The 56,831-nt window shown below is 65.5% G+C and carries 55 protein-coding genes and 1 pseudogene (2 of these 56 running past the window's edge); 27 read left to right on the forward strand and 29 right to left on the reverse strand.

From position 1 onward, the window contains the following. Positions 1–214: the 5' end (the start) of an FMN-dependent NADH-azoreductase gene (locus VL15_RS24160; RefSeq protein WP_048249010.1), read on the reverse strand. Its footprint begins 392 nt before the window's first position; the window shows 214 of its 606 coding nt (coding positions 1–214); the start codon lies at positions 212–214; the stop codon falls past the left edge of the window. A gap of 19 nt (positions 215–233) precedes the next feature. Continuing rightward, positions 234–812, reverse strand: coding sequence for a YceI family protein (locus tag VL15_RS24165; protein WP_048249011.1), 579 nt, complete (start codon positions 810–812; stop codon positions 234–236). Between the two features lie 119 nt (positions 813–931). Here VL15_RS24165 and VL15_RS24170 point away from each other — a divergent pair, with 119 nt between their 5' ends. Continuing rightward, entirely contained in the window at positions 932–1,855 is a 924-nt protein-coding gene (locus VL15_RS24170) for a LysR family transcriptional regulator (protein WP_048249012.1), read from the forward strand. A 130-nt stretch (positions 1,856–1,985) separates the two neighbouring features. After that, positions 1,986–3,374: an MFS transporter gene (locus VL15_RS24175; protein WP_048249013.1), complete on the forward strand. Its 1,389-nt coding sequence runs from the start codon at positions 1,986–1,988 to the stop codon at positions 3,372–3,374. Between the two features lie 100 nt (positions 3,375–3,474). On the opposite strand, the gene VL15_RS24180 is transcribed toward VL15_RS24175, so the two are convergent. Both VL15_RS24180 and VL15_RS24185 read right to left on the reverse strand, forming a co-directional pair. After that, entirely contained in the window at positions 3,475–3,702 is a 228-nt protein-coding gene (locus VL15_RS24180) for a hypothetical protein (protein ID WP_048249014.1), read from the reverse strand. A 15-nt stretch (positions 3,703–3,717) separates the two neighbouring features. Then, positions 3,718–4,002: a DUF4148 domain-containing protein gene (locus VL15_RS24185; RefSeq protein WP_048249015.1), complete on the reverse strand. Its 285-nt coding sequence runs from the start codon at positions 4,000–4,002 to the stop codon at positions 3,718–3,720. Position 4,003: 1 nt separating this feature from the next. Here VL15_RS24185 and VL15_RS43615 point away from each other — a divergent pair, with 1 nt between their 5' ends. The 4 genes from VL15_RS43615 (at position 4,004) to VL15_RS24200 (ending at position 10,477) form a co-directional block, all read left to right on the forward strand. Beyond that, positions 4,004–4,132: a hypothetical protein gene (locus VL15_RS43615; RefSeq protein WP_268991221.1), complete on the forward strand. Its 129-nt coding sequence runs from the start codon at positions 4,004–4,006 to the stop codon at positions 4,130–4,132. Between the two features lie 139 nt (positions 4,133–4,271). Continuing rightward, positions 4,272–7,502, forward strand: coding sequence for an efflux RND transporter permease subunit (locus VL15_RS24190; RefSeq protein ID WP_048249016.1), 3,231 nt, complete (start codon positions 4,272–4,274; stop codon positions 7,500–7,502). Between the two features lie 49 nt (positions 7,503–7,551). After that, positions 7,552–8,931 (forward strand): efflux RND transporter periplasmic adaptor subunit, encoded by a 1,380-nt coding sequence (locus VL15_RS24195; RefSeq protein ID WP_048249077.1) that lies wholly within the window; start codon positions 7,552–7,554, stop codon positions 8,929–8,931. A gap of 7 nt (positions 8,932–8,938) precedes the next feature. Continuing rightward, on the forward strand, positions 8,939–10,477 hold the full coding sequence (locus VL15_RS24200) for an efflux transporter outer membrane subunit (RefSeq protein WP_048249017.1): 1,539 nt from the start codon (positions 8,939–8,941) through the stop codon (positions 10,475–10,477). On the opposite strand, the gene VL15_RS24205 is transcribed toward VL15_RS24200, so the two are convergent. Together VL15_RS24205 and VL15_RS24210 are read right to left on the reverse strand one after the other, a co-directional pair. Continuing rightward, positions 10,458–11,936: a heavy metal sensor histidine kinase gene (locus tag VL15_RS24205; RefSeq protein ID WP_048249018.1), complete on the reverse strand. Its 1,479-nt coding sequence runs from the start codon at positions 11,934–11,936 to the stop codon at positions 10,458–10,460. The two genes, VL15_RS24200 and VL15_RS24205, sit on opposite strands and share 20 nt — an antisense overlap. Then, entirely contained in the window at positions 11,933–12,610 is a 678-nt protein-coding gene (locus VL15_RS24210) for a heavy metal response regulator transcription factor (protein ID WP_048249019.1), read from the reverse strand. Before VL15_RS24210 ends, VL15_RS24205 begins: the two co-directional genes overlap by 4 nt. Before the next feature lie 199 nt (positions 12,611–12,809). On the opposite strand from VL15_RS24210, the gene VL15_RS24215 reads away from it, so the two are divergent. From VL15_RS24215 to VL15_RS42115, 3 genes are all read left to right on the forward strand, one after another. Then, positions 12,810–13,067: a DUF4148 domain-containing protein gene (locus tag VL15_RS24215; protein ID WP_048249020.1), complete on the forward strand. Its 258-nt coding sequence runs from the start codon at positions 12,810–12,812 to the stop codon at positions 13,065–13,067. A 300-nt stretch (positions 13,068–13,367) separates the two neighbouring features. Further along, a complete protein-coding gene (locus VL15_RS24220) occupies positions 13,368–13,694 on the forward strand; it encodes a hypothetical protein (RefSeq protein WP_048249021.1) in 327 nt (108 codons plus the stop codon). 126 nt (positions 13,695–13,820) lie between these two features. After that, positions 13,821–13,988, forward strand: coding sequence for a hypothetical protein (locus VL15_RS42115; RefSeq protein WP_155420288.1), 168 nt, complete (start codon positions 13,821–13,823; stop codon positions 13,986–13,988). A 48-nt stretch (positions 13,989–14,036) separates the two neighbouring features. Here the strand turns inward: VL15_RS42115 and VL15_RS24225 are convergent, their stop codons facing one another. Together VL15_RS24225 and VL15_RS24230 are read right to left on the reverse strand one after the other, a co-directional pair. Further along, on the reverse strand, positions 14,037–14,381 hold the full coding sequence (locus VL15_RS24225) for a DoxX family protein (RefSeq protein WP_048249078.1): 345 nt from the start codon (positions 14,379–14,381) through the stop codon (positions 14,037–14,039). Positions 14,382–14,383: 2 nt separating this feature from the next. After that, positions 14,384–15,307: an NAD-dependent epimerase/dehydratase family protein gene (locus VL15_RS24230; protein WP_048249022.1), complete on the reverse strand. Its 924-nt coding sequence runs from the start codon at positions 15,305–15,307 to the stop codon at positions 14,384–14,386. A 131-nt stretch (positions 15,308–15,438) separates the two neighbouring features. Here VL15_RS24230 and VL15_RS24235 point away from each other — a divergent pair, with 131 nt between their 5' ends. The 4 genes from VL15_RS24235 to VL15_RS24250 all read left to right on the forward strand — a co-directional run bounded on the left by VL15_RS24235 (position 15,439) and on the right by VL15_RS24250 (position 20,258). Further along, positions 15,439–16,044, forward strand: a complete 606-nt coding sequence (locus VL15_RS24235) for a TetR/AcrR family transcriptional regulator (protein ID WP_048249023.1) — start codon at positions 15,439–15,441, stop codon at positions 16,042–16,044. A gap of 371 nt (positions 16,045–16,415) precedes the next feature. After that, on the forward strand, positions 16,416–17,651 hold the full coding sequence (locus tag VL15_RS24240) for an MFS transporter (protein ID WP_080970933.1): 1,236 nt from the start codon (positions 16,416–16,418) through the stop codon (positions 17,649–17,651). 25 nt (positions 17,652–17,676) lie between these two features. Further along, complete coding sequence (locus VL15_RS24245; RefSeq protein WP_048249025.1) at positions 17,677–18,639, forward strand: LysR family transcriptional regulator; 963 nt, start codon at positions 17,677–17,679, stop codon at positions 18,637–18,639. Between the two features lie 89 nt (positions 18,640–18,728). Then, on the forward strand, positions 18,729–20,258 hold the full coding sequence (locus VL15_RS24250) for an amidase (protein ID WP_048249026.1): 1,530 nt from the start codon (positions 18,729–18,731) through the stop codon (positions 20,256–20,258). 41 nt (positions 20,259–20,299) lie between these two features. Here the strand turns inward: VL15_RS24250 and VL15_RS24255 are convergent, their stop codons facing one another. Beyond that, positions 20,300–21,544: a hypothetical protein gene (locus VL15_RS24255; protein ID WP_048249027.1), complete on the reverse strand. Its 1,245-nt coding sequence runs from the start codon at positions 21,542–21,544 to the stop codon at positions 20,300–20,302. A 482-nt stretch (positions 21,545–22,026) separates the two neighbouring features. Here VL15_RS24255 and VL15_RS24260 point away from each other — a divergent pair, with 482 nt between their 5' ends. The 5 genes and pseudogenes from VL15_RS24260 (at position 22,027) to VL15_RS24280 (ending at position 29,159) form a co-directional block, all read left to right on the forward strand. Then, positions 22,027–23,193 carry a porin gene (locus VL15_RS24260; protein ID WP_419188689.1) on the forward strand — a complete coding sequence of 389 codons (1,167 nt, stop codon included), beginning with the start codon at positions 22,027–22,029 and terminating at the stop codon, positions 23,191–23,193. A 381-nt stretch (positions 23,194–23,574) separates the two neighbouring features. Then, positions 23,575–23,964, forward strand: a complete 390-nt coding sequence (locus VL15_RS24265; RefSeq protein WP_155420290.1) for a hypothetical protein — start codon at positions 23,575–23,577, stop codon at positions 23,962–23,964. A gap of 137 nt (positions 23,965–24,101) precedes the next feature. Then, on the forward strand, positions 24,102–24,449 hold the full coding sequence (locus VL15_RS24270) for a hypothetical protein (protein ID WP_048249028.1): 348 nt from the start codon (positions 24,102–24,104) through the stop codon (positions 24,447–24,449). Positions 24,450–24,574: 125 nt separating this feature from the next. Beyond that, positions 24,575–26,797, forward strand: a pseudogene (gene bamA / locus VL15_RS24275) (outer membrane protein assembly factor BamA); the annotation flags it as partial. Continuing rightward, positions 26,781–29,159: an LPS-assembly protein LptD gene (locus VL15_RS24280; protein WP_230684508.1), complete on the forward strand. Its 2,379-nt coding sequence runs from the start codon at positions 26,781–26,783 to the stop codon at positions 29,157–29,159. The pseudogene bamA and the gene VL15_RS24280, both read left to right, overlap by 17 nt. A 58-nt stretch (positions 29,160–29,217) precedes the next feature. Here the strand turns inward: VL15_RS24280 and VL15_RS24285 are convergent, their stop codons facing one another. Further along, entirely contained in the window at positions 29,218–29,583 is a 366-nt protein-coding gene (locus VL15_RS24285; protein WP_048249029.1) for a nuclear transport factor 2 family protein, read from the reverse strand. Positions 29,584–29,632: 49 nt separating this feature from the next. Beyond that, entirely contained in the window at positions 29,633–30,319 is a 687-nt protein-coding gene (locus tag VL15_RS24290; RefSeq protein WP_048249030.1) for a glutathione S-transferase family protein, read from the reverse strand. 92 nt (positions 30,320–30,411) lie between these two features. On the opposite strand from VL15_RS24290, the gene VL15_RS24295 reads away from it, so the two are divergent. Continuing rightward, positions 30,412–31,344, forward strand: a complete 933-nt coding sequence (locus tag VL15_RS24295) for a LysR family transcriptional regulator (protein WP_048249083.1) — start codon at positions 30,412–30,414, stop codon at positions 31,342–31,344. 117 nt (positions 31,345–31,461) lie between these two features. Here the strand turns inward: VL15_RS24295 and VL15_RS24300 are convergent, their stop codons facing one another. Genes VL15_RS24300 through VL15_RS24310 form a run of 3 tightly spaced genes read right to left on the reverse strand, consistent with a single transcriptional unit; the run spans position 31,462 to position 34,374 of the window. Next, complete coding sequence (locus tag VL15_RS24300; RefSeq protein ID WP_048249031.1) at positions 31,462–32,814, reverse strand: TRAP transporter large permease; 1,353 nt, start codon at positions 32,812–32,814, stop codon at positions 31,462–31,464. A 4-nt stretch (positions 32,815–32,818) separates the two neighbouring features. Beyond that, complete coding sequence (locus VL15_RS24305; RefSeq protein WP_048249032.1) at positions 32,819–33,391, reverse strand: TRAP transporter small permease; 573 nt, start codon at positions 33,389–33,391, stop codon at positions 32,819–32,821. Further along, positions 33,388–34,374 carry a TRAP transporter substrate-binding protein gene (locus tag VL15_RS24310; protein ID WP_048249033.1) on the reverse strand — a complete coding sequence of 329 codons (987 nt, stop codon included), beginning with the start codon at positions 34,372–34,374 and terminating at the stop codon, positions 33,388–33,390. Before VL15_RS24310 ends, VL15_RS24305 begins: the two co-directional genes overlap by 4 nt. Before the next feature lie 578 nt (positions 34,375–34,952). Here VL15_RS24310 and VL15_RS24315 point away from each other — a divergent pair. After that, a complete protein-coding gene (locus tag VL15_RS24315; RefSeq protein WP_048249034.1) occupies positions 34,953–37,109 on the forward strand; it encodes a glycoside hydrolase family 28 protein in 2,157 nt (718 codons plus the stop codon). A gap of 78 nt (positions 37,110–37,187) precedes the next feature. On the opposite strand, the gene VL15_RS24320 is transcribed toward VL15_RS24315, so the two are convergent. Next, positions 37,188–38,273 (reverse strand): helix-turn-helix transcriptional regulator, encoded by a 1,086-nt coding sequence (locus tag VL15_RS24320; protein ID WP_230684509.1) that lies wholly within the window; start codon positions 38,271–38,273, stop codon positions 37,188–37,190. A gap of 411 nt (positions 38,274–38,684) precedes the next feature. On the opposite strand from VL15_RS24320, the gene VL15_RS24325 reads away from it, so the two are divergent. Next, positions 38,685–39,797 carry a histidinol-phosphate transaminase gene (locus VL15_RS24325; RefSeq protein WP_048249036.1) on the forward strand — a complete coding sequence of 371 codons (1,113 nt, stop codon included), beginning with the start codon at positions 38,685–38,687 and terminating at the stop codon, positions 39,795–39,797. 67 nt (positions 39,798–39,864) lie between these two features. Here the strand turns inward: VL15_RS24325 and VL15_RS24330 are convergent, their stop codons facing one another. The 3 genes from VL15_RS24330 to VL15_RS24340 form a co-directional block, all read right to left on the reverse strand. Then, complete coding sequence (locus VL15_RS24330; protein ID WP_048249084.1) at positions 39,865–40,116, reverse strand: hypothetical protein; 252 nt, start codon at positions 40,114–40,116, stop codon at positions 39,865–39,867. 428 nt (positions 40,117–40,544) lie between these two features. After that, positions 40,545–41,597, reverse strand: a complete 1,053-nt coding sequence (locus tag VL15_RS24335) for an ankyrin repeat domain-containing protein (protein WP_048249037.1) — start codon at positions 41,595–41,597, stop codon at positions 40,545–40,547. Between the two features lie 95 nt (positions 41,598–41,692). Next, the gene (locus VL15_RS24340; RefSeq protein ID WP_048249038.1) at positions 41,693–42,181 is read right to left on the reverse strand and encodes a RidA family protein; all 489 of its coding nucleotides are present in this window, start codon (positions 42,179–42,181) and stop codon (positions 41,693–41,695) included. 282 nt (positions 42,182–42,463) lie between these two features. Here VL15_RS24340 and VL15_RS24345 point away from each other — a divergent pair, with 282 nt between their 5' ends. Next, positions 42,464–42,763, forward strand: coding sequence for an H-NS family nucleoid-associated regulatory protein (locus VL15_RS24345; protein WP_048249039.1), 300 nt, complete (start codon positions 42,464–42,466; stop codon positions 42,761–42,763). A 159-nt stretch (positions 42,764–42,922) separates the two neighbouring features. Here VL15_RS24345 and VL15_RS24350 read toward each other — a convergent pair whose 3' ends face one another. The 4 genes from VL15_RS24350 to VL15_RS24365 all read right to left on the reverse strand — a co-directional run bounded on the left by VL15_RS24350 (position 42,923) and on the right by VL15_RS24365 (position 46,153). Further along, on the reverse strand, positions 42,923–43,255 hold the full coding sequence (locus VL15_RS24350; protein ID WP_048249040.1) for a cupin domain-containing protein: 333 nt from the start codon (positions 43,253–43,255) through the stop codon (positions 42,923–42,925). 107 nt (positions 43,256–43,362) lie between these two features. Next, positions 43,363–43,959 carry a nucleotidyltransferase domain-containing protein gene (locus tag VL15_RS24355; protein ID WP_048249041.1) on the reverse strand — a complete coding sequence of 199 codons (597 nt, stop codon included), beginning with the start codon at positions 43,957–43,959 and terminating at the stop codon, positions 43,363–43,365. Positions 43,960–44,208: 249 nt separating this feature from the next. Further along, positions 44,209–44,964 carry a pentapeptide repeat-containing protein gene (locus VL15_RS24360; RefSeq protein ID WP_230684511.1) on the reverse strand — a complete coding sequence of 252 codons (756 nt, stop codon included), beginning with the start codon at positions 44,962–44,964 and terminating at the stop codon, positions 44,209–44,211. Positions 44,965–45,229: 265 nt separating this feature from the next. Further along, the gene (locus VL15_RS24365) at positions 45,230–46,153 is read right to left on the reverse strand and encodes a LysR family transcriptional regulator (protein WP_048249043.1); all 924 of its coding nucleotides are present in this window, start codon (positions 46,151–46,153) and stop codon (positions 45,230–45,232) included. 67 nt (positions 46,154–46,220) lie between these two features. On the opposite strand from VL15_RS24365, the gene VL15_RS24370 reads away from it, so the two are divergent. Further along, the gene (locus tag VL15_RS24370) at positions 46,221–46,838 is read left to right on the forward strand and encodes a LysE family translocator (protein ID WP_048249085.1); all 618 of its coding nucleotides are present in this window, start codon (positions 46,221–46,223) and stop codon (positions 46,836–46,838) included. Positions 46,839–46,920: 82 nt separating this feature from the next. On the opposite strand, the gene VL15_RS24375 is transcribed toward VL15_RS24370, so the two are convergent. Then, positions 46,921–47,553, reverse strand: a complete 633-nt coding sequence (locus tag VL15_RS24375; protein WP_048249044.1) for an FMN-dependent NADH-azoreductase — start codon at positions 47,551–47,553, stop codon at positions 46,921–46,923. A 132-nt stretch (positions 47,554–47,685) separates the two neighbouring features. On the opposite strand from VL15_RS24375, the gene VL15_RS24380 reads away from it, so the two are divergent. Next, positions 47,686–48,564, forward strand: a complete 879-nt coding sequence (locus tag VL15_RS24380) for a LysR substrate-binding domain-containing protein (protein WP_048249045.1) — start codon at positions 47,686–47,688, stop codon at positions 48,562–48,564. A gap of 75 nt (positions 48,565–48,639) precedes the next feature. On the opposite strand, the gene VL15_RS24385 is transcribed toward VL15_RS24380, so the two are convergent. Continuing rightward, positions 48,640–50,115, reverse strand: a complete 1,476-nt coding sequence (locus tag VL15_RS24385; RefSeq protein ID WP_048249046.1) for a coniferyl aldehyde dehydrogenase — start codon at positions 50,113–50,115, stop codon at positions 48,640–48,642. 99 nt (positions 50,116–50,214) lie between these two features. Between VL15_RS24385 and VL15_RS24390 the strand changes: the two genes are divergently transcribed. Both VL15_RS24390 and VL15_RS24395 read left to right on the forward strand, forming a co-directional pair. Further along, entirely contained in the window at positions 50,215–50,868 is a 654-nt protein-coding gene (locus VL15_RS24390) for a TetR/AcrR family transcriptional regulator (RefSeq protein ID WP_048249047.1), read from the forward strand. A 132-nt stretch (positions 50,869–51,000) separates the two neighbouring features. Next, complete coding sequence (locus VL15_RS24395; protein WP_048249048.1) at positions 51,001–51,684, forward strand: type 1 glutamine amidotransferase domain-containing protein; 684 nt, start codon at positions 51,001–51,003, stop codon at positions 51,682–51,684. Positions 51,685–51,714: 30 nt separating this feature from the next. Here VL15_RS24395 and VL15_RS24400 read toward each other — a convergent pair whose 3' ends face one another. The 5 genes from VL15_RS24400 to VL15_RS24420 all read right to left on the reverse strand — a co-directional run bounded on the left by VL15_RS24400 (position 51,715) and on the right by VL15_RS24420 (position 56,158). After that, entirely contained in the window at positions 51,715–52,194 is a 480-nt protein-coding gene (locus VL15_RS24400; protein WP_048249049.1) for a MerR family transcriptional regulator, read from the reverse strand. Between the two features lie 128 nt (positions 52,195–52,322). After that, positions 52,323–53,579 carry a saccharopine dehydrogenase family protein gene (locus VL15_RS24405; RefSeq protein ID WP_048249050.1) on the reverse strand — a complete coding sequence of 419 codons (1,257 nt, stop codon included), beginning with the start codon at positions 53,577–53,579 and terminating at the stop codon, positions 52,323–52,325. A gap of 43 nt (positions 53,580–53,622) precedes the next feature. Continuing rightward, positions 53,623–54,540, reverse strand: coding sequence for an acetoacetate decarboxylase family protein (locus VL15_RS24410; RefSeq protein WP_048249051.1), 918 nt, complete (start codon positions 54,538–54,540; stop codon positions 53,623–53,625). A gap of 155 nt (positions 54,541–54,695) precedes the next feature. Continuing rightward, positions 54,696–55,376: a glutathione S-transferase family protein gene (locus tag VL15_RS24415; RefSeq protein WP_048249052.1), complete on the reverse strand. Its 681-nt coding sequence runs from the start codon at positions 55,374–55,376 to the stop codon at positions 54,696–54,698. A 44-nt stretch (positions 55,377–55,420) separates the two neighbouring features. Then, positions 55,421–56,158 carry an NIPSNAP family protein gene (locus VL15_RS24420; RefSeq protein ID WP_048249053.1) on the reverse strand — a complete coding sequence of 246 codons (738 nt, stop codon included), beginning with the start codon at positions 56,156–56,158 and terminating at the stop codon, positions 55,421–55,423. Between the two features lie 99 nt (positions 56,159–56,257). On the opposite strand from VL15_RS24420, the gene VL15_RS24425 reads away from it, so the two are divergent. Next, positions 56,258–56,831 carry the 5' portion of a helix-turn-helix transcriptional regulator gene (locus tag VL15_RS24425; protein ID WP_048249054.1) on the forward strand. 407 nt of this gene lie beyond the right edge of the window, so the window shows 574 of its 981 coding nt (coding positions 1–574); its start codon is at positions 56,258–56,260; its stop codon lies off the right edge, out of view.

The following is a 56,831-nucleotide window of genomic DNA, read 5'->3' on the forward strand; positions in this document are numbered from 1 at the left end:
CGACATCCGCCTTCAGCGCGTCGTCGACCGGCGCGCCTTGCGCGGCGGCCAGATGTTCCGCCGTCAGATGGTCGATCGGCGTCGCGGCGAGATCGAGACGTGTCACCGTGAGGCCCGGGTCGCGGGCACGGAAGGTCGCAACGGCCTGAGCCGACAGCTCGCGGCTGACGGAGACTTGCCCGAGGATGCTGGAATCGATATGCAGCAGTTTCATGAGGGTGCTCCGAAAGGAATTACTGCTTGAGGGCTTCGGCCGTGATGAGCAGGCGCGTCTTCATGCTGAAGCCGTACGCCTTGCCGAAATCGACACCGAACTCGCTGCGATCGAACTCGCCCACCGCGTCGACACCGCACACCTCGCGCTTGAGCATCGGATGCGGCATGCACTTGAACGAATCGATCTTCAGCGTCAGCGGCCGCGTCACGCCATGCATCGTGAGATTGCCGACGACCGTTGCCGGCCTGTCGCCGTCGAACGTGATCGCACCCTTGTAGATCGCCTCCGGAAACTTCGACGCGTCAAAGTACTGGTTCGATTGCAGCTCCTGATCGAGCTTCGTGCTGCCCGTATGAACCGACACAATCGCCGTCTTCACTTCGACGGTGCCGGTTTTGGCTGCGCGGTCGAGCGTCACGATGCCGCCCGACTTGTCGAACTTGCCGCGCCAGACCGACAGGCCGCCGAGGTGGTCGGCCTCGAAACTCGGGTACGTATGCTCCGGATCGAGCCGGTACGTCGACGCGGCCGCGAATGCGGAAAACGACAGCGACGCGGCGAGTGCGCCCGCCGCGATCGTCAGGTGCTTGTTCAATTCAATCTCCTTGGGGAAGTCAGATGCGTTTCTGTAGCGTGATGCAAGTATGGAGACCCGGCCTGCTTTACACTAGACGGATAAATAGGATTTGATTAATCCATTTTTGGAGGAATCCGATGCTCGATCTGAATGATCTCGCGCTGTTCGTCCAGGTCGTCCGCGCCGGCAGCTTCTCGGAGGCCGCGCGGCGCCTGCGCATGCCGGCCAATACGCTGAGCCGCCGCATCGATCAGCTCGAAGGGCAACTCGGCACGCGTCTGCTGCATCGCTCGACCCGCAAGCTCGCGCCGAGCACGGAGGGCCAGGCGCTGTTCGAGCGCTATGCGCCCGCACTCGACCGGATCTTCGAGATCGAGCGGCTGCATGCGGACGGGCAGGCGCCGTCCGGCACCGTCCGCGTGACGGCAATGGCCGGCCTGTTCGAATTTTTCCCGCTGGAATGGCTCGCCGAGTTCTATGCGCGTTATCCGCAGATCAGCATCGACTTCCTGCTCGACGACACGCCGACCGACCTGATCGGCGAGCGCATCGACCTGGCCCTGCGGATAGGCATCGAGACCGGCGGCAGCTTCCGCGTGCGCCGGATCGCGCCGGACACGATGATCCTCGCGGCGAGCCCCGCGTATCTGGAACGGCGCGCCGCGCCGCGTACGCCGCGCGAGCTGGCCGGCCACGACTGCCTGACGGTGTCCAATCGCCAGGGCCGCAGCATGTGGCGCCTGCAGGGGCCGCGCGGCACCCAGGAAATAGCAATCGATGGCCGCTTCTCGGTCAACGACATGCGCGTGGTGGCACAGGCGTGCATCGCCGGGCTCGGGATCGCGCTGCTGCCGCAGTTGCTCGCCGAGCCGGCGATCGAGCAGGGAAAACTGGTGCGCGTGCTGCCGTCCTACCGGCGCTCGAGCCCCGACCTCGGGCTGCAGCTCGTCTATACGAGCCGGCCGCCGTTGCCGCCCGCGGTTGCGGTATTCGCCGAATTTCTGCTGGAAAAACTGGGCGACGTGCTGCCCGGGCAGCCGCCGCGCAACGCCGATCGATAACGTTTCCTTGTCGCGGTAAACGGAATTTCTTGTTGGACGCGGAATTTCGGCGATCGAACACTGCGGGGCATCGCGTCGGGGTCCGACGGACGCCATACAAGGGCCCGGTGCCCCATCGCAGGAGACAGCCATGCCGGCAGCAGGAAGTTCCATCAATGTCCGTGAGTTCATCGACGCGCGCGCGGTCAGCCCGTTTCAGTGGCTGGTCGGGTTTCTCACGTTCGTCGTGATCTCGCTGGACGGCTGGGATACCGTCATCATCGGCTTCGTCGTCCCCGAACTGATCAAGGAATGGGGCGTCACCAAGAACGCGCTGGCGCCGGTACTGAGCGCCGCGCTGTTCGGCCTCGCGGCCGGTGCGCTGCTCGGCGGGCCGATTGCCGACCGGTTCGGGCGCAAGCGCGTGCTGGTCGCCAGCGTGCTGATCATCGGCCTCGGGACGCTGGCCACCGCGCACGCCACGTCACTCGCGACGATGCTGCCGATCCGGTTCGTCACCGGGCTCGGCCTCGGCGCCGTGATGCCGAACGTCGTGACGCTGTGGTCCGAGTACGTGCCGGAACGCCGGCGCTCGTTCCTCGTGACGATCGTGTACAGCGGCTTCACGGTGGGCGCCGCACTGTGCGGCTTCATCGCGGCCTGGATCATTCCTAGCTACGGGTGGCGCACGATGCTCACGGTCGGTGGCGCGCTGGCCGTGGTGTGCGTGCCGCTTCTGATGCTCTGGCTGCCGGAATCGGTGGCATTCCTGACGGTTCAGAACAAGCGTCCCGAACTGATCGCGAAGATTCTGTCCGCGATCGGCCGTACGCGCGTGCCGGCCGATACGTCGTTCTTCCTGCCGGCCCAGCCCAGGGTGAAAGGCGGCGCGATCGGCACCATCCTGTCGAAGCGCTACGTCGCCGGCACGGTCCTCATCTGGCTGTGTTATTTCGTCGGGCTGTTCGTCACCTACCTGCTCTACAACTGGCTGCCGACGATGGCGAAAGAGGCCGGCTACACGAGTGCCCAGGGCGCGATCATGGTCGGTTTCCTGAACTGGGGCGGCACGCTGGGCTCGATCGCGATCGGCTGGCTGATGGATCGCTTCGATCGATACCGGACGATCGCGCTGAGCTTTTGCCTGGCGGCCGTGTCGCTCTGGGCAGTCCATGGGATGCAGTCAACGTTCGGCGCGTTGCAGGTGCTCGCATTCGCGTGGGGATGGTTCATTCCCGGCACCAATACCGGGATGAATGCGTTGACCGCGCGCTTCTACCCGACCGTCGCGCGCTCCACCGGCTTGAGCTGGATGCATGCGTTCGGGCGGCTGGGCGCCATCGGCAGCGCGTTTGCCGGCGCAGCCATCCTGAGCGCGGGATTGGGGCTCGGCCAGATTCTCCCGATGATGGCGGTTGCGCCGCTGACGGGTGCGGTGGCCGTGCTCGTCATCGCGGGGCTCGTGAAGCGGTGGGCGCTTGCGGACGAATCGGTCGCAGTGGCGGTGTCTGCGGTGACCGAGGTTTCGCCGAATACCTGACGTACGTTGAACCCGGGACAATCGCGCGGCGGCATGCATGCCGCGCGTGCGTCCGTCAGTCCACGCCGAAATCGGCAAGCATGACCGCCGTCGCCGCGGCTCAGTTCCGGCATGCCACCACCTTCCTGTCGGTGTCGCGATCCTGATTCGAAACGACGCTTGCAGCGTGGGCCCGCGTGTCGCCACTCACCCGCGTCGGGTTCAACTCGCGTAACACGCTGGCGCGCCCGCCATCGTCATCGGGCAATTGCGGCATCCCGCGCGCAAAGGCCGGCGCGACCGCCGCCGCGAGCAGCGCGGCGATCGCCAGTCGGGAAAGAACCTTCATCGCCCGGCTCCCGTTTTACTGCGCATTGACGGACGGCACGGACGTCGACGCGGTTGCAGTACCCGGCTCGCCGTGCGCGATCGCATACAGCTCGGCATTGCGCGCGATCGTCTGCGTGCTCGGCGGATAGTCCCAGTTCGACGTCGGCACGGTGCCGTCGCGCTGCGCCTGGACCAGCTCGGCGATCACGTCGGCGCGGGTCAGGCCCGACGACGACGTCTGTGCGAAAGCGGCCACCGGCGTGCCGATTGCGAGTGCGAGTGCGAGCAGCGCGGCGGCTGCGATCAGTTTGCGATTCATGGTGAAACTCCCGGAACGGTTCGATGTGGACGCATCGTCGATGCGCCGCCGGCGGGACCGCGAATGCGATTCGCCGCCTGACACCTTCATTCTGGTCATCGCGGCCGGCACGACGCTGACCGCCACATGACAATCCTGAAATCTGCGGCTCAACACGCAGATAACAGCTTCGTAATCTTCAAGTCAGGGCCGGGTCAACGCGGCACCGGCAGACTGCACGCTCGTCGCATCGAATGCGGCGCCCCTGCCCTGCTTCGAGGAACAAACTCATGTGGATCGTCCGGCTGGCGTTGCGCAGGCCCTATACGTTCGTCGTGCTCGCGCTGCTGATCTTCATCGCGGGACCGCTCGCGCTGCTGCGCACGCCGACCGACATCTTCCCGAACATCGACATTCCGGTGGTCAGCATCGTCTGGTCGTACAACGGTTTCTCCGCCGAGGACATGGCCAAGCGCATCACGTCGAACTACGAACGCGCGCTCACGTCCGACGTCGACGACATCGAGCACATCGAATCGCAATCGCTGAACGGCGTGTCGGTCGTGAAGATCTTCTTCCACCCCGGCGCGGACATCAATCGCGCGATCGCGGAAGCCGCGAGCAATTCCGCGTCGATCCTGCGGATCCTGCCGCCCGGCACGCTACCGCCGAACATCATCACGTACAACGCGTCGACGGTGCCGATCCTGCAGCTCGGGCTGTCGAGCGACACGCTCGCCGAGCAGCAGCTGTACGACCTCGGCAACAGCTTCATCCGCACGCAGCTCGCGACCGTCCAGGGCGCGGCCGTGCCGCTGCCGTTCGGCGGCAAGATCCGCCAGATCGTCGTCGATCTCGACACGCGCGCGCTGCAGGCGAAGGGGCTCGCGCCGATCGACGTCGTGAACGCGATCAACGCGCAGAACCTGATCCTGCCCGGCGGCACCGCGAAAATCGGCACGCGCGAATACAACGTGCAGATGAACGGCAGCACGCAGACGGTCGCCGCGCTGAACAACCTGCCGGTGAAGACGATCGGCGGCAGCGTCGTGTATGTGCGCGACGTCGCGCATGTCCGCGACGGCTACGCGCCGCAGACCAACATCGTGCGCGCCGACGGCAAGCGCGCGGCGCTGCTGACCGTCGAGAAGACCGGCAGCGCATCGACGCTGACGATCATCGACCAGGTCAAGGCGATGCTGCCGAAGATCGCGGCCGGCCTGCCGAAGGCGCTGCACATCTCGGCGCTCGGCGATCAGTCGGTGTTCGTGAAAGCGGCGATCCAGGGCGTCGTGCGCGAGGCGCTGATCGCCGCGTGCCTCACCGCGCTGATGATCCTGCTGTTCCTCGGCAGCTGGCGCGCGACGCTGATCATCGCGGTGTCGATCCCGCTCGCGGTGCTGACGTCGCTGCTCGCGCTCGCCGCGCTCGGCCAGACGATCAACATCATGACGCTCGGCGGGCTCGCGCTCGCGGTCGGGATACTCGTCGACGATGCGACCGTCGCGATCGAGAACATCACGCACCACCTCGAACGCGGCGCGCCGCTCGAAGACGCGATCCTGACCGGCGCGGGCGAGATCGCGGTGCCGACCTTCGTGTCGACGCTGTCGATCTGCATCGTGTTCGTGCCGATGTTCCTGCTGACCGGCGTCGCACGCTATCTGTTCGTGCCGATGGCCGAGGCGGTGATCTTCGCGATGGTCGCGTCGTATTTCTTCTCGCGCACGCTGGTGCCGACGCTCGCGATGGCGCTGATGCGCGCGAAGGGGCACGGCAAGCCGCCGCGTGGCATGTTCGCGCGGATCGCGCGTTTCCAGGCCGCGTTCGAGCATCGTTTCGAAGCCGTACGATTGCGCTATCGCGCGCTGCTGTCGGCGGCGATCGCGCGCCGCCGCCGTTTCGCGGCGGCCTTCCTGCTCGCGTGCGCCGCGTCGACCGGCCTGTTCGCATTCGCCGGGCAGGATTTCTTCCCGTCGGTCGACACGGGTGAAATCCGCCTGCACCTGCGCGCGCCGACCGGCACGCGGATCGAGGAAACCGCACGCCTGACCGACGAGGTCGAAGCGCGCATCCACGACGTGATTCCCGCGAACGACATCGCGAGCGTGCTCGACAACATCGGCGTGCCGGTGAGCGGGATCAACCTCACGTACGACTCGTCCGACCCGATCGGCACCGAGGATGCCGACGTGATGATCACGCTAAAGCCGAACCACGCGCCGACCGCCGCCTATGTCGCGAAGCTGCGCAACCTGCTCGCGCAGTCGTTCCCCGGCGTGACGTTCGCATTCCTGCCGGCCGACATCGTCAGCCAGATCCTCAACTTCGGGCTGCCCGCGCCGATCGACATCCAGATCGTCGGCAACAAGCTCGACCAGAACCGCGTGGTCGCGAACGCGCTGCTCGCGAAGCTGCGCGGCGTGCGCGGCCTCGTCGACGCGCGCATCCAGCAGCCCGGCGACGAGCCGGCGATCAACGTGAACGTGGATCGCACCAAGGCGATCCAGGCCGGCCTCGAACAGCGCGACGTCGCGCAGAACCTGCTGATCGCGCTGTCCGGCAGTTCGCAGACGACGCCGAACTTCTGGCTCGACCCGCGCAACGGCGTCAGTTATCCGCTGATGGTGCAGACGCCGCAGTATTCGGTCGATTCGCTGCAAGCGCTCGCGAACGTGCCGCTGCCGGCCGGCACCGCCCGTTCGCCGCAGACGCCGGCCGGCGGCCCGGCGGCCGGTGCGCCCGCGCAGAACCTGCTGGGCGCGCTCGGCAGCTTCTCGCGCGCGACGCAGCAGGCGGTCGTATCGCACTACAACGTGCAGCCGGTGCTCGACATCTTCGCGTCGGTACAGGGGCGCGATCTCGGCGGCGTCACGGCCGACGTGACGAAGCTCGTCGACGACGCGCGCGCGCAGTTGCCGCCCGGTTCGTCGATCGTGCTGCGCGGCCAGGTACAGGCGATGCACGAATCGTTTGCCGGGCTGCTCGGCGGCCTCGCGCTCGCGATCGCGCTCGTCTACCTGCTGATGGTCGTCAACTTCCAGTCGTGGCTCGACCCGCTCGTGATCGTCGGCGGCCTGCCCGCGTCGCTCGCCGGCATCGCATGGATGCTGTTCGTCACGCGCACGACGCTGTCGGTGCCCGCGCTGACCGGCACGATCCTGTGCATCGGCATCGCGACCGCGAACAGCATTCTGGTCGTCAACGCGGCGCGCGAGCTGATCGCGGGCGGCGCGCCGCCGTGGCAGGCCGCGCTCGATGCGGGCTTCAGCCGCTTCCGGCCGGTCGTGATGACCGCGCTCGCGATGCTGATCGGCATGCTGCCGATGGCGCTCGGCCTCGGCGACGGCGGCGAGCAGAACGCGCCGCTCGGCCGCGCGGTGATCGGCGGGCTCGCGTTCGGCACGGTCTCGACGCTGCTGTTCGTGCCTGTCTTGTTCGGCTTCGTCCATGCGTGGCTCGAGCGGCGCCGCGACGCGGCCGCCGCACGCCGCGCGCAGGACACGCCGGTGTTGCCCTGATCGCCGCTTCATGCCGATTCCCTTCGACTCGCCCGACCTCGCCCCCATCATGAACGACTCGACCGAACCCCTCGCCCCCGCACCGGCCGCCGAAGCGGACACGGCGCCGCCGACCGTGCGCGACACGACACCCGAAGCCTCGCCGCGCCGCCGCGCCCGCAAGCTCGCCGTGCCGCTGGCCGTGCTCGCGGCCGCCGCCGCCCTGCTGGCCGCCGGCATCGTGCCGCGCGTCGACGCGCGCGCCGCACAGCGCGTGCAGGTGGCCGCGCAGCAGGCGCTGCCGGTCTCGGTGATCCTGCCGGGCACCGCGCCCGCCGACCAGACGCTGACGCTGCCGGGCTCGGTGATGCCCTATGCCGAGGCGTCGATCTATGCGCGCACGAGCGGTTATATCGCGCACTGGAACGCCGACATCGGCGCGCACGTGAAGGCCGGGCAGACGCTCGCGCAGATCACCGCGCCCGACCTCGACGCGCAGTTGCGGCAGGCGCGTGCCGACGCGGCGACCGCGCAGGCGAACGACGACTACGCGAAATCGACCGCGCAGCGCTGGCAGGACATGCTGAAAACGCAATCGGTGTCGCAGCAGGACACCGACACGAAGGTCGCCGACATGAACGCGAAGCGCGCGATGCTGGCGTCCGCGCAGGCAAACGTCGCGCACCTGACCGAGCTGGTGTCGTACGAATCGGTCGCGGCGCCGTTCGACGGCGTGATCACCGCGCGCAACGTCGACATCGGCACGCTCGTCACCGCGGGCGGCACGCCGGGCAGCCCCGGCCTGTCCGGCGAGCTGTTCCATCTCGAACAGACCGGCACGCTGCGCGTGTTCGTCGACGTGCCGCAGGACAGCGCGACGGGCGTGACGACGGGCACATCCGTCTACCTGACCACGCAGCAGTACCCGGCGCGGCGCTTCGCCGCGCGCGTCGCGCGCAGCGCCGGTGCGATCGATCCGGTCACGCGCACGCTGCGCGTCGAGATCGACGTCGACAACGCCGACGGCGCGCTGATGCCCGGCGCGTATGCGCAGGCGCACCTGCTCGTGCCGAGCGCGGCCCCCGCGTTCGAGCTGCCCGTCAGCGCGCTGCTGTTCCGGCCGAACGGCGTGACGGTCGCGACCGTCGGCGCGAACGGCACCACCGCGCTGAAGACCGTGCAGATCGGGCGCGATTTCGGCACACGCGTCGAGATCGTGTCGGGAATCGCCGCCAGCGATCGCGTGATCGACAACCCGGGCGATTCGATAACGGCCGGCGAGGCGGTGAAGATCGTGTCGGTTGCGCCAGCAGTGCGAACGGGCCCGGCAACCGGTACGACGGCAGCGCCCGGCGCGCCTGCGTCGACGCCCGCCGCCGTCGCGGCGCCGGCTTCGATGCCGGCAGCGGCAACGGCGGCAGAAGCACCTTCAACGCACGCCCGAGGCTGATCCGCCGATGAAAACCCGCCAGATACCCGTCACGCGCTTTCTCCATCCACTCCCGTTCGCCCGCCGCGTCGTCGCGCTCGGCGTCGCCGTCGCTTTGGCCGCGTGCTCGACATTGCCGCCCTATTCGCCGCCCACCGTCGCGGTGCCCGCGCACTATGCGGGCGTACCGGCTACGGGCATACCGGCTTCGGGCGCCCCCAACGCCCAGCCCGGCTGGAACGTCGCGACCCCCGCCGATGCCGCGTCGCGCGGCCCATGGTGGACCGTCTTCAACGACGCCGACCTGAACGCGCTCGAAGCGCGCGTCGACATCTCGAACCAGACCGTGAAGAAAGCCGTCGCCGATCTCCAGCAGGCGCGCGCGATGGTCGACTACCAGCATGCGGGGTTCCTGCCGACCGTGACGGCCGGTGTCGCGCAGACCCGCTCGCGTATATCGCAGAACAAGCTCGGCTCGTCACTCGCCGGTAAAACGACACCCGACTACCAGGCCGGCGTGGCCGCGAGTTGGGAACCGGACGTATTCGGCCGCGTGCGCGATGCGGTGACGGGCGCGCAGGCAAACGCCGACGCGAGCGCGGCCGACCTGCAGGCCGTGAAGCTGTCGGTCACGGCCGAACTCGCGACCGATTATTTCGCGTTGTGCTCGCTCGATACGCAAAAGCAGTTGCTCGACGACACGGTGCGTGCGTACACCGACGCGCTGAAGCTGCTGAAACAACAGCTCGCGGCCGGCGCGATCGACGCGTCGGCCGTCGCGCAGGCCGCGACGCAACTGGAATCAACGCGCACGCAGGACACCGACATCGACGCGTCCCGGGCGCAGCTCCAGCACGCGATCGCGACACTCGTCGGCGAAAGCGCGTCGACATTCGCGCTGCCGCCGCGCGTGCAAGCGTTCGACGTGCCGGCGATCCCGGCCGGCGTGCCGTCGCAACTGCTCGAGCGGCGGCCCGACATCGCGGCGGCCGAACGCCGCGTCGCGGCCGCGAACGCGCAGATCGGCGAGGCGCGTGCCGCGTTCTTCCCCGATCTCGTGCTGTCGGCGAGCGCCGGGCTCGAAAGCGGCTTCTTCGCGCCGTGGCTGACCGCGCCGAGCCTGTTCTGGTCGCTCGGCTCGCAGCTCGCCGGCACGCTGTTCGACGGCGGGCGCCGCAGCGCGTCGCTGCGCGGCGCGCATGCGCAATACGACGGCACGGTCGCCGACTATCGGCAGACCGTGCTGGTCGCGTTCCAGCAGGTCGAGGATCAGCTGTCCACGCTCGATGCGCTCGCGTCGGAGGCCGGCAGCCAGCAGCGCGCGACCGATGCGGCCGACCTGTCGCTGCGGCTGACGACCAACCGCTTCAACGCGGGCGCGGTCAGCTACCTGGATGTCGTGACCGCGCAGACGATCGCGCTGACGAACCGGCGCCTGGCCGACCAGATCGCCGCGCGCCGGATGGAGGCCGCGGTCGGGTTGCTGACCGCGCTGGGCGGCGGCTGGCACACGGGTGCGGACACAACCGCCGCCGGGCATCCGGCCGCTACGCCGTCGGCGTCTTGATGAACGTGAGGATGAAGCGCGTCCCGCCCGCGTCGCTTTCGACGCGCGCGGTGCCGCCGTGCAGTTCCATCACCGACCGCACGATCGCGAGGCCGAGCCCGGCCGTGCCGCCCGGCACGCCGCCGCTGCGCGCGGGGTCGCCGCGCACGAAGCGGTCGAAGATACGCGGCAGCAGCGCGGGATCGATCGGCTCGCCCGGGTTCGAGACGACGACGCTCACCGCGTCCGCCATTTCGTCGACGCGCAGCACGATGACGCCGCCTGCCGGCGTATAGCGCAGCGCGTTCGCGAGCAGGTTGCTGACCGCGCGGCGAAACAGTTCGAGATCGGCGGTCAGCCGGCCGTGCCCGTCGACGCGCAGCGTCGAACCGGCTTCATCGGCGAGCCCTTCGAAATAGCCGGCGATGCGCTCCAGTTCGTCGTGCACGTCGAATGCGCGCTGCCGCGTGACGAAGCCCGGATGTTCGGCGCGCGCGAGAAACAGCACGTTCTCGATCATCCGCGCGAGACGGTCGTATTCCTCGAGATTCGATTCGAGCAGCGCCTGGTATTCGTCGACCGAACGCGGCCGCGCCAACGCCACCTCGGTTGCGCCGCGCATGTTGTTCAGCGGCGTGCGCAGGTCGTGCGCGAGATCCGCGCTGAATTGCGACAGGTGCCCGAACGCCTGCTGCAGGCGGCCGAGCATCGCATTCTGCGCGTCGACGAGCGCCGTCAGCTCGCGCGGCGCGCGCGACGCATCGAGCCGCGTATCGAGCTTGTCGACGGTGATGCGGCTCGTGTTCGCGACGATCTCGCGCAGCGGTGCGAGCGCACTGCGGATCAGCCAGTAGCTGAGCAGCATCGCGAACAGCGCGCCCAGGCCACCGGCGATCTTCAGCTTGTCGCGGTAGCCGTCGAGCAGTTCGGCGCGATCGCTCATGTTGCGCGCGACCGCGATCCGGATCCGCGTGTGGTCGCGCAGCGCGGCCTCGGCGACGATACCGCGCACGGGCGTGCCGCCGTCGGCGGTCCACGTCGCGATCCGGTCGACGGTAATCCGGTCGTTCGCGGGCACCGGCGTCGCGTGCGGCGGGAACAGTTCGGCATCGGGTAACGCGGGCCGCGCCGGCAGCGCGGGCGACGATGCGTCCGGCGGATCCTCGAGCTCGGTGCGCTCGACGTTGTGGCGCGCGAGCACGTTGCCCTGCGCGTCGGCGACGGCCAGCGACAGCGCCGCGTTGCCGAACACCTGGCTCGTCAGCCGGTCCGCATGCGCGCGCACCGCGTCGAGCGAATCGAGTTCGCCCGCCAGCCGGCGCGTGTGCCGCGCGGCGAGCACGATGTCGAGGTCGTCCTGCCCGCTCACCTGCCGCTCGAGGCCGCTGTACACATACGTGCCGACGAGCGCGAAGACGGCGAGCGTGGTCGCGCCGAACGCGAGCGCGAGCGTCGCGCCGAGCGAGCGGCCGAGCGTCATGCGCCGTCCTTCGGTTCGAGCACGTAACCGACGCCGCGCACCGTATGGATCAGCTTGACGGCGAACGCGTCGTCGATCTTCGCGCGCAGCCGCCGGATCGCGACTTCAACGACATTGGTGTCGCTGTCGAAATTCATGTCCCACACATACGACGCGATCTGCGTGCGGCTCAGCACCTCGCCTTGCCGGCGCGCGAGCAACTGCAGCAGCGAGAATTCGCGCGGCGTCAGGTCGATCCGCACCGTGCCGCGCTTCACGCGGCGGCGCACGACATCGATCTCCAGGTCACCCACGGCAATGCGCTCCGTCTCGCGCGGCGGCCCGCGGCGCGCGAGCGTGCGGATGCGGGCGAGCAGTTCGACGAACGCGAACGGCTTCACGAGGTAGTCGTCGGCGCCGAGTTCGAGGCCGTGCACGCGGTCCTGCACGTCGTCGCGCGCGGTCAGGAACAGCACGGGCGTCGTGTGCGTGTCGCGCAGCCGCTTCAGCACGCTCCAGCCGTCGAGCACCGGCAGCATCACGTCGAGCACGATCACGTCGTAGCTTTCTTCCTGCGCGAGCGTCAGCCCCTCGCCGCCGTCCTTCGCGAGATCGACGCTGAAGCCGGATTCCTCGAGCCCCTTCTTCAGGTACGCGCCGGTCTTCGGTTCGTCTTCGACTATCAGGATGCGCATGATCGGCCCCGTCTCATTCGGTGATGACATGCGCCGATGTTACCGGCAAACGATGCGGGAGCACCGCCCCGCGCCCGCGCGATACGGCTTGATTACGAAACTGTAATCAGCGGGTCAGTGTGGTGACTGCTCGGGAAACCAGAATGGGAAGCGTGGGCCCCTCCCCACTCGCCGTTCATTCATCCGCCCAGGAGCCATCATGAAACTCGTCGCTGCTTTCGTCGTTGCCACGCTGAGCCTGCCGTTCGGCACGCAGGCCTTCGCCCAGTCCACGCAGGCACCGGTCACGCGCGCCGAAGTGCGCCAGCAACTGATCGATGCCGAAGCCGACGGCCTGCTGCCGTCGAACCGGAACGACTATCCGCCGTCGCAGTCGCAGATCGCGCGCAACCGCCAGCTTTACGCGCTCCAGCATCAGGACGCGGCGCCGGTCGCGACTGCTTCGACCGGAAATTGATCTCGGCTTATTACCGACAGCCGGCTGACAGCCGCATGTCGCACCCGCCCGGCACATTTCCGAATATTCCGCGGCGCGCCAAAACCGCGTCCGCGGATTCCTTTTCAATCAAGCGCTTGAGCGTATCGATTCGACGGCTGTAATCCCGTTTAACGATCGACCCGCGTGCGTGAAAGCCGCCCTTGATCGCCGCATCCGCGGCTCCGCTATTTTTAGAAATCGGACGTTACCCCCGTGTAATTCTCATTCATCCGACCTTCCACTAGATTGAAGGCGTTCCCAGCGCAACGAGGTGACACGATGAATGCGAAACAATGGGCCGTCCTCGGCTCGGGCGTGCTGATTGCATGCCTTTCCGTACAGCCGGCGATGGCCGGTATTTCGATCGGTCTCGGCATTGCGGCGCCCGCGCCCGTCTATGTCGCACCGGCACCCGTGTATGTCGCGCCGCCACCGGTCGTCGTTCCGGCACCGCCGGTGGCCTACGCGCCCTATGCACCGGCCGTCGTGGCCGCGCCCGTGATGGTGCCCACGGTCGGCATCGCGCTCGGCTGGCATGGCGGCCGCTACTGGGATGGCCGCCGCTGGTGGGGCCGGCAGGACTGGGCCGCGCATCACAGCTGGTAAGCGCGCGTCGCGCGGCCGACGCCGACACCGGCATGCCGACACCGCCTTGCCGCAAACAAACTTGATCGACTGCACGACTCGCTCACCGCCCGGTGCGCGGGCGGCGTTCATGCGTCGTCGGGCGACATGCCGGTCGTGCTGAACGAGCTCGGCGTACGCGTGCTCGCCGATCAGGCCGCCGACGCGAAGCGCGGTGCGGACATCGCATTCAACGAGTGGGGACATCTGTCGGACAACGACCTACTCGCGATGCTCGTCGCTCTCGACAACGGACCTTCGCCAGAGGCAATGTGAGTTGCTGGCCTGGCGTCCCGGTCTCGCCCACGTGATGGCGAGCAGGCTTCACCCGCGGATCGCCGCAGTCACCACGATGAGCGCCGAAAAGAAAAGCGCCGGAGCGATATGCCGGAATGGCTCCCGATTTCGCAGCAACGTGAATAACGCGCCGATCATGATCGCACCGGCCAGCATCAGGCCCAGGACTCTGGTTTGTGGTCCAACAAGAAGTGCCGCACTGAACAGCTCGAGCGCGCCGCAGAGCAACTGAAACCATGCCGGGTAACCCCAGCGTGCGAAGTCGCGCTTCACCGCGCCGCGTCTTGAGAGATTGACCACGCCGGCAACCGCGAACAGCACCGCTGCGATCGTCGCGAGAATCGATTCAACAGAAGCAGGGTTGAACGCCATCGTCATGCTCCGGTGCGTTGCTGAAAATGCTCCCGTGCGGAGAGGTCCGCAATCAGGCCCGGGCCGTGCGGTTCCCATGCCAGTACGTGCCGCGCATGCTGGCCGCTGACCGTCTGGTCGAGCGCCAGTGCGTCGGCAAATGGCCCGAGCGATTGGCGAGCGGCGTCGAGCGGCCAGCATTCGACGCGGTCGGCGCCGACCGAGGCCCGAATCGCTTCACCCATTTCGGCAACCGCCACCGCATCTTCCGCGACCACGTTGAGGATCTGTCCGTCGACGCGATCGTCCCCGCTTGCCAGCCGCTCCACCGCGCTCAGATAGGCCGTGGCCAGATCATCGACGTGCACGGCAGGCCAGTGATTGCGGCCATCGCCGACGATACTCACGCTGCCGGTCTGGCCGACCATGCCGGCAAGCATGCCGAAGATGCCGCCGCCGTAGCCGTGGACCATCGCCGGCCTGAGGATCGCCGCGGCAATCGAACGGCGTGCTGCCAGCGCCTGCACGCGTTGCTCCACGGCGGGCCGCCAGGCGACGAGGGGGGTCGGGTTCAGCGCCGATGCTTCAGTGGCCGGCTTGCCCTCCGTATTGCCGTAGACCCATATGCCCGATGTGTAGACGAACGCCGCGCCGGGACGCAAATGGGCAAGCATCGCGTCAACCGCGGCCTCGTCGGCTGCAGCGGCGGAAGCATCGTTGGTCGACGCCATGTGCACGACGCCATCAGCGGCACCGGCAGTCGCGGCAAAGGACTGCGGCTCACGCAAGTCGCCCGCATGCAGTTTCACGCCGAGACGAACCAGCGCACTCGCGGCCGCCGACCGGTCGTCGCGCACCAGCGCCGTCACTTGATGGCCGAGGCGGATTGCCTTGCGCGCGACCGCTTGCCCGATGTAGCCCGTACCACCTGTAATGAACAGTTCCATGGTGTTTTCCTCGATGAGTGCCCGCGAAGTCGACAGGTCACAAAAAACGAGACTCATCAGTCTCGTTTCGGCAAATGTAGGCGAGACTGATCAGTCTTGTCAACCATTCGACGATCTGATATTTATCGGGCATGAACACTTCCTCTGTCCCCGACTTGAGCCCGCTGCAACGCCGCAAGCGGTCCGCCATCCTCGACGGTGCGAAAACCGTTTTTTTAAGCCAGGGTTTCGGCCTGGCAACCATGGACGACGTCGCCGCGGCCGCGGGCGTCGGCAAACAGACGGTCTACCGTCACTTCAAGTCGAAGGAAGCACTCTTCGTGGGTCTGGTGACCTCGATGTGCGCTCAGGTGGGTGGCGTGCTTGCCGGCGCGCTGGACGCACAAGCCGATGGCTTGCCCGAAGCCGAGTTGCGCGAACTGGGATGGGCCTTGGCCCGGATCCTCATCGTTCCGGACAATCTGCGGCTTTACCGGGCCATCGTTGCCGAGGCCGAGCGTCTCCCGGAACTTGGCCAGGCGTTTTACGAAAACGGCGCAAAGGTCGTGCGTGCGTTCGCCGCGAAAATTCTGCGAAAGCGATTCGACGAATCGACGGCTGCATTACGTGCAGCGACATTCGTTCAGCTGGTGCTGGGCGACGCGTATCTGGAACTGTCGATCGGCTTCCCGGTGCCCGATGTCGATGCGCGCTTTGCGTTGCAGGTCGACGAGGCGGTTGCGGCTGCACTTCGTTAAGAAGTGGCGCACGTCAATGCCGGACAGTTGTTGCCGCGAGCACCACGCGTACATCACGCGCTTGCTTCCTTCCGAATCGAGATGCGACCGCCTGCGCCGCAGGCTCTCCCGATTCGACTCTGCCACCGTGACGACACCGGAACGCGTCGTCGTCCACCCGATGCGAAGCACGCATACGTCTCGTGCGTGAAACGAACCCACGCCGCCACCACCCGCCGCCCGTTTCAGTGATTTTTCGCGAACGGAGGAATCTGAATATGTCACTTGTCGGCCCATTTGTAGCTACTTACGATCGATTCGACTAGTCGCGGTGGGACTGCACGGCACAGCTGAAGCGGGCCCGGTCTTCTCTCTGTTGGCGGATGCTCGGCATGATCGACCCCCATGAAAGCAAACGCGCTAGCCTCGCGGTGTTCGCGCTGCTCTACCTCGGTTTTTGTCTGTCGTACATCGATCGCTCGGCGATCGCGCTGTCGTTCGTCGCCATCGGCAAGGAGTTCCACGTCGGCGCGGCGGCACTCGGCATTGTGATGAGCACGTTCTATATCGGTTATGCCGCCATGCAGATTCCCGGCGGATGGCTCGCGGATCGCTGGGGCAGCAAGAAGGTGATCGTCGTATCGATCCTGTCGTGGTCGGTATTCACGTTGATGACCGGTCTCGCGTGGTCGCTGGCTTCGCTGATCGCGATCCGTTTCATCTTCGGTCTCGGCGAAGGCGGTTATCCCGGTGCCGCCATGAAGGGCATGGCCGAATCGAGTGCGCGGGAAGATCGCCCGAAACTGTTTGCGCTGCTCATGTCGTCGAACTATGTCGGCAGCTTCATCGCACCGCTCGCCATCGCCCCCCTCATCCTGTATCTCGGCTGGCGTCATGCGTTTGTCGTCGCGGGTGTCGTGGGTCTCGTGTTCGCGCTGTTCTATCTGTTCGCGGTGAAGGACACGCATCAAAAGCGCGATTCGGCGGGCCGACCCGCACGCATCGACGGCGCGGCAACGCGCGCGCTCCTCAAGATGCCGCTGATGTGGAAAATTCTGCTGACCTGGTTCGGCATGGGCATCGTCAACAAGGGACTCGATGCCTGGATGCCCACGTATCTCCTGACCGAACGACATCTCGATCTCAGGGCGGTCGGCATGCTCACGCCACTGCCGTTCGTGGCGGCAAGCATCTCGACGGCGCTCGGCGGCTGGATTCTCGCGCGCTGGTTCGATGGCCGCGAAAAATGGCTGATGGCCGCGTGCTGCGCGATCTCGGGCTTCTTCCTCTACGAGATGTACACCGCCGAAACGGTGGCCGGCGTGATTACCTATCAGGCCATCGTCTACTTCTTCAAGTCGTTCGTCTTCGCCGGCGTGTTTGCGCTACCGGCAAAATTCCTGCCGCAAAAACTCATCGGCACGGGTACCGGCATGGTGAACTTCGGCGGACAGGTCGCGGGATTTGTCGCGCCCGCGGTCATCGGCCTGCTGATCGCGGTCACCGGCAACTATGACGCGGTATTCGGCTTCCTGATCGTGGCAACGGCATTTGCGTTCGTCACCAGTCTGTCGATCCGGCTGTCGCCCGAGGCAGATTCGCGCATCGGCGCTGTCGAGGAGGCCTGATCGCGCCGCCCGCCCACCGGACGTTATGATGGAACATTGCGTGTCCTCCCGTCGATCCATCATGAGCGCCCGTATTCTTCAGGAAGCCGCGGTCCGTTATTTCCTCGAAGTGGTCAACGCCGGTTCCGTCGCCGACGCCGCCACTCGCCTGAATGTCGTGCCATCCGCGGTGAGCCGCCAGATTGCGCGGCTCGAGAACGAGCTCGGCACGCCGCTCTTCGTGCGGCAATCGCGCGGCATGGTCCCGAGCAAGGCGGGCGAAATGCTTGCCGCGTATGCGCGCCGCTCGCAGCTCGACGCCGAACAGATTTCGCTGGAAATCGACGCGCTGCGCGGTGAGGCCGAACGCACGATCCGCATCGCCTGCACCGAAGGATTCGCGGCCAACTTTCTGCCGCGTGCGATGGCGGACTTCCGTCGCACGATCGCGCCGGCCTCGTTCGAGGTCGTCGTCGATACGGCCGCCGGCGTCACGCAGCGCGTGCGCGACGGCGAATGCGATATCGGCCTCACGTTCAGCTTCGGGCCGTCCAAGGACATTCAGATCTGCTTTTCCGCGCCTTCGCCCGTATTCGCGATCGTCGCGTCGTCTCATCCGCTCGCGCGGGCCGAGCAGGTGTCGTTTCGCGAATTGCTGGCGTACCCGCTCGCCTTGCCGGGGGTGCATTCGACGCTGCACAAGCTGATCGATATCTATTGCAGCCGCGAAGGCGTCGCGTGCAAGAGCGTACTCCGCAGCGCGACGCTCGAAACGCTCCTCGGTTTCACGCTCGCAAGCGACGCCGTCACGTTCTGCGGCGAACTCGTGGTGCGCCCGCGTCTCGCGTCCGGCGAACTCGTCGCGTTGCCCGTGCCGGAGCTCACCACCGGCGAGCGTGCCATTGAAATTCAAACCCTCGCGCGGCGTGAACTCCCGCCGCTGCTGCAATCGTTTGTCGAGCATCTGAGCAACGGGATTTCGCCGTCCGCACGCGTTGAACAAAAGTGAACTGACCGTTCGATAATCATCACTGGCGGCCGTTTTTCTCGTCGTCTACATTGAGCGGACTCCTGCCTCGTCACTTAAAGCACCGTCCGATGAACCACCGTCACGAACTGACCCGTCACAGCGCCGTCGAGCTGAGTGTGTTGTTGCAGGCGCGAGAAATTTCCGCCGTCGAATTGCTTGAAGCCTGCATCGCGCGAATCGAAGCACTCAATCCGTATGTCAACGCCATCACGGCGACGAGCTTCGAACGTGCTCGGATCGAAGCCCGGGCGGCGGATGCCGGATTCGCACGCGGCGATACCGTCGGTGCCTTGCATGGCTTGCCCATCGGCATCAAGGATCTCGAAGAGACCGCAGGCCTGCTGACGACGTACGGCTCACCGATCTATCGCGCGAATGTGCCTGCGCACGACAACACGCTGGTGCGCCGCCTGCGCGCAGCGGGTGCGATCGTCGTCGGCAAGACCAACGTGCCGGAACTGGGTGCGGGTGCGAACAGCTTCAATCCCGTGTGGGGCGCGACGGGCAATCCGTTCGATCCGCGCCTGAACGCCGGTGGCTCGTCGGGCGGCTCGGCGGCCGCGCTCGCGCTCGACATGGTGCCGCTTGCCAGCGGTTCGGACACCGGCGGCTCGTTGCGTATTCCAGCCGCGAAATGCGGTGTGGTCGGTTTGCGCACCTCGCCGGGGCTCGTGCCGAGCGATCGCAAGCCGCTTGGCTGGACGCCGATTGCGGTGGTCGGGCCGATGGGACGCACCGTCGAAGACACCTGGCTGCAACTCGCCGCGACGGTCGGCCAGTCGAGCACCGATCCGCTCGGTTATCCGTTCGCGATGAGTCCGACGATGGACGGCCGCGCACCCACCGACCTGTCGAAACTGCGTATCGGTTACACGGAAGATTTCGGCGTATGCGAAGTGGATAACGACATCCGCGCCGTGTTCCGCCGCAAGATCGACTTCCTGCGTCGCGAGGTGGCCGTCTGCGATCCGATCGACGTGGACTTCGAGGGCGCGCATCGCTGCTTCGATGTCCTGCGCGCGGAGGCCTTCGTCGCGGGCCTGCAAAAAGCGTATGAGGCCAACCCCGATTCACTCGGCCCGAATCCGCGCGCGAACTACGAAATGGGTATCGGCCTCGGGCTCGCGGATTGCGTGCGTGCACACGGCGACCAGACACGCTTGTTCCGCCGCTTCCAGACGCTGTTCGACTGTTACGACGTGATTCTTTCGCCGACGACGCCCGTCTCGCCGTTTCCGTGGACGCAGCCGTATCTGAAATCGGTGAATGGTGTCGAACTCGAGAACTACTATCGCTGGTTGTCGCTCACGTACGTCGCGACGCTCGCGACGAATCCGGCATTGTCGCTGCCATGCGGTGTCGATCATCGCGGCATGCCATTCGGTCTGCAAATGATCGGCGCGTTCCGGGGCGATCTTGCGCTGCTCGATGCGGCGCGTTCGTTCGAAATGCTCTTCGCGTCGTCCGACGAAACCCGCCGCCCGATTCCCGATGCCGCGACGCTGCGCGCATCGCAGGTCGACCTGAAGTCGATCGTTACGCATCCGCCGATACTGGATGCCGTGTCGGCGTCCAATGTCGCCTCTTCCGTGGCCTGAGCGACGCGCTGCTTATCGCCGAGGTATCTGGCGGCCGCTGTCTACCGCCGCGCCGCCAGGAAATTGCGCGCCGTGCTCGTCAACCGCGACCACGGCCCCGCTCGCCGTTCCGCGCCCTGCTCGGCCAGCCCACCCAGCGCCGCCTTCATCATCGCGAGTTCGCTCGCAAGCACGGTGTCACAGCCGAAGCTGCCGGCCGCGGCAAGATCCACGATCCGCATCGCCTGATCGACGCACATGTGTGCATAGGCGGCTGTGGCATCCGCATCGGCGCGCGCGCCCAGCGTCGCCTCGGCCAGCTTGCTCGCCCACAGCGCGAGCGCATCGACCGGTGCGCTGCCGTCGCGCACGAGTAACTTGCCGATTTCCATTGCGGCGAGATGCACGTCCTCGTCGTCGGAGCACGACAGCGTGCGGCTACGGACCGCATGGTTCCGGTGCGCGGCACGTATCGACGGCGTCAATCCGGTCAGGTTCGCGATCCACGCTTCCGCGGCACTCAGGTACGCATGCGACCGGATCGCCAGGTCGCAATCGAAGATCGCATCCGCGTGAGTCGTCGCATGCCGCATCGCGAGCAGCCAGCAGCCGAGAAAGGCGCGATAGGTAGCGGCCGGCCCGACATACGCCGCGTGCGCCTTGAAGAATTCGATGCTGTGATCGGCCGGCCGCTCGCCGACGCACGGGAACTTGTCCGGCAAATCGATTCGCAAGCCGACGACGACGCGCTCGACCGCCGGCACGCTGCGGCCGCACGCGAGCGCCAGGTACGGCAGCGCGATGCAGTGCGCATCGCGATGCGCGACGAGCCGGTCGCAGCACGACTGCCACTGCGCGAGCGGATTGCGCGCGACGACGATGTGAACGACGTCCGGGAACGCGCGGCGCATCCACGCGAGGCGTCCGAGCGATTCGCCGAACCGGAATACCGGAATGCACCCGCGATCGAACGCCTGCGCCATCAGTTCGCGCAGAAAGTATTCGACGTCGCCCGCGTATTCGGGCGTCGCGTCTTCGAACTGATTGGCACAAAACGCCATCTCGACGCGGGACGTGCCGAGCGCGTCCTGTCTGAGCGTATCGGCAACGCTCGCGGCCGGCCGCCGGCCGGGCGCGGGTCCTTCCGAACCGGTGCCGGCATATTGCGCGTAATCGACCGACTCGACCATCGCGCGCAGTGGCTCGTCGTAGGCCATCACGCCATCGAGATCACGGAGGCAGGACCACAGCCAGCCGTCGGTCGCACCATATCCGGAATGCAGAAACACCGCTTGGGTCGAGTTCATGGAAGCCATTGGATCGTTGCGTTGAAGTTCGTCCATCACGTCGATCCAGTGTAGGTTCCTGTGGAATTACCCGGTTTACGGGCTCGGTTACGGTGATTTACCGGCCGCACTCGAGCACCAGGCAAGCGGATTTCATACCAGCCCGAGCATCGCCCGATTTCCCCACTCCAGTTTCATTACGGCATTTGACGCGCGAATGCGCACTCTCGCATCGCTTCGCGCCGCAACATGACCAACCGCCACCGACGCAGCCCCGTGCGACACGGCTCGCGCGGCGAGTCGCACCTCGCCGCGCAACGCATCAAATCGATTGCGCACGCAACCATCACATTACATGAACGCTTTGCGGAAACCGGCGGTAAACCCGTCGTTGTAGATTCCCAACGGACTGAAAATTGTGACCTGACCTAATGGCGGCTCCTGACGAAGGCCGATCGATTCGGCAGGAACGCAAGCAGTCCCGTTACATGCCAGGAGAGTTCATGATGAAAGGTATTTTGAGGAAATCGCTGTTGTCGCTCGCGTTGCTCACCGGCTTCACTGCCGCGCACGCACAGAGCACGGTGACGCTGTACGGCGTCATCGACGAGTCGCTGCAGTTCACGCACAACGCCACGCCCACCGGCAGCAACCAGCTCGGCCTTTATTCGGGCAACCTGTCCGGCAGCCGCTGGGGCCTGATGGGCAGCGAGGATCTCGGCGGCGGGCTGAAGGCGATCTTCCAGCTCGAGAACGGCTTCAACGTCAACAACGGCAAGATGGGCACCTACAACGGCACGACCTCGCTGTTCGGCCGCCAGGCCTACGTCGGCCTTCAAAGCAATCAATACGGCACGGTCACGCTCGGCCGCCAGTACGATCCGCTCGTCGACCAGGTTCAGGGCCTTACCGAGGACAATTATTTCGGCAGCACGTTCGCCACCGCCGGCGACGTCGACAATTACGACAACAGTTCGCGCACCAACAACGCGATCAAATACCTTTCGCCGAGCTACGGCGGGCTGCAGGTCGAGACGATGTACGCGCTCGGCGGCGTCGCGGGGCAAACCGGATCGGGTCAGACGTGGGCGGTCGCGGCCTCGTACAACAACGGCCCGTTCTCGCTGGCCGCCGGTTACTACGTGGCGGACAACTCGAATTCGACACTCGCACGCACCGGCTGGTCGTCGACGTCGGACGGCACCTTCGACGGCCCGGTCAACTCGGGCTACGCAACGGCGAAGTCGATCAATATCGCGCGCGTCGCCGCGCGCTACATCGCCGGGCCGTACACGGTCGGCCTCGCGTACAGCAATTCGGCGTACAAGGCGGACGCGCAGTCGGCATTCGCGTCGACCGAGAAGTTCAACACGGGCCAGGCCTATTTCAACTACCAGGCCACGCCGGCGCTGCTGCTCGGCCTCGGCTACAGCTATACGCATGCGAGCGGCGACACCAACGCATCCTATAACCAGGTGTCGCTCGGCGCCGACTACAGCCTGTCGAAGCGGACCGACGTGTATCTCGTGGGTGCGTGGCAGAAGGCGACCGGCACGCAGCTGAACACCGATGGCACCGTGTCGAGCGCCGACGCGTCGATCGGCTCGTATGGCGTCGCCGGCACAAACAGCCAGGACATGGTCAGCCTCGGTATCCGCCACCGGTTCTAATCGCAAGCGGCGCCGGCCGTCGTTCGCGACGGCCGGCGTACGACCGTTTTTCGCCGCGATCGTTTGAAATATTGCAGCCGTCCAACGCGCTGAAATGCGCTCCCCGATGCGAAAACCCGGCAAACGATGGCGCGTCACGCATCATCACGCAGCATCGATTACCGATCGCGCCCATTGCCCGCTGTCGGCGTCATCGAATATCTCAATAATAGACAGCCACTCTTGCACGAGATCCAATTCATTCCGCTTACAACACGTCATTCACGGAGTCCTGAATATGACGAAACAATCTTGAAATTTATTTGACGATCGCGTGACCTATGCTTCCGTCACACCGCATACCGGCCACGCCGATGGCGGCCGTCCTCCCCGACAGCGAAAGTGAAAGGCCCGATCATGTATCACACGATGCGCATGGAAGTCTCCACCGAATCCGGGTATCCAGTGATCCGATTCACGATCGACGGCCAGACGTCCGTAATCGGCGTCAACGACATCGACCAGATGATCCTGCAACTCGCGACCGCACGGGCCGCAATGCAGCCGACGCATCCGGTCGAACCGCCGGAAGGCCAGTATCCGCTGCAGATCGACCCGTGCTGGCGCGTCGACCGGCTCGCCGACTACGACGGCGCGGTGCTGTCGATCCGTCACGTCGGGATGGGCTGGATCGCGTTCGCGCTGCCGTCCGGCAACCTGACCAACCTCGTTGAAGCGCTTGCGTCGCCGCCTGAAATGACCGCCCCGGTCAACCACGCGATGCTGAACTGATGCGCGATCGGCGCTAACCGCTGTCGCGCCAGACCGCCGAGCTAGACCCCATTTAATTCGCTATGCGAATCATCATGATCCGCCTATTCCGGCGCGGATCGTGGCTTTCCGTTGCTTTCTGCCAGGACATGCCCATCATGCGAATCCCTTCCCCGACCGCCGCGCTCGCCCAGCGCCCGTCCGCCTATGCGTTGTCGGATCTCGGCGCCCGTACCTGGTTTCTGCTGCCGATCGACTCGCGGGCGGTCGTGTCCGCGGCCGGCACCGCGCCCGCACTCGACGCGCGCCCGCTCTTCCGCTGCCGGCTCACCGGCCGCTATGCACCCGGGCTGTCGCTGAATGCCGTCTGCGGCAACGGTTACGCGGCCGTGCATCAGCTGGCCGAATCGCATGTCGACACCGTATCGCGCCTGCTCGTGCGCGATGCGCAGAACGACGCCGAACATCGCGTTCACGCGCTCGACGACGGGATCGACTGGCAGTGAAGACGCGTTCGATGAGCTTAGGCTGGCTCGCCCGGCTTTGCTGGCTCACGCCAGTCGTATTCCCGATCCACGCGCAACCGGCGCAGGCCGCGCAAACGGCGCCCGACACACCGGCGTCGACCGGTTTCGCAATCCAGGACATCCGCGTCGAGGGTCTGACGCGCATCGAGCCCGGCACCGTGTTTTCCTATCTGCCGTTCAAGATCGGCGACACCTTCACCGACGACAAGGCATCGGCCGCGATCCGCGCGCTTTACGCGACCGGGTTCTTCAACGACGTGCGGATCGCGACCGAAGGCAACGTCGTGATCGCGAACGTCGCCGAACGCTCGGTGATCGGCACGATCGATTTCGCGGGACTCCACGAGTTCGACAAGGACGCGATCGAGAAGGCGATGAAATCGGTCGGCCTGGTGTCCGGCCACGCGTACGACCCGTCGCTCGTCAGCAAGGCCGAGCAGGAACTCAAGCGGCAGTACCTGACGCGCGGCTACTACGCGGCCGAGGTGACGACCACCGTCAGCCCGATCGACCGCAACCGCGTGGGCCTGCTGTTCTCCGTCATCGAAGGGCCGAGCGCGAAGATCCGGCAGGTCGCCTTCCTCGGCAACCACGTATTCAGCGACGCGACGCTGCGCGACGAAATGCAGCTGTCGACGCCGAACTGGTTCTCCTGGTACACGAAGGACGACCTGTATTCGAAGGACAAGCTCGCGACCGACCTCGACGCCGTCCGCGCGTACTACCTCGATCGCGGTTATCTGGAGTTCAACATCGAGTCGACCCAGGTGTCGCTGTCCCCGGACCGCAAGGACATGGACCTGACCATCACGCTGCACGAAGGCCAGCCATACACGATCTCCGGCATCCGGCTGGCCGGCGACCTGCTCGGGCGCGAGGCCGAACTGAACCGGATCATCGAGATTCGCGCGGGAGAGCGCTTTTCCGCGGCGAAGCTCAAGGACACGACGCAGGCGCTGATCGACAAGCTCGGCGAGTATGGTTACGCGTTCGCCGCCATCAATACGGTCCCGCAGATCGACCAGCAGCATCACAAGGTCGACCTGACGCTGCAGGTCACGCCCGGACGCCGCGTCTACGTGCGGCACGTCGACATTTCCGGCAACACGCGCACGCGCGACGAGGTGATCCGCCGCGAAATGCGCCAGATGGAAGATGCGTGGTTCGATTCGTCGCGGCTCAAGCTGTCGAAGGACCGCATCAACCGCCTCGGCTATTTCACCGACGTCGACGTCACGACCGTGCCGGTCGAGGGCACCGCCGACCAGGTCGACGTGCACGTGAAAGTCACCGAGAAGCCGACCGGCACGATCTCGCTCGGCCTCGGTTACGGTTCCGGCGAAGGCCCGATCATCTCGGCCGGCGTGTCGCAGGACAACGTGTTCGGCAGCGGCCAGACGATCGCCGTCAATGCGAACACCGCGACGACGATGCGCACGCTGACGGTGTCGCAGACCGATCCGTACTTCACGATCGACGGCGTCAAGCGCATCACCGACGTGTACTACAAGACGACCCAGCCGCTCTACTACTCGAGCACGAACGACACCAGCTTCCGGATCATCTCGTACGGTCTGGACACGAAGTTCGGGATCCCGTTCTCCGAAAGCGACATGGTGTATTTCGGGCTCGGGCTCGAACAGGATCGCCTCGACATCGATTCGACCACCCCGCAGAGCTATATCGACTACGTGAACACGTTCGGCCGCGTGTCGAACGTCGCGCCGTTTACGGTCGGCTGGTCGCGCGACATGCGCGACAGCGCGCTGATCCCGGGGCGCGGTTACTTCCTGCAGGCGAACGCGGAATACGGCACGCCGATCGGCACCGTGTCGTACTACAAGACCGACGTGCAGGCGCAGTACTACCACTCGTTCGCGCGCGGCCTGGTGCTCGGAATGAACTTCCAGGCCGGCTACGGTAACGGCCTCGGCGGGCAACCCTACCCGATCTTCAAGAACTACTTCGCGGGCGGCATCGGTTCGGTGCGCGGCTACGAGCCCGGTTCGCTCGGCCCACGCGATGCGACGACCGGCGACCCGATCGGCGGGTCGAAGATGGTGGTCGGCAACGTCGAGATGACCGTGCCGCTGCCCGGCAGCGGCTACGACCGCACGCTGCGCGTATTCACGTTCGTCGACGGCGGCAACGTATGGGGCACCGAAGGCAACAGCGTCGGCGCGAACGGCTTGCGGTACAGCTACGGCATCGGGCTCGAATGGATCTCGCCGATCGGCCCGCTGAAGATCGACTACGCGCTGCCGATCGTCCACCACACCGGCGACCAGTATCAGAAGTTCCAGTTCCAGATTGGCACGTCGTTCTGATCCCGCCACCGGCCCGCGCAACGCAGCGCGCGGCGGCCTCGTCGCCCGTCTCCGCGCGTCGGCGATCGCACTGCTCGTCGAGGCCGCGCTGTCGATCGCGATCTGCGCGCCGCGCGACGCCGACGCGCAATTGCAGAACGGCGCGGCGGACCCATACCGGATCGGCGATACGTGGGGGCTGCGCATCGCGTCGCAGCTCGTCGAGCATCCGCTCGCGGCCGGCCAGGTCGCGACGACGTTCGGCATCGGCGCGACGGCCACCGGCACCGTCGACCAGGACCTGTCGCTGCACGGCAACGCCGAACTGCGCCGCGGCCCGTCGGTCGTGAAGGCCGATGCGATCCACTACGACGCCGACACCGACATGACCGACGCATACGGCCATGTGCGGGTCGTCCACGACGGCAACGCATTCGCCGGCCCCGATGCGCACCTGCAGCTCGACAGCGTCGAAGGCACGATGACGTCGCCGCACTACCGCTTCAACCTCACGAGCGGCTCGGGCTCCGGCACGCGCGTCGACCTGCTCGACGACGCGCGCGAGGTCGTCTACGACGGCACGTACACGACCTGTCACTGCACGAAAAATCCGGCGTGGTATCTCAGCGCCTCGCGGCTCGATCTCGACAACGACGCCGGCGAAGGCGTCGCGCACGACGGCGTGCTGTTTTTCGCGGGCGTCCCGGTGTTCGCGTCGCCGTGGATGTCGTTCCCGCTGAACGGCGAGCGCCACAGCGGCATCCTGCCGCCCACGTTCGCGGTCAGCTCGACCAACGGCGACGACATCGCGGTGCCGATCTATTTCAACCTCGCGCCCAACTACGACCTGACGGTCACGCCCCGGCTGATGACCAAGCGCGGCGCGATGCTGACGACCGACTACCGCTACCTGAGCCCGACCTATTCCGGCTCGCTGTCCGTCAGCGTGCTGCCGGATGACGCAACGACGCACACCAACCGCTACTCGATCGCGTTCCAGCATCGCGAGAACCTCGGCAACGGCTTCGCCGCGTATGCGAACTACAACCGCGTGTCCGACGCATCGGTGCCGTCGGACTTCTCGAGCGCGAACTCGCTCGTCGTCGGTTCGCAGACGCTGTTCCAGCAGGAAGCGGGCGTCACCTACAACCACGGGCCGTGGTCGGTGCTCGCGCGCGTGCAGAACTGGCAGTCGTTCACCACCACGCCGCCGTACAACCGCGAACCGGAGCTCGATGCGAAATACACGCGCTACAACGTCGGCGGCTTCGATTTCAGCGCCGACGTGAACGCGACGCGCTTCACGATCCCGACCGCCGATTCGACCGAAGGCAACCGGCTGACGTTCGACACCTCGGTCAGCTACCCGGTCGTGACGCCCGGCTGGTACGTGACGCCGACGCTCCAGTGGCATGCGGCGTCATACGACCTCACGTCGATCGGCAGCGACGCGCCGGCCGGGCAACCGAAGAATTTCACCGTCAACGTGCCGACTGCGAGCCTCGACATGGGCGCTACGTTCGAGCGCGCGGTCCGGCTGTTCGGCATCGACATGATCCAGACGCTCGAACCGAGGCTGTACTACGTCTATACGCCGTACCGCAACCAGACCTTCGCGCCGGCGTTCGACACCGCGCCGCTCGACTTCGGTCTCGCCGAGATCTTCACGAGCAACCGCTTCGTCGGCGGCGACCGCGTCAGCGACATGAACCGCTTGACGGCCGGCGTCACCACGCGATTCGTCGATGCCGGCAGCGGCACCGAGCTCGCGCGCTTCATGCTCGCGCAGGAGTATTACTTTCGCGCGTCGCAGGTCACGATGCCGGGCGACACACCGCCGACGGTCGGCCCGACCGACGTGATCGCCGGCGCCGCGTTCCATCTCGGCACCGGCCTCGAGCTGCAGCAGGCCGTCGAATACAACCAGTCGAGCAGCGAACTGACCCAGGCCACGGCCGGCATCGACTGGAAGCCGACCGCCGGCAAGGTGATCAATCTCGCGTACCTGTACGCCCGTGCGAACGCGACCCTCGACGACGAGCCCGAGAACCAGGTGCTGCTGTCCGCGCAATGGCCGCTGACGCACGCGTTGTCGGGCGTCGGCTCGGTCGACTACGATCTGGACGCGCACCGGCTGGTCAGCGGGCTACTCGGGTTCCAGTATGCGGCCGACTGCTGGGCCGTCAGCATCGCGCTCCAGAAGTACACCAACTACAACGGCACCACGTCGCCGACCACCGGAACCCGCGTGCTGATGCAGTTGCAGCTCAACGCGTTGAGCCGCATCGACAACGGGCTGCTGCAGCAATTCCGCGCGAACGTGCCCGGTTATTCGACACCGACGCTGCCGGCGCCGACCTCGCGGTTCACGGATTATCCGTAAGCTGTCTCGAAGGGCGACTCATTCCACTCGGCGAAGAAACCACGCGCGCACCGCACGCCTACGACGGCTCCGAATCGAGGAACACATAGAGTGCGGCGATCTTCCCGTCGCGCACGATGATCACGTCCTCGCCCGTATATTCGGGCGCTTCGCCGCGTGGCCCGGAACCCCACGCGATGCGGCCGGCGTTATGGAGTGCCTGCGGCTTGCCATGCGGGGTGTAGACGAAATGCGGATGCGTCGCACGCAAATCGCCGGCAAACTTGTCGAGCGCGTCGTGCCCGACGAACGTGCCGGGTGGCACGTAGAGCACACAGTCGTCGGTATAAAGCGCTTCGATCGCGGCGCGTCGGCGCGCCGCATCGCCCTCGCCGAACACTTCCTGCAGATTGCGGTCGAGCAGTTCATGGATACGGTCGCTCATTTTCGTTCTCCTGATCAAGTGACGTAAATATTCAACGCATGCCCTCGCGTTACCGCGCGAGTGCCAGGGTTCTGTCGACGGCGGTGACGACCGCCGGACGCGCGGCGATTTCGTCGTACCAGCGTGCGACGGCCGGAAAGCGGTCGAGCGACGCGCCGATCGCCTGATGGCGCCACACCCAGCCGAAGTGCGCGATGTCCGCGATGCTGTAAGCATCACCGGCCACGTATCGGCTGCGTTCGAGCACATGCTCGAGCACGCCCAGCGTCCGATCCACTTCCGCCAGCGCGCGCGCTTTCGCGTCCGGTTCCGGCGACGCGTGAATCGCCACCCGGAAGGCCTGCAGAAAAGCCGGGCTCAGCCCCGACGCGTGGAAAAACAGCTGTTCGAACACCTTGCCGCGTTGCGGACCGTCGCTGGGCAGCAGTTGCCCGGTCTTCTCCGCCAGATACACCAGGATCGCGGCCGACTCGCTCAGCACGATGTCGCCATCGTCATGAGCCGAGCGGTCGACCAGTACCGGCACCTTTGCGTCGGGATTCATCGCCCTGAACGCGTCGGTCTTGTGCTCGCCCCGGCGCAGGTCGACGGGCACGAGCCGATAGTCGACACCCATCTCTTCCAGCGCGATGGGTACCTTGACGCTGTTGGGCGTCGCGAATGCGAAAACTTCCAGCGTGGCCGAATCGGGCTCGCCGGCGGCGACGGCATTCTTTCTTTCGAGTTGGGGTTCCATGATTCATCTCTGTGTTGCGGTGAGACAAATGTATGGCGCCGTGCTATTTTCCGAAATAGAAACGATTGCAAACCATCATTGCAAATATGTCGATGTCGAAACTGCCGGATTTTGAAGGTTTCGCGATGTTCGCGAAGGTCGCCGAAGAAGGCTCGTTCGCCGCTGCCGCGACGGCGATGGGTGTGTCGGTCGCGACGGTTTCGCGCGCCGTGACGCGCCTCGAGGGGCGGCTCGGCGGGCGCCTGTTCAACCGCACGTCGCGACGGCTCGCGCTCACGGATTACGGCCATACGCTGATCGAGCGGGCGGCGAAGCTCTACGCCGATGCGGAAGACACCGAGGATTTCGCACGCGAAACGTCGAGCCGGCCGCGCGGCCTCGTGAAGCTGGCCGCGCCGCTGTCGTTCGGCGCGCGCTGGGTTGCACCGCTGCTGCCCGAATTCTTCGAGATCTATCCGGACATCTCCGTCGATCTGCACCTCACCGATACGCATTCCGACCTGATCGGCGAAGGTTTCGACGCCGCACTGCGTATCGCGATCCTCGAAGACTCGTCGCTCGTCGCGCGGCTCATTGCGCCGGTTCGCCGGTTCGTCGTCGCATCGCCGGCCTATCTGTCGCGCCACGGCCGCCCGCGGCATCCGCAGGAGCTCGGCGCCCATCCGTGCCTGACGTACGCGAACCGAAACCAGCGCGACGTGTGGCGCTTCACGCGCCACGACGGCGAAACGTGCGCGGTCACGCCCGGCGGGATGTTGCGCGGCACCAGCGTGGAAGCATTGCTGCCGACGGTGCTCGCGGGGCTGGCGATCACCGAGTTGCCCGAGTTCGCCGCGACGCCGTATTTCGCGGACCGGCAGCTTGAACCGCTCCTGACCGACTGGCGCCTGCCCGAAGGCGGCCTGTACTTCGTCACGCCGTCTGCGCGCGCACGACCGGCCAAGGTCAGCGCGCTCGCCGATTTCTTTATCGCGAGGCTGGCGACGGCCGAGTGGCGTGCGCCGCCGCTCGACGAACGCGCGTAGCGCCGCCGCACCGTGTTCGCGTTCATGCGTCCGCAGGTCGATCGAACGGAACCGCAAACGCAAAAACGGCGCCGGACAACCTGAGTCGTCCGGCGCCGCGACGGGCGAAGCGCGCGATCAGAACACCGCGTGCCCGCTGATGACGCTCGGCAGCCAGGTCGAGAAGAACGGCAGGTAGGTCACGATATTGATCGCACTGAAGATCGCGAGGTAATACGGCCACGCCATCTTCGTAGTCTCGCCGATCGACACGTTGCCGATCGCGCATCCGACGAACTGCACCGACCCGATCGGCGGATGCACGAGGCCGAGCGAGCAATTCAGCAGCAGCATGATCCCGAACTGCACCGGCCCGACGCCGCACGCCATCGCGATCGGCAGGAACAGCGGCGTCGTGATCAGGATGTGCGCGGCCATGTCGACGAACGTGCCGAGGAACACCTGGATGATGTTGATGTACAGCAGCATCAGCCACGGCGCGGCGGTCGACTGCTTCAGCAGCCCTTCGATCGCATCCGGAATCTCCAGGTACGACATCTGGAAGCGCAGCATGTTGGACACCGCGATCAGCAGCAGCACGACGCCCGTCGTGCGCGCCGCATGCGACAGCGCGCGGCGCAGCTTCGCGACCGTCAGCGTCCGGTAGACGATCGCGGTCAGCACAAGCGAGTACACGACGGCGATCGCGGCCGCTTCCGTCGCGGTCGCAATCCCCTTCGCGACGCACACGAGGATGATCGCGATCACCATCAGCCCGGGCACCGCGCCGACGAAGCTGCGCAGCACCGCATACCAGCCGGGAAACGCGGGCAGCGCGGACGAGCCGTCTTCGCGGCGCGGATAACCGTGACGCACGGCCTGCCAGTACGCGGCGGCAAGCACGAAGCCCATCACCCACAACACCGGCAGCAACCCCGAGAACAGCAGGTCGCCGATCGACACACCGCTCACCGGCTGGCCGTGCAGCATCCCCGTGATCCCCTGCGCGGCGAACGCGTAGATGATCATGTTGGTCGACGTCGGCATCAGCGCGCCGGCGAGCGATGCGTGCGTCGTCACGTTGACCGCGTACGCGGCGCTGTAGCCTTCGCGCTTCATCAGCGGGATCACTACACCGCCCATCGCCGACGTATCGGCGGTCGGCGAGCCCGACACGCCGCCGAACAGCGTACAGGCGACGACGTTCGCCATCCCGAGGCCGCCGCGGAAATGGCCGACCGTCGCCTGCGCGAAGCGCAGGATCCGGTCGGCGATGCCGCCGTGCAGCATCAGCTCGCCAGAGAAGATGAAGAACGGCACCGCGAGGAACGAGAATGCGTTCATCCCCGAGACCATCGCCTGCATCGCGGTCGCGATCGGCAGGCCTTCGACCATATAGGTCAGCACGCAGGCTATCCCGAGCGCGAACGACACGGGCACGCCGAGCACGAGAAAAATCAGAAAACTGACGGACAGGATCGCGAGTTCCATGGCGTTATTGTCTCGACGAGGGACGACGAAGCGCGAGCAGGTGCTCGAGCGAGAAGAGGATGATCGCGATCGCCGCGGGCATCGCGATCAGGTAGCGCACGCCTTCGGGCAGCCCGATGATCGGAATGCGGTCGCCCATCGTCTCGGCGGCCATGCTGCCGCAGCCGACCATGATCATGATCGCGAACGCGATCAGGCTCAGGTGCTGGATCGCGACGACCACGGTGCTCGCCTTCGGCGGCAGCCGGCGCACGAGCGAATCGAGGCCGATATGGCCGCCGTCGCGCACCTTCATCGCCGCGCCGAACATCGCGATCACGATCACGAGCAGCAGCGCGATCGGCTCCACGAAATCCGGCGCGTTCTCGAACACGTAACGCATCACGACCGCGTAGAACACCAGCACCGTGAGCACCGCGAGACAGAGCGATGCGATCACGGCCAGCACGCGGAACAGCACGTCGTTCACGCAACGCAGAAACGGCGCGGCGTGCGGCCGCGCCGGCGCTGCGCCGTCCGGGGCGGCGGCCGACGAACCCGCGGCCGCCGCGCTGTTCAGGGAAGTGCGACGCGTCACTTGGTCGCCTCGATCTCGTCGACGATCTGCTTCATCTGCGGCGTCTTCTCGTACTTCGTCCACAACGGCTGCATCGCCTTCACGAACGCCGCGCGATCGATCTGCGCGGCCGGCAGAATTTTCGCGCCGCCCTTCGTCACCGCCTGCTGCGCGGACGCCTCGCGCGCCGTCCACAGCTTCTGGTAGTACGGCACCGAATCGGCCGCCGCCTTCTTGATCGCCGCCTGCTCCTGCGGCGACAGCGTGTCCCAGATCTTCTTCGAGAACACCAGCACTTCAGGCGTCATCGCGTGCTGCGTCTCCGAGTAGTCGGGCGCCACTTCGTAGTGCTTCGTTTCCTCGTACGACGGCATGTTGTTTTCCGCCGCGTCGACGAGGCCCGTCTTCAGGCCCGTGTACACCTCGGCGAACGGCATCGGCGTCGGCGTGCCGCCCATCGCCCTGATCTCGTCGACCATCAGGTCCGACGGTTGCACGCGCACCTTCAGCCCCTTCATGTCGGCCGGCGAGCGCACCGGGCGCTTCGCGTAGATCGAGCGCGCGCCGCTCTCGTAGAACGTCAGCGCGATCATCCCCTTCGCCGTGAACGCATCGAGGATCTTCTGGCCGGCCGGGCCATACATCGCCTTGCGGAAATGGTCGACGTCGCGGAACAGGAACGGGAACGACGGGATCAGCGATTCCGGCACGATCTCGTTGAACGACGCGCCGTTCACGCGCGCCATGTCGATCGCGCCGATCCGGACCTGGTCGACCGTGTCCTTCTCGGAGCCGAGCGCGCTGTTGCCGAACACCTTGATCGAATCCTTGCCGCCCGTCTGCTTCGACAGCTCGTCGCCCATGAACTTCACCGCCATGTTGGTCGGGAAGTTGTCGCCGTGCACGTCCGCCGAGCGGAACACGCGCGCCTGGGCGGACATCGCGAAGCCGGCCATCAGCGCGACGGCCAGGGCGGTACGGGAGCCGGTGAATCGGTGCTTCATGGTGAGTCTCCTTGATGGTCGATCGTTGTTGTGTGGCGATCCGCCGGCATGCGCAGGCTTCCGCGCCGTGCTCGCTGACCGCAGAGTCATACGTCGTATGACGTGTTGACGCGAATGTACGTCGGTTAATCGTTTAACTCACTTGGTGCATACCCCTATAACCGCTTCCATCACGGGCTTTCGGTGTATTTCGAGGAATCGTTTTCTCTGTTTTGGCGATTTTCAGCGAAACGTTTTCCGGAAATGGGTGTGCATTCGAATCGGGCAACCGGCACGGCTGTTTCGTCACGCCAACAGGCAATCTTCCGCTTCGCTTGATGGTGTTATAGGATGACTGACCACAAAACGGACATGCCGCCGCGATGCCACGAGCACGCGCCGGCCACGCATCGCGCGCGGCGCGATCGCGCCCGTGGCGCCCTCCCCGACGATCCGGGCCGGAGGTCCGCGCCCACTTGCTCCACGCCTTGCCGGCAGCACGGTCAAGCCGCGCCCGCCGCGATGACTCGCCCTGCGCGACCGATCCGATACCAACCCGGCATCGCCCACAACCGATGCTTCATCAGGAGATATTCGTCATGACATCCCCCATTTCCCGGCCGAACGGGCGCCCGCGCGTGCTCGGCCTGCTCGCGGCGTTGCTCGCGACAGCGGCCGCGCTGAGCGCATGCGGCGGCGACGACCCGAGCCCCAGCGGCGGCGGCGTGGCGTCCACCGCACCGCCCGCCACCAGCGTGTTCCAGGTCGGCACGACGACCGTCGACGCGAACCTGCCGGCCGAACCCGCGCTGCCTGCCGATACGCAGGTCTGCAGCACGCTCGAAGCCGGCAATACGCTCGTGAGCCGCCCCGACGGCTCGCTGCCGCCGGAGGCCGACCCGTCGACGGCGGGCGTCGGCAAGGCCGTGTCGCCCGCCACGGCCAACCCCGACCAGGCGCGCATCCAGGCCGCGCTCGACGCGTGCGGCGCGGCGGTGGACGCCGAGGTCGGCGCGACGATCGCGGCCGCGGACGCCGCGGCCACCGCCGCGCAGAAGGCGGCCGCCGCACCGAACGTCAATATCGCCGGCGCGTCCGGCGAGGAACTCGTGAAACCCAAATACCGCGCGAGCAAGTTCGCGGTGCGTCTCGTCGTCAATCACGCGGGGGCCGGCAACGGCTTCGTCAGCGGGCCGCTGACGCTGCCCTCCGGCGTGACGCTGTGGATCGACAAGGGCGTCACGCTGTACGCGTCGCGCGACGTGAAGGCGTATTCGCCGAACGTCGCCGGGCCGTATTGCGGCAACACGGCGGTCAGCGCGACGAAGGCCGGCAGTTCGTCGAACTGCGCCGCGCTGATCACCGGCACCAACCTCGTCAACGCGGCGGTGGTCGGCGACGGCCGGATCGACGGGCGCGGCTACGCGGAGCTGGTGACGTCCGATGCGAAATATCCGCTGATGAAGGTCGACCTGACCTGCTCGAACACCTACGCGGCATACAAGGGCGGCACCGTGGCGCCGGACGGCACCGCGTGCGACGACGGCGGCACCGTCGTCGATTCGAAATCGCCGGTGCGCAACATGACGTGGTGGGATCTCGCGTATCTCGGCAACATGGTGCAGAACGGCACGACGGGCGTCGCGTCGCAATCGAATTTCCGGCTGATGGTGTTCAACTACGCGAAGAACCTCACGCTGTACCGCATCACGCTGAACAACAGCCCGAATTTCCACGTGGTGCCGAGCGGCGTCGACGGGCTGACGATCTGGAACGTGAAGGTGCAGACGCCGACGCTCGCCGCGTTCGCGAACCCGGCCGGCAACGGCAACCCGCTGTACAACGGGCAGACGTTCAACGCGGACAACGTGAAGAACACCGACGCGTTCGACCCGGGCTCCGCATCGAAGCCCACGTCGGCAGCGCTGTCGACGGGCAGCACGACGACCTCCCCCGGTGCGATCTCGTTCGACGGCTACTTGAAGAACTTCGTGTTCGCGTACAACTACGTGAGCACCGGCGACGACGACATGGCGCTCAAGGGCAGCAACAACCCGGCGCCCGCCGGTTCGGCGCTGTTCGGCATCGACGGCAATCGCGACGTGCGTGCCGATCGCAAATGGGGCGTCGTGATCGCGCACAACCACATCTACTGGGGGCACGGCATCTCGATCGGCAGCGAGACCAACGGCGGCGTGACGAACGTTCAGGTCTACGACAATTCGTTCCAGGATTCCGAGGAAGGGCTGCGGATCAAGTCCGACTATGCGCGCGGCGGCGAAGTGAGCAACATCCGCTACTCGAACATCTGCATCCGCGATGCGAAGAACGCGCTGCTGTTCACGCCGTACTACAGCACGAAGGCCGTGCCGGCGAGCGGCCCGCTGTATCCGAACTTCCACGACATCTCGCTCGCGAACGTCGTGATCGAGGGTACGGCCGGCGTGAAGCTGCAGGGGTTCGAAGCGAACACCGGCGGCTACGGCGAGCCCGCGTTCCCGCTCGTGATGTCGCTGAGCGACGTGGTGGCCGACACGCCTGACGGCATCTCGACGATCGCGTCCGACGCGAACCTCACGCTGCACAACGTGAACCTGCCGGTGTTCCCGTCGACCGCGAACCGTGTCGTCGTCAACGGCACCGCGACCCATACGATCGATCCGGCCAGCGTGCTCGACTGCAGCAAGGCGTTCGTCGACTTCCCGGGCATCGACCAGTCGAACCCGTTCGGTTCGACGTGGGCGCCGTCGCTGTAACGATCAGACGACCGGCGCCTCGGGTTTCCCGCGTTCGCGCGGGAAACCCGTTGCGGATGCCCGGCGCTTGCCGCGCCGTCACGTCTGCATGACCAGCGACGTCAGTTGCGACGCACGCGCCACTTCCGTCTTCGCGTAGATCGACTTGATCTGCGTGCGGACCGTGCCGATCGACACGCCGCGCAGCTCCGCGCATTCCTGCGGCGACAGCCCGTCGCAGCACAGCAGCACGGCGAGATCGGCTTCCGCCGACGATAGCCCGTAGAACACGCGCAGCCGCTGCGCGCGGGCCGACGGCGACCGCAGGTCGGCGGCCGTCATCAACGCCGCGACGCCGGAGCGTTCGCGCGCGAGCCGCGACTGTCCGGGAATCGGCATCAACGCAAGCGGCAACGGTTCGCCCGTCGCACGCCGCAGCAGCAACCCGCCGCGCGCGAATGCGTGCCGCCACTGCGCATCGTCGACGCAGCCTTCCGGCGCGAAACGTCCGTTCAGGATCCGCATCGCCGGTTCCGCCGCGATCAGTTGATCGGCCGCGCGATTCGTATAGCGCAGCTCGCGTTGCTCGCCGAGCAGGAACACCGGCACCGGAATCGCATCGAGCGCCGATTCCGCGGCGGCCACGCGCGCCTCGAGTTCCCCGATACGCGCCTGGATCCGCAGCGCGCGGCTGATATGCGCCCCCATGATTTCGATGGTGCGGCGCTGATCGTCGGAAAGGCCTTGCGATTCGGGGCCGCTCTGTACGCTGAGGAATGCGCCGGTGCCCTGGCCGCGATGGATATACAGGCCCGAGATGCTGCCGAGCCCGTAAGGATGCAGGAATTCCTGATAGAACACGCTGTGCGCACGCTCTTGCCAAGACAAGTGCTTGACGTCCTCGAACCAGCGGCCGGCCGGCCAGTTGCCGGCGATCGGCACGACCGGGTCGTACCGGTAGAACTCGGTGTTGTAGGTGCGGAAACACGCGGCAACCCAGGACGGGTCGTCACCCGCCGCCTGTTCGATCGCCGGCACCCTCGCCGCTTCGTCGAACGACAGCAGCGTGACCATGCGCACGCCGACCGACGATCGCAGCCCGTCCAACACCGCGTCCCACCGTTGATCGCCCAGTGCCGCGGCGTAGAGGTCATCGACCCACGTCGATGGAATCAAACCGTTCATTTGCATCTGGCCACCCCGCGCCGTGCGTTTTTGTCGAACGTCTTTGGCGAATCTTACTCAATCGGCGGCATCGTTCAAATTACCTGTCTGTGTTTGATCGAAATACCACGTTTGTTACCGTTTCTCGTCAGACGTAATGGCCACATTCGGTCGGCGCGTATCGCGTGGGCGGCTTTTCATCCGGATCAGGGTATGCCATGATGCAGCGCATGACGATTCGAAACGCCACCCCCTCGCTGCACCATCACCACGGACGCCCGCTGTTGCGCCGTGGTTCGTTTCGCATCTAGAGATTGAATCGGGTCTTTCCCGATCAAGACAACGACCAAGGCGCCTCCGGCGCCTTTTTTGTTTTTTGCCGCCTTAAAAACCCGCTGCGCGGATCGATCGATAACGTACGGAGTGTTTTCAATGCAACAACCCTGGAAAGAAGTCGCCTTGTCGGATTTGCCGCTCCGGGAGGACCTCAAGTTGCAGCACGCGTACGGGGCGCCGCAGCTCGATGTGCCGGTATGCCTGAACGTCAACGAGAATCCGTATCCGCCGTCGCCGGCGCTCGTCGAGCGCATCGCGGCCGCGGTGGCCGACGCGGCGCGCGCGGCGAACCGTTATCCCGACCGCGACTTTGCCGAGCTGCGTGCGCATCTGGCTGCTTATCTGACGCACGACACCGGCGTGACGCTCGACGCGTCGCGCGTCTGGGCGGCCAACGGCTCGAATGAAGTGATCCAGCAGATTCTCCAGGCATTCGGCGGCCCGGGGCGATCGGCGCTGGCCTTTACGCCCGCATATCCCATGTATGACGAATACTGCCGGACGACCTTCACGCGCCTGCATACGCTGCCGCGCACCGACGATTTCGCGCTGGACCTGAATCAGGCGATCGACAGCATCCGCGCGCACCAGCCGAACGTGATCCTGCTGACGTCGCCGAACAACCCGACCGGGACCGCGCTTCCGGTCGACACGATCCGGGCGATACTCGACGTCGCGCCGGGCGTGGTCGTCGTCGACGAAGCGTATGCGGAGTTCCGGCGCCACGGGGTCCGCAGCGCGGCGACGCTGCTGCCGAACCATCCGCGGCTCGTCGTCACCCGCACGTTGAGCAAGGCGTTCAAATTCGCCGGTGGCCGCGTCGGCTATTGCGCGTGCGCGCCTGCGATCGTCGAAGCGCTGAAGCTGGTTCGCCTGCCGTACCACCTGTCCGCTTTTACCCAGGCAGCCGCCTGGGCGGCGCTGGTTGCCCGTGATGAAATGCTGTCGCAAGTGGAGGCGATCAAGGCCGAGCGCGATTCGATCGTCGGCTGGCTGCGTGACCAGGGGCTCGCGGTAGCCGATTCCGATGCCAATTTCGTGATGTTCGGCAAGTTTGCGGATCGCCACCGGATATGGAGCGGACTCCTGCGCCACGGGGTCCTGATTCGCGAGTCGGGCCCGCCGGAATACCTGCGCGTGTCCGTCGGTACCGCCGCGGAGATGGTCGCGTTTCGTGCGGCCCTGCTTGCCGTGATGGCGCTCGAGTGAGCAACGGGCAAGACGGTCGACGACGCGATGGACGGCGCGCGTTTCAGCGCAATGTCCGACGATGCACTTACTTCATCGCCGCAAACCGCGATTCCATCTCGTCGATCTTCGCGAGCACGGCTTCGCTGAGCTTTCTGACGTGTTGCGGCACATCGGGCGCCGACAGCAGTTCCTCGATTCGTCCTCGCCAGTAACTCGGGTGCCTCACGCGCCCCGCGCCCGACATCGACACGTCGTCGGCGAGCGTCTCGCTTGCCAGGAGAGCCACCATTCTCTGGATGTGAGAGAGCTCTCGTTCCACATAGTCTCGTGCCAGCATATTGATTGAAATTCCCCGAAATGCGACGTCAGGCCTTCCGTCATCAACGCGCCATCGTGCCGCGATGCAAACGACCCACCACACACGCTGCGCGTCATCGTACGCAAACGCTGTGTCAGTAAACTGCGCGGGGCGTTTGCAGAATTCGACGCGGAATGGCAAGCCTGTCCGCTTGTTCTCGTGACATCCGGTCCCCGATGCCCTGTTGTCCATCGTAGACGTACCGCACGGCGATCGCATCTCCAAAAGTGGGGATGCCGGCCGATATTGGCGCAGCGGCGGTTTCCGGAAATTACGGGGGAGCTGGGTCAATGACTTGAACGACCTGCCGCCGGTGCACGGCCGTCGGGCAAATCGGCAACACGGATGTTCCGCACGCACGGGCGTTGTGCACGATCACGTAGCGCGCCGTGCGTGACGGCGCGTTGCTATCGCCGGTAGGATGGCGGCGCGAGTTCGAGCGGATGAGGGTTCAGGCGCACCCACGCGACGGCCAAGCGACACAGTTGGGCCGGGTCGCCCGACTGGCGCTTCACGTCCTGCACGACCGCTTCCAAGTCTGACAAATCGCCCGCCGGCAGCGACGTGCCGGTGCGCACGAATGCCGCGACCGCATCGGCCATCGTGCGGAAGTCCGCGTCCCAGTTGCAGCCTCCGTTGTGGTCGAGTTCATGCGCGATGCGGCGCGAGATCCGGATGATTTCGCCCTGCACCGTCGCTGCATGCCCGGTTCCCGGCACCAGTTGCTTCCACAGTGCCTGATGCTGCTCCTGCCACGAGCCGGCCCCGACGACGATCGGCGCCCGGCCGTCGTGCAGTTGACGGCGCGGCACCGGCGGTACATCGAACAGCGCATAGAGCCGCTCCAGCGCGGCGCTGGCCGCGTCGACGGATTCCGGGTTGAAGCGCTCGCGCATGAATTCGAAACGCTCGCCGATCTCCGTGACGCTGCTTCGCATGCGCGGCGTCTTCGCCGCCCCGGCGTCGAGCAGCACGTCGGCGAGCGCCACCATGTGTTCCAGATCCGCATTGCCGCAGGTGCGCAGCGCACGCTCGAGCGGCGTCTGCCCGTCGCGGTTCAACGCGTCGACGCGCGCGCCGTGCTCGAGCAGCACGCGGGCGGACAACGCATTGCGCGAGTCGGCCGCGGCGTGCAGCGCGGTGCCGATCGACGCGCCGTCATCGTGAACATCCGCGCCGAGTTCGAGCAGCACGTCGAAGCGGCTGCGGCGGCTGCGGGCGCGCGCGTGCAGCGCCGTGTTGCCGTACGCGTCGGCCGCGCCGATATCCGCGCCCTGCGCAACGAGCCAGCGCGCGAGATCATCGGGGCAACGGTCGAACGACAGCGCGGCTCGCTTGCTCGGCCCGCCTCGCGCATTCACGTCGCAGGTGTCGAACACTGCCTGCAGCTTCGCGACATCGCCCTCGTCGAGCAATGTTTCAAAGTCCTTCGGCAGCAGTTTCTTTTTTGCTTTCGGCATTGCAAGCCTCCTGCCATTGCAGAAATGCGCATCATGCGCCGGTTGTCCGACTGTTTTGCGAAGCGGCCCGCGCACGCGATCCGGCTCGCGGAAAATCAGCTGCCGGCATTGCCACGCTGCAATCCGAAAATGAAATCCGCTTCCACCGACGCGCCCTTGGGCAATTGCAGCACGCCGACGGACGAACGCGTATGAACGCCTGCATCGCCGAGCACCGCATACAGCACATCGGATGCGCCGTCGGCAACTTCGCTTTGCATCGTGAAGTCGGGCGCGCTCCGCACGTAAACGGTCATGCGGGGAACAGACGCTATCGCATCGAGCGTGCCACAGTGCTTTCGAACCAGCGACAGCGCACGCAGCGCCGATATGCCGGCAGCACGGCGACCGTCGTCCAGCGAAACGGATTCACCCACGACGCCGACGAACCGCACGACTTCCCCCACGCGTGGAATCTGCCCGGCAATGTAGGCCGTGCTCCCGTCGACCAGAACAGGCGTGTACTTTCCGCCGATCCTGATTTCCTGGTCCGGATCGAATCCGAATTCGGCGGCGACCTGTGTCAGCTTATCGTCCCTGTTCATCAGTGAATTCCCCGATATGTCCGAAAAAAGTAAAAGAATAATTGAGTCTTCCGAGCTTGTCCCGAAAGAGAAAGCCGGCCGCGAACGGCCAAAGAGACGCGATCGGATTGCGTCGCGTGCGCAGGGAATCATGTGTGCATTCGCCAAAGCGATGCACTTTTCAGGTGTTCGAAACAGTCTTGCACGCCATATCGATGGCGAATTGCGTTGTGGAAGAGAATTTCCTCATCATTTCCGCTTTAAACCGCTATCATGTGTGTACACAACCCCAACGAGCGATATATGGCGACTTACAAGGAACTGAAAGCCCAAATGGAAGCTTTGGCCGAGAAAGCCGAAGCCGCGCGCGCCGCGGAATTCCAGTCGATCGTCGACGACATCCGCGCCAAGGTCGCGGAATTCGGCATTACCGAAAAGGACATTTTCGGTGTACGTCGAGGCCGGTCGGCCAAGCAAGCGGCGGCACCCGTGCAGGCGAAGTATCGCGATCCGAAGTCCGGGGCAACCTGGTCGGGCCGCGGTCGCGCGCCCGCATGGATCAAAGATGCGAAGAATCGCAATCGATTCCTGATTCAGGAATAAGATTCTCGACGCGTACCGGCGCGCAATTCAGCGCGTTGTCCGGCGATTTGGGCATCGATACCGGCGGTATTCAAAGACCGCGCCGGGTCGATGTCGTTTTGCCGAATCCGGCACATGGCCGACCGTTACGCGTCGAGTCGCATCCCGGCCAATCGTGATTCAGCGTTCGTAATAAACGGCAAGCCACACGGTTTGCTCGTCTTCGTGCGTCCACGCGACGCGATGGCGGTTATGCGGCTCGATCAGCACGTAGTCGCCCGGGCGCATGTCATGCCGTATCGAACCCTCTTCGAACTCGAGCACGGCCGCGCCCGACAGCAGCACGACCCATTCCGCGCGCGAGTCGTCATACCAGAACCCGTCAGGGCTCGCGTGTCCCATCGACACGATCCGTTCGACATTCAGACGCTGCCCCGTGACGAGGATATCGATCCGCTCGTCGCCGCCGCGCTGCCCTTCCACATTGAACAGATTACCGATTTGAAGCTGCATGGCTCGACCTCATCGCTGACCTTCGTGTAAAGGGTGGCGGTTTAAAGATGCCCGGGAAATATTCACTTTAGTCTAACGGCTGCCATTGAAGGAAACGCGATCGGCCGTCAAAGCATCCGCGCCCATTCATTGCCGGGGTGGAGAACATCCAGACAGTCTTTCAGCCACGTGCGTTCGATAACCGGCAGTTTCGGTAATGCACTGTCGAAATCCCGCTGATCTTTGGGACGCCGATCGCGGGCCTTGAACAGCAGTACCGCGGATGGATTCAGAAACGGGATGCCGTCAGCGGTTCTCATCACCATTTCGGCACGCGGCCGCTTGAACGATGGATCTCGTTTGTAGACCCACCATTCGGGTGTACCCGGCTCGATCATCATATCGATCCGCCAACGTTCGGCAGCGCGATCGTATCCCCAGAATTGCATGATGCCGGATGGCGCGCGCTGATTTGCCGGCAGTTTCTCGACAACGCCCGCATGGGCTGTATAGAACTCCAGATCACCGAACGCCCGCCGGAATCTGTCGAAGTCTTCTCGTAAAATGGTGAATTCCAGATCGTCGTGTTCGCGTGTTTGCGCGCCATGCCAAAGATCGAGCGCCCAGCCACCGACGACGCACCATGGCAAATGAATTTCGCTCAACCGTTGCGTGAGTACGTCCGGTTGCCATGCATTCCATGCCTCTTGGTCGGGAGTAGTCATTCGAGTGCTGATCCTGCCGGAATGATCTGCATTGAACAATGCGTGCCGAAATGAATCTGCAGACGGCTGCAAGCATTGCACGCGGGCCACTTGTTGTTCTTGATCGCTCTTTTCATGCTGGCCGAGCTCATGGACGTGAACATGCCTGCGTCGCTTCGCGTCGAATCGCGCTGTGTTCAGGAATTCGGGCGGAGACGGCCATCCGCCCGCCGCGGCCGAGCGCCGCGTCGACCGCGTGCCCGACGAGATTCACATCACGCGCACACCGCAATTGCCGATCAGCATGACCGCTTGATCGACGGAGAGGATCGCCCCTTTGAAATGAAGCAATACATCGGATAAACGCAGGCCGGTCAAGTCTGTAGAGCGCAGGTCCGCGCCGTCGAACCGTGTGTTGTGCAGGCGCGCATTGCCGAGGCTGCCGCCCTCGAATACGGCATCGCGAAAATCACAATCGGACAGGTCGGCCTCGGAGAAATTCAATGCTTCGAGGGTCTGCTTCCGGAACGACAACCCGCTGAGATTGGCGCCCACGAGCAGCGAATCGTGGAAGCTGAGCCCCAGCGCACGGATGTCCGTGAAACGGGCTCCCGTCAGCCTGACCTCCGTAAAGACGGTCGATGCAAGCTTGGCGCCGGTCCAGTCGGTATTGTTCAAATCGCTCCGGCAGAATCGGGCATCACTCGCATTGGCATACCGGAAATTTGCCGTGGCGCCCTTGCAACTCAGCCAGCGGCTGCCCGTCAGATCGCTGTGCTCAAAGCGGGTGCGCTCGAAGTTGCACTGCGCGAATCGTGCCGCTCGGAAGTCAAGGTCGGAAAGGTCCTGGCCGTCGAAGTCGCAGCGCTCGAAGGTCGGCCCGTCGCCGGATTGCTGAAGAACGCGAGCCAGTTCGTCGCGGCTGAAGTTCGTGTCGCTGAACACCGCCCCGTTGCCGGTCGACGGATCTTTTACGTGTGTGCGCATCGGTGCAATTCCCCATGGATGGGAGGCGCGCAGCGTCATGACCACAGTGCGCCCCCCTTGACTCGTGAAAGCAAGGTTGACGCCGCGGCATGGTTAGAACCCCTCGCGGGGCGCAGGAGATACCAACCTGCCACTCTATTTTCGGCGACACGAATTCTACCGCTCTCGCGCTCGGCTTCGCAATGTCGACGAACGTTGTCGTCCGGGCCGGGGCAGACGGCCCGACAGAGCCAGTCGAAATCGGCCGTCGCGAAACACTTGCTCCGCCCTTTGCCGGATCTTCGAACCATCCCTTCCACATTCATCAAACCATCGTCTTCAACCATGCAAGCAGATCCGACTGCGCACTTCCCGCCGCGACGGGCGCCGGCGTCAGCAAGCAGTAGTGCGAGCCGTCCTCCACGAAACCCATCGGCGCGACCAGCACACCGCTTTCGAGATCGTCGCGCACGAGATGCCACGGGCCGATGGCGACACCGAGCCCCGCGACGGCCGCCTGCAGACTGAAGTAGAAATGGTCGAACGTCTGCCGCCGGCCGCTCCCCTTCGGCTGGTGCGCCGCCACCGCCCATTCCTTCCACGCGTCCGACCGTGTCCGCGTATGCAATTGCGGCGCGTCCGGCTTCAACGAGCGAACGCCGCGACGAGCGGAAAACCACGCATCGACTTTGTCCGGCCGGCAAACCGGCCCCACCCGCTCGGCGAACAGAGGTTCGGCGTGGTAACCGGCCGGCCACGCAAAATCGTTGCGGCGGATGGCCATGTCGATGCCGCTGTCGAACGAGAACGGACCGCCCGCCGCGGCGAGATGGATGTCGACTCCCGCATATCGGGCCTGGAAGTCCGGCCAGCGCGGAATCAGCCAACGCATCAGAAGCGTCGGTTCGCACGACAGGACCCAACGCCGCGCCCGGGCGGCCTCGGTGCGCAATGCGTGCGCGGCGTGACGCATCAGGCCCAAGCCGTCATGGACAGCCTGGGCCAGCTTGCGGCCCGCATCGGTCAGGAACACACGACGGCTGCGCCGCTGGAACAGCGCCACGCCCAGGTCGTCTTCGAGCAGACGCACCGCACGGCTGACCGCGCCATGGGTCAGGCACAGTTCGTCGGCGGCACGGCTGAAATTCTCGTGACGCGCCGCCGCCTCGAAACAACGCAACGCCATCAGCGACGGCAGGGTTGTGCGGATCGACTGTGAGTCAATCTCACCATTCTGGTCAGAAATCATCGCTTTTCCAGATGGAATATGGTCCATAAGATTGTGCCATGACGACATCAATCGAAAGGACAACGCGATGACGGAACTGATAGTTGTAGTCACCATTACACTGCTGGCTGTCATCAGCCCGGGCCCGGACTTCGCGATGGTCACGCGCAACAGCCTGATGCTGTCGCGCCGATCGGGCGTGCTCACCGCGCTCGGTATCGGGCTGGGCGTGACGGTCCATGTGAGCTACACGCTGCTGGGTGTGGGCCTGCTGATCCGCCAATCCCTGTGGCTCTTCAATGCCGTCAAGCTGATCGGCGCGATCTACCTGATCTACCTGGGCGCGAAGATGCTCATGACCAAGCCCGGTGACGGGCAAGCCGACGTGCATGCGGCGCCGCTATCGGATCTGGCCGCGCTGCGCACCGGCTTCTTCACCAACGCGCTGAATCCCAAAACCACCGTGTTCATCGTCAGCCTGTTCATGCAGGCCGTGCGGCCCGACACACCGTTGATCGTGCAGCTCGGCTACGGCGCCTTCATCGCGCTCGCGCATGCCGGCTGGTTCAGCCTGGTGGCCCTGTGCTTCTCCGCCACGGCCGTTCGTGATCGCCTGCTGTCGCTGCGCCACTGGATCGACCGCACCTTCGGCGGCTTGCTCGTGGGCTTCGGCATCGCGCTCGCCATCGCGCGCGGCGGGCGCTGACGCACGTATCCGGACCGCGCTTCGAAACGATCATCGGGCGCGATCCGCTGCCGCGCCACATGCAATGCGAAGCGCGGCAACGTCAGAATGTGTGCGCGATCGCGCGGGCTTCGTCGATCGCCCGACTGCGATCGACCTGTCCGTCGGGACCGAACAACGTCCGCTCGACGACAATGCCGGTGACGTCTTTCACGCCCACGAACTTCAGCCAAGTTTCCATGTACGGGCGCTGCAGATCGAACTCGCCGGCCGGCGTAAACGAACCCGGCGCCTGATAACTAAGCCCGCGCGCATAGACGACCGCCGCCTTTTTCCCGGCCAGCTTGCCGGCGAACCCCGAACCGTCGAACGTGAACAGCACATCCTTCTGCGAGATCACATCGATCAGGTGCTTGAGTTTGTACGGAATGCTGAAATTCCACAGCGGCACGCCGAACAGGAACTTGTCCGCTGCGTGAAAGGGCGCCGCGAGCTGTTCGATCCGCTGCCAAGCCGCCGCCTGCGCCGGCGTCAACGCCGTTCCGCTCAGCCCGGCGTATTTCGCGGCCAGCGCCGCTTCGTCGAATTCGGGCATCGCCAGATCCCAGATGTCGAGCTTCTGTATCTCGTGACCCGGATGGGCGTGCCGGTACGCATCGAGAAAGGCATTGCACACGTCGATCGACGCCGAATAGTCCTTGTTGGGTGAGCCTTCGATATACAGCACGCGCGTCATGGAGCCGGTCCTTGCCAAGAGTGGCGGCGACGCGCGACATGCGCGATCGCCCACTGCGATTCGCAGCGTATCGAGTCGGCCTATAATTTTGAAACGATATTAATTGATTGAATTAACCCGGATTGGTGATCAATGAATCCTCCCCTTGACACGGCGCTGCTTCATACGTTCGTAGCGGTTGCCGACGTACGCAGCTTTACCGGCGCCGGTCACCGGCTGAATCTCAGCCAATCCGCGGTCAGCGCCCAGATCGTTCGCCTCGAGGAGCAGCTCGGCCGGGCGCTGCTCGTGCGCAATACGCGCAGCGTCACGCTCACCGAGCACGGCCACACGCTGCTCGGCTACGCGCGCGCGATGCTCAATCTGAGCGAGGAAGTGAAGGCGAAGCTGGGAACCGGCGACGCAGTCGAGATCAAGCTGCGTATCGGCGCATCGGAAGACTTCGCGGGAGGCTGGCTTCCCGACGTGATGCGGCGCTATGGCGCCGCGCGGCGCGGCTTGCGGCTGGATCTGACGGTCGATATCGGCGACAGCCTGTTTCAACGGCACGCAAACGGCGAATTCGATCTCGTGATCGGCAGCCGCTGCTCGCACTCGGGCCAGGGCGCGACGTTGTGGCAGGAACCGCTCGTCTGGGCCTTTGCACGCCACGAGCCGCTTCCCGAAGGCGATGTCCCGCTCGCATGCTTTCCCGATCCGTGTCCGTACCGGGCGGCCGCCATCAAGGCGCTCGCGCTGGCCGGCATGCGCTACCGGATCGCCTGCGAAAGCCCGAGCGTCACCGGCATCCTCACGTTCGCGCGAGCCGGCATCGCACTCGCCCCGGTGCCGCGCAGTGCGATCGACGACACGCTCCGTGAATTGGGTGGGCCCGAAGGGTTGCCGGACCTGCCGGAAACGGAATTCGTGCTGATGCATGACGCCCGGATGCCGGCAGCCGCGGAATTCGCCGCGACGATCTTCGACGAAACCGCTGTTCGCACCGGAGCCGGCAAACGCAGCAGGCCGTAACGAGCGGCCCGCGCGGAAATACAAACGGGGCATTCGCCTGTGGCCGCGATGCCCCGGCGCGGTACCCCACCCAACTCAGCGCTTTGCACTCAATCCAACGCGCCCTTCAACCGAATCTCGATTCCGCCCAAGCAGCGCCGCCAGCGCGAAATCCGCGAGCTTGCCGAACGGCGCACGCAGCAAGCTCGGCAAACTCCAGCGCCCCTGCACGAACACGCCCTTGGCATGGCTCATCGCACGGAATCCTTCGATGCCGTGATACGCGCCCATCCCGCTGGGACCCACACCGCCGAACGGCAAATCTTCCTGCGCGACATGCAGGATCGTGTTGTTGATGCCGACATTGCCCGACGTGGTTCGCTTCAGCAACGTATCGCAGTCGCCGTCCCGTGCGCCGAAGTAATAAAGCGCAAGTGGCCGCGGACGTGCATTCACGTAGTCGACGACCTCGTCGATCGTGCGATACGTGCGCACCGGCAGGATCGGCCCGAAGATCTCTTCCTGCATGATGGCCGTGTCGTCGCCCGCCCCGACGATCAACGTGGGCGCAAGCGTCCGCTTGCGGGTGGCCGCATGCTGCGGATTCACGCCCGCCTCGATCACGCGCGCGCCCTGGTTGCGCGCTTCGTCGACGAGACCCTTCAGGCGATCGTAATGCCGGTCGCTGACGATCGACGTGTAGTCCGGGCTGGTCGGCCCGTCCGGATAGAAGCGCGCGACCGCCGCATCGTATTGCGTGACGAACGCATCCAGATCGTCTTCATGCACGAGCGCATAGTCGGGCGCCACGCAGGTCTGTCCGCCGTTCGACAGCTTGCCGAACACGATGCTGGACATCATCCGGCCATCGACATGCCCCCTCGCGACGATCGCGGGGCTCTTGCCGCCCAGTTCGAGCGTCACCGGCACGAGGTTCTCGCTCGCCGCCTTCATGACCTTGCGGCCCACCTGCGTGCTGCCGGTAAACAGCAGATGATCGAACGGCAGGCCGCTGAACGCGGCGCCGACTTCCGGGCCGCCGAGCACGACCGCGACCTCCTCGCTCGGGAAAGTGTCCGCGAGCATGCGTCGCATCACCTCGCTGGTACGCGGCGTCAGCTCCGACGGCTTGAGCATCGCGCGGTTGCCGGCGGCCAGCGCGGTCGCCAGCGGGATGAACGTCAGCGCGAACGGGTAATTCCACGGCGCCATCACGCCCACGACACCCACCGGCTGATATTCGACGTGAGCCTGCCCGGCACGATAGAAGATGCCGACGTGCCGGCGCTGCGGCTTCATGAAGCGACGCAGGTTGCGGGTCAGGTAATCGATCGCCTGGATCACGCCCACGAGTTCCATGATCGCGGTCTCGTGGCGCGAGCGATGCCCGAAATCGGCGTTGACCGCCTCCTCCACGTCGCGGCGATGGGCCAGCACCACGGCGCGCAGCCGGGCGAGCCGCGCCTTGCGCTGCTGCATGCTCGGCGGCCCCTCGGTCACGAACGCACTGCGCTGGCGGGCCAGCAACGCCGCCGGGTCGATGCTCGAGCTGGATTCTGCGGAAACGGCCATGGTGCACCTCACGAGGTTGCGTCGATGTAGACACTGTCAACTTGCGTGTCACGGATCATAGGACCACAATGTGTTCCATGTCAACATAGGAGCAACACGATGCCGTCAGACGCGGATGCGGACGCCGGGCAAAAGGCTTATCACCACGGGGATCTGCGCCGCGCGATCATCGACACGGCACTCGACACGTTGCAGGAGCAACAAGGCTGGCAGTTCACGCTGCGTGAAATCGCGCGGCGCGCGAACGTCAGCCACTCCGCGCCGTACCGGCATTTCCCGGACAAGGCCGCGTTGCTTCACGAGCTGGCGCTGATCGGCTTCGATCGCTTGCGCGACGATCTCGCCGCGTCCGTCGACCCCGCCGCGGGCGCACCGGACGTGCTGCTTGCGCTCGCTTACGCCCATCTCGCGTTCGGGCAGCGCCACCCGGATCTTTATCGACTGATGTTTGCCGCGGATGCCGGCGAGCCTTCGGATATCCATCTCGATCCGCGCGTGCAGGCGCCCTTCCTGCTGGTCGTCGACATCCTGGAGCACGGCCAGCGCGCCGGCACGATCCGCCCGCGCTCCGCGCTTGGCCAGGCGACCGCCTGCTGGGCACATCTCCATGGCCTGACGATGCTCGCGATCGACGGGCGGCTGGTGCGCGAGAAGGTCGGCGATCATGCGATCGAGGATGCGCTGACGACCTTGCTGGACGGACTCGTGCTGCCCGAAAAACGCGCGCGGACGACCAAGGCGAAAAGGTCTTGACCTTGAACTTCGCTTGAAGGTTAAGGTTTGCCTCGGCAGCGTATCGAGGCCATGGGGTTGGGTTCTGCCATCCGACCATCCGGCGGTGCGTCGACGACGTCCGCCCGTGGCCGCTCAAGAGGAAATCGCATCATGACCACGCGCATCCTTCATGTCGTCAGCAACGTCGCGCACTACGCCAATCCGGCGCAACCGACCGGCCTGTGGCTGTCCGAGCTGACGCATGCCCACCACATCTTCGCGGCGCAAGGCTATGAGCAGCGGCTCGTGAGCCCCAAGGGCGGCGTGTCGCCGCTGGAACCGCGCTCGCTGAAATGGCCGCACGCCGACGCCGCCGCGAAAGCGTGGCGCGCCGACCAGGCCAACGAGGCGCTGCTCGCGACCACCGCGCGCCCCGACGAGATCGACCCGGCCGATTTCGATGCGATCTACTTCACCGGCGGCCATGCGGTCATGTGGGACTACCCGGACGATGCAGGGCTGCAGCGCCTCACGCGCGAGATCTACGAGCGCGGCGGCGTCGTGTCGTCGGTCTGCCACGGCTACTGCGGCCTGCTGAACACGAAGCTTTCGGACGGCTCGCTGCTGGTTGCCGGGCGCCGGATCACCGGCTACTCGTGGATGGAGGAAATCCTGGCCGGCGTCGCGAAGAAAGTGCCCTACAACGTCGAGCAGCAGATGCAACAGCGTGGCGCGCGCTACGAGAAGGCGCTGCTGCCGTTCACGTCGAACGTCGTCGTCGACGGCCGCCTGGTGACCGGCCAGAATCCGCAATCGGCGAAGGCGACGGCCGAACAGGTCGTCGCGCTCCTGTGACGCGGCGGACGGGCTCGCGCCGCCGCTGACCTAAGGGCGGATCGTCCGGCGCGGCACCGGCTCGTGATGGGCATCGGCGGTGTCCGCATCGCCGGCGTTCATGGCATTCCCGGACGGGATTCTCGACAACAGCCTTTTCGCATTGGTTGCACAATCAACCGACTCCGGCTTCGCCCGGATTTCGGCGATCAGCGACACGATGTGCGCCTTGCTTCGCGCCAGCCGCGCCTCCAGCGCCTCGATGCCTTCCACCTTGCGGCACAGCGCTTCCAGCAACGAACCGCATTGCCATTGCGTGAGATCCGACGGAATCAGCGTGCGAATCTCGTCAAGACTGAAATCCGCCTTCTGCGCCGCGGTGATCAGATCGAGCACCGTCACCGCTTCCTGCGGATAACTGCGATAGCCGTTCGCTTCGCGCTCGACGAACGTCAAGAGACCGATGCGTTCGTAGAAGCGGATGCGCGAAGGGGTAAGGCCGGTGCGTTCCGCCAGTTCCCCGATCTTCATGTTGCCGCGACTCCCCGGCCGGAACAGGTCCGGCCATTCGACCCACCGTGACAGTCAATGGTCTCCTCACATTGATTCGCAATCCGATCTTTATCGGCTTCCTTTCGAATAGCGGACGGAATACGCGCTCACATCACGTCGAAACGCAATCCCGCATGGCGCACCAGACGCTCGATGAAGCGCTCGTCGAACATCGTCGCGGGCGTCCAGAAGCCGCCGCCGCGCCCGGTCTTGTCGCCTTCGCGGCCGCGGCCGCAATCCAGCGCGAGACTGATCGCGGCCTGGCCCAGCATCTTGCCGGTGGAGCCGTAACCCGGATCGCGATCGCCGGTGACTTTCACGCGCAGGGTCCGCCCGTCGTCGGCACGCCCGAAGAAACGCAGATCGTAGCGGCCGGCCAGTTGGGCCTCGGCGCTCGGCCCTTCGCCGGGTTTCGGCAGCAGGAAGCGCTCCATCAGCATGCGCACCGGCTTGACGATCACGCCCACCATGAATGCGCCGAGACCCGCCACCATTGCCAGCGCGGTCAGGCGGCCTTTGAGGCCCGTGCCCGTCATGACGGCTTCGTCGTAGGTGAACCGGCTGCCGTACGCGTTGCCGGCCAGCGCATTGGAGCGGTGCACGACGCGCTCGTTGATGGCCGCCATCACGAACGGCGCGATCCACGCGTCGCAGTCGCGATCGAATTCGGCCGATCGAACCGCGTGCTGCCGCGCCGTGAAGCCATGACCTTGTGGGCACAGCGAATAAGGATCGAGCAGTTCCCTGCGCAACGCGGGATCGGCCGCGGCTTCCCGCACGACGTTGATCACGCTCGCCACTGTTCCGCCCGACGCGCCGCCCTTCAGCGTTCGGACGCGCATCTTTACCTGCCCGGCCGGCGCGCCCCACTGCCGCCGCGCCTGTTGCTGCAGGAAGAACACGCCCATGTCCGACGGCACCGAATCGAAGCCGCAGCAATGAACGATGCGCGCGCCCGATTGCCGGGCCGCCGGCTCGTATTTTTCGATCATCCGCTTGATCCACTGCGTCTCGCCGGTGAGGTCGCAGTAGTCGGTGCCGGTTTCCGCACAGACCTTGACCAGCGGCTCCCCGTAAAGCGCGTAGGGTCCGACGGTGGACACGACCGCCCGTGTTTGCGCACAGAGCGCCCGCAGTTGCGCTTCGTCGGCCGCGTCGGCAACGATGATCGGCAACGCCTGCCCCGCCGCGCCCAGCGCATCCCTGACCTGCTTGAGCTTCGCTTCGGAGCGGCCGGCGATGGCCCAGCGCAGCGTCTCGCCCGAGCCCGAGCCCGACAGATAGTCGGACAGGTAGCGGGTCAGGATCTGCCCGACAAAACTGGTGGCACCAAATACGACGAGATCGTGGGTCGGCTCGGTCATGGACGGTTCCTTCGGCGCGGGCGTGTCGCGTGCTTCCGTGCCGTTAGTGTTGTGTTCCGGGTTCATCGAAGGCCTTTAAAGGCGTCGGCAGGTTCAGGACCAACTGCGCGTCTTTTACCACGTCGAGACGCATGATGGTGGACGCGCCGAGCCCGTCGAGCAACTGGCTCAGCGGGCCGCCGTGCCGCACCAGCTCGACGTTGCGCGGCAGCAGGCGCTGCGTGAACGATAGCGTATTGGTCTGCACCGAGGTCTGGTGCCATTCGCCGTCGATGCGATTGATCATCGTCGTCGTGCCCATCTGCGATTGGGACGCGACGTGGGTCAGCGCGGGCAGCGGCACGCTCAGGCTCAGGTCCGGCCGGCCGCCCGGGCCGGCAATGCGGGCGCTTGCGGTGGCGCCGATATTCACGTCGATATCGGCGAGCCACTTGGGAAGCTGATAGCCGTGTACGCCGCGAACCCGCGCGATCTCCGTGGTAACCGGCAGCGCCAGCACATGCGCGAAGAAGCTCCGGCGCCGCATCGAGTCGATCAGTTCCAGCGCGTACGACCCTTTCGCGCCGGGCCGACGGATCACCACCGCGACGGATACTTCGTCATACGGATCGTTATCGCAGACCGAATAGGAGAAGAAGGTCAGCGCGACCAGCCCGCGCCCGGGGAGCGCACGCAACGGTTCGAGCGGCACCGGCAATAGGGTCTGCAGGCGGTCGAGCGGCGCAAGGAACAACAGCTGAATGCTGCTGGAACGGTAGTAAAAGTTCGGCGCCCAGGTCGGGCCGACCCGCGAAGCCACTTGACGCTTCGGAATCCGGCGGAAAAAATCGATGTTCCCCGCGGCGGGATCGCGCGCCACCTCGTCCAGGTCCGGATTCATCCTGAACCGGTCGTAGTACCCGCCTTCGGGCACGTCGACCGTGTGCGGCCCGAATTCGACCTGTGTAAAACGAATGTCCATGTCCGTTGCCTCTCGTCGATGATTGACCGTGGCAGGCAACCCCCGAAGCCTGCTGATTCACTGCTGTCAGCAAGCACTCTAAGATTAAACTCGACTTTAAGGTCAAGGCCTCGAATAGAGGGGCAAGTCGGACTTCGTTGGCGCGACGGGCGCAGTCATTTTTCCCCGGACGGCGAGTTCAGGCCGCGAAGAAAATCGGGCATCGCGTTTTCGATCGATTCCAGATAGCCGGCCATCGCTCCGGCGACCTTCCGGACGGCCGGACGTGCGGTCATCCGCGCACGCCACGCGAGCAGGTTCGGGGTCTCCGCCGTCATCGGCGCCCCCTTGCGCGCGCCGAACAACTGCGCCATGTAAAACGCAATGTCGGCATAGGAATAGGTCCCGGCCAGAAATTCCCGATCGGCCAGCACGCGCTCCATGCGCCGATAGTATTGCGACGCTTCGGCGCGCGCCGCCTGCGCCGCCGGATCGTCCGGCGTGTCTTCAAGCCCCATCAGCCGGACGACGTGCGGAAAATAGATTTCGTCGCTGCAATGTTCGAGCTGACGCGCGATCGCGCGCGCCGCCGGATGCGCCGGCCATAACGCGGGATCGGGCTTCAGGTCCTCGAGATACTCGAAGATCTGCGTGGAATCGAAGATCTCCAGCGCGCCGTCCATCAGCACCGGCACCTGGCGCTTCGGGTTGATGCGCAGCACATCCGGATGTTTGGGGTCGTAGCCGCGAAGCTGGCTGAACGGCGTCATCACCAGCTCGAAGTCGATGCCCTTCTCGTGCGCCGCAATCTCGACCTTGGCGCCGAACATGCTCAGCGGCCCGGAAATGATCTTCATGGTTCGCTCTCCCGTTGATGAAATGCGGCCCGACTTGAATACGCTTACGCGCGAACGGCCGAGCGTGCGGTGGGCACCAGCCGATGCGTCTCGGTCGCACGGATCGACCAGCGTGCCAGTTGCGGGGCGATCTCGTTCGCCCATCGATTCGAACGGCCGAATTCGTCGAAGCGCGCGATGTCGGGGAACACCGCGACGCCCGCCAACACCTGTTCATTCGCCCGTACCGGCAATCGGCGGAAATCGTTCTCGCGCGGCTCCGTGATGTACCACCCTTGGGCTGTCGCACCGCCGGCGGCAAGAACGCTCGACATGCGTTCGCGGCAAAACGCCAGAAGCGACGCCGACACCGGCTCGTTCAGATGGAAGATCGTGATATCGACGAATCCCGGCGGGATCGCCACGGCGTCCCGGCCGGCTCGGCGAGCCACGTCGACGGGCAGGTTCGATTCTTCCCATGCCGGCTTCAACAACAATACGTTATCCGAATCGATCATCGTCGCATTGGCCGCGTCGGCGTGCGCTTTCCAGCTCGGTCCGCCGTAGAAATCCGTCAGCCCTCTCAGCCGGGTCGCCATGCTTTCAAAGCCGCGCAGCCAGACGAACCGATCCGGACGATCGAGATCGCGAAACTGCCCCATGACCGTCATACCCACCGCCTCCTGTGTCTCGACCAGCTCGCGATCGAAGAGATCGATCAGCACGTCGCGCTGGTGCGGATGAAGGGTGTACTGGCGCAGCTCGACGACGTCGAGCAGCTGTTCTCGGATGTTCTCGTTCATGTTTGACCTTCGCGTCGATGAAGCAGATCGGGCATGCGGCAAAGCATAAGTCCGATAACATGACACCTTATGTCAGGTATTTGAGGTAATGTGTCGCGTATGAAAGCCAGCCGCCTGTTGTCGATCATGATGATGCTGCAGGCGCGCGGCCGGATGACCGCGCCGGCGCTGGCCGAAGCACTGGAAGTGTCGGAGCGCACGATCCTGCGCGATATCGACCAGCTCTCCACGGCCGGCGTGCCCATCTGGGGCGATCGCGGCCGCAACGGCGGATTCCAGCTGCGCGACGGCTGGAGTACCGATCTCACCGGGCTCACCGAGCACGAAGCGCACGCGCTGATCCTGGCCGGCTTGCCCGGGCCGGCGAGCGAACTGGGCCTCGACGGCATGGCCGCCTCCGCGCGGCTGAAGATGATGGCGAGCCTGCCGCCGGGCTCGCGCGAGCGGGCCGACCGTGTCGCCAGCCGGTTGCACATCGATACCGTGGATTGGTACCGGGCGCAGGAAACCCCGGCGTTTCTGCGTGAAGTTGCCGATGCGGTATGGGGTTCGTACCGTATCGACGTGAAGTATCAGAGCTGGCGGGGCGTGTCCCGCCGCGAACTCGAGCCGCTCGGCCTGGTGCTCAAGGGCGGCGCCTGGTACCTGATTGCCCGGGTGGCGGGCAAGCCCG

The organism is Burkholderia cepacia, from assembly GCF_001039005.1.
GTDB lineage: Bacteria > Pseudomonadota > Gammaproteobacteria > Burkholderiales > Burkholderiaceae > Burkholderia > Burkholderia theae.

Coding starts and splice junctions, on each gene's coding strand:
- VL15_RS24170 (WP_048249012.1), top strand. CDS start 932: ATGCTCGATCTGAATGATCTCGCGCTGTTCGTCCAGGTCGTCCGCGCC.
- VL15_RS24175 (WP_048249013.1), top strand. CDS start 1,986: ATGCCGGCAGCAGGAAGTTCCATCAATGTCCGTGAGTTCATCGACGCG.
- VL15_RS24180 (WP_048249014.1), bottom strand. CDS start 3,702: ATGAAGGTTCTTTCCCGACTGGCGATCGCCGCGCTGCTCGCGGCGGCG.
- VL15_RS24185 (WP_048249015.1), bottom strand. CDS start 4,002: ATGAATCGCAAACTGATCGCAGCCGCCGCGCTGCTCGCACTCGCACTC.
- VL15_RS24190 (WP_048249016.1), top strand. CDS start 4,272: ATGTGGATCGTCCGGCTGGCGTTGCGCAGGCCCTATACGTTCGTCGTG.
- VL15_RS24195 (WP_048249077.1), top strand. CDS start 7,552: ATGAACGACTCGACCGAACCCCTCGCCCCCGCACCGGCCGCCGAAGCG.
- VL15_RS24200 (WP_048249017.1), top strand. CDS start 8,939: ATGAAAACCCGCCAGATACCCGTCACGCGCTTTCTCCATCCACTCCCG.
- VL15_RS24205 (WP_048249018.1), bottom strand. CDS start 11,936: ATGACGCTCGGCCGCTCGCTCGGCGCGACGCTCGCGCTCGCGTTCGGC.
- VL15_RS24210 (WP_048249019.1), bottom strand. CDS start 12,610: ATGCGCATCCTGATAGTCGAAGACGAACCGAAGACCGGCGCGTACCTG.
- VL15_RS24215 (WP_048249020.1), top strand. CDS start 12,810: ATGAAACTCGTCGCTGCTTTCGTCGTTGCCACGCTGAGCCTGCCGTTC.
- VL15_RS24220 (WP_048249021.1), top strand. CDS start 13,368: ATGAATGCGAAACAATGGGCCGTCCTCGGCTCGGGCGTGCTGATTGCA.
- VL15_RS42115 (WP_155420288.1), top strand. CDS start 13,821: ATGCCGGTCGTGCTGAACGAGCTCGGCGTACGCGTGCTCGCCGATCAG.
- VL15_RS24225 (WP_048249078.1), bottom strand. CDS start 14,381: ATGGCGTTCAACCCTGCTTCTGTTGAATCGATTCTCGCGACGATCGCA.
- VL15_RS24230 (WP_048249022.1), bottom strand. CDS start 15,307: ATGGAACTGTTCATTACAGGTGGTACGGGCTACATCGGGCAAGCGGTC.
- VL15_RS24235 (WP_048249023.1), top strand. CDS start 15,439: ATGAACACTTCCTCTGTCCCCGACTTGAGCCCGCTGCAACGCCGCAAG.
- VL15_RS24240 (WP_080970933.1), top strand. CDS start 16,416: ATGATCGACCCCCATGAAAGCAAACGCGCTAGCCTCGCGGTGTTCGCG.
- VL15_RS24245 (WP_048249025.1), top strand. CDS start 17,677: ATGATGGAACATTGCGTGTCCTCCCGTCGATCCATCATGAGCGCCCGT.
- VL15_RS24250 (WP_048249026.1), top strand. CDS start 18,729: ATGAACCACCGTCACGAACTGACCCGTCACAGCGCCGTCGAGCTGAGT.
- VL15_RS24255 (WP_048249027.1), bottom strand. CDS start 21,544: ATGAACTCGACCCAAGCGGTGTTTCTGCATTCCGGATATGGTGCGACC.
- VL15_RS24260 (WP_419188689.1), top strand. CDS start 22,027: ATGATGAAAGGTATTTTGAGGAAATCGCTGTTGTCGCTCGCGTTGCTC.
- VL15_RS24270 (WP_048249028.1), top strand. CDS start 24,102: ATGCGAATCCCTTCCCCGACCGCCGCGCTCGCCCAGCGCCCGTCCGCC.
- VL15_RS24285 (WP_048249029.1), bottom strand. CDS start 29,583: ATGAGCGACCGTATCCATGAACTGCTCGACCGCAATCTGCAGGAAGTG.
- VL15_RS24290 (WP_048249030.1), bottom strand. CDS start 30,319: ATGGAACCCCAACTCGAAAGAAAGAATGCCGTCGCCGCCGGCGAGCCC.
- VL15_RS24295 (WP_048249083.1), top strand. CDS start 30,412: ATGTCGAAACTGCCGGATTTTGAAGGTTTCGCGATGTTCGCGAAGGTC.
- VL15_RS24300 (WP_048249031.1), bottom strand. CDS start 32,814: ATGGAACTCGCGATCCTGTCCGTCAGTTTTCTGATTTTTCTCGTGCTC.
- VL15_RS24310 (WP_048249033.1), bottom strand. CDS start 34,374: ATGAAGCACCGATTCACCGGCTCCCGTACCGCCCTGGCCGTCGCGCTG.
- VL15_RS24315 (WP_048249034.1), top strand. CDS start 34,953: ATGACATCCCCCATTTCCCGGCCGAACGGGCGCCCGCGCGTGCTCGGC.
- VL15_RS24320 (WP_230684509.1), bottom strand. CDS start 38,273: ATGAACGGTTTGATTCCATCGACGTGGGTCGATGACCTCTACGCCGCG.
- VL15_RS24325 (WP_048249036.1), top strand. CDS start 38,685: ATGCAACAACCCTGGAAAGAAGTCGCCTTGTCGGATTTGCCGCTCCGG.
- VL15_RS24330 (WP_048249084.1), bottom strand. CDS start 40,116: ATGCTGGCACGAGACTATGTGGAACGAGAGCTCTCTCACATCCAGAGA.
- VL15_RS24335 (WP_048249037.1), bottom strand. CDS start 41,597: ATGCCGAAAGCAAAAAAGAAACTGCTGCCGAAGGACTTTGAAACATTG.
- VL15_RS24340 (WP_048249038.1), bottom strand. CDS start 42,181: ATGAACAGGGACGATAAGCTGACACAGGTCGCCGCCGAATTCGGATTC.
- VL15_RS24345 (WP_048249039.1), top strand. CDS start 42,464: ATGGCGACTTACAAGGAACTGAAAGCCCAAATGGAAGCTTTGGCCGAG.
- VL15_RS24350 (WP_048249040.1), bottom strand. CDS start 43,255: ATGCAGCTTCAAATCGGTAATCTGTTCAATGTGGAAGGGCAGCGCGGC.
- VL15_RS24355 (WP_048249041.1), bottom strand. CDS start 43,959: ATGACTACTCCCGACCAAGAGGCATGGAATGCATGGCAACCGGACGTA.
- VL15_RS24360 (WP_230684511.1), bottom strand. CDS start 44,964: ATGACGCTGCGCGCCTCCCATCCATGGGGAATTGCACCGATGCGCACA.
- VL15_RS24365 (WP_048249043.1), bottom strand. CDS start 46,153: ATGATTTCTGACCAGAATGGTGAGATTGACTCACAGTCGATCCGCACA.
- VL15_RS24370 (WP_048249085.1), top strand. CDS start 46,221: ATGACGGAACTGATAGTTGTAGTCACCATTACACTGCTGGCTGTCATC.
- VL15_RS24375 (WP_048249044.1), bottom strand. CDS start 47,553: ATGACGCGCGTGCTGTATATCGAAGGCTCACCCAACAAGGACTATTCG.
- VL15_RS24380 (WP_048249045.1), top strand. CDS start 47,686: ATGAATCCTCCCCTTGACACGGCGCTGCTTCATACGTTCGTAGCGGTT.
- VL15_RS24385 (WP_048249046.1), bottom strand. CDS start 50,115: ATGGCCGTTTCCGCAGAATCCAGCTCGAGCATCGACCCGGCGGCGTTG.
- VL15_RS24390 (WP_048249047.1), top strand. CDS start 50,215: ATGCCGTCAGACGCGGATGCGGACGCCGGGCAAAAGGCTTATCACCAC.
- VL15_RS24395 (WP_048249048.1), top strand. CDS start 51,001: ATGACCACGCGCATCCTTCATGTCGTCAGCAACGTCGCGCACTACGCC.
- VL15_RS24400 (WP_048249049.1), bottom strand. CDS start 52,194: ATGAAGATCGGGGAACTGGCGGAACGCACCGGCCTTACCCCTTCGCGC.
- VL15_RS24405 (WP_048249050.1), bottom strand. CDS start 53,579: ATGACCGAGCCGACCCACGATCTCGTCGTATTTGGTGCCACCAGTTTT.
- VL15_RS24410 (WP_048249051.1), bottom strand. CDS start 54,540: ATGGACATTCGTTTTACACAGGTCGAATTCGGGCCGCACACGGTCGAC.
- VL15_RS24415 (WP_048249052.1), bottom strand. CDS start 55,376: ATGAAGATCATTTCCGGGCCGCTGAGCATGTTCGGCGCCAAGGTCGAG.
- VL15_RS24420 (WP_048249053.1), bottom strand. CDS start 56,158: ATGAACGAGAACATCCGAGAACAGCTGCTCGACGTCGTCGAGCTGCGC.